At 65.7% G+C, this 57,671-nt stretch carries 53 protein-coding genes and 1 pseudogene (2 of these 54 running past the window's edge); 33 read left to right on the top strand and 21 right to left on the bottom strand.

Annotated elements, in window-relative coordinates; translation table 11 throughout:
- Nucleotides 1-927 carry the 5' portion of a YhjD/YihY/BrkB family envelope integrity protein gene (locus tag OCU_RS37395; protein ID WP_014380124.1) on the bottom strand. The gene continues 96 nt to the left of window position 1, outside the view, so only the first 927 of its 1,023 coding nucleotides appear in the window; the start codon lies at nucleotides 925-927; its stop codon lies beyond the left edge, outside the window.
- A gap of 139 nt (nucleotides 928-1,066) precedes the next feature.
- Between OCU_RS37395 and hrpA the strand changes: the two genes are divergently transcribed.
- The 3 genes from hrpA to OCU_RS37380 all read left to right on the top strand — a co-directional run bounded on the left by hrpA (nucleotide 1,067) and on the right by OCU_RS37380 (nucleotide 7,677).
- Nucleotides 1,067-4,984 (top strand): ATP-dependent RNA helicase HrpA, encoded by a 3,918-nt coding sequence (gene hrpA, locus OCU_RS37390; protein ID WP_009957164.1) that lies wholly within the window; start codon nucleotides 1,067-1,069, stop codon nucleotides 4,982-4,984.
- Between the two features lie 192 nt (nucleotides 4,985-5,176).
- Complete coding sequence (locus tag OCU_RS37385; RefSeq protein WP_233425198.1) at nucleotides 5,177-6,604, top strand: FAD-dependent monooxygenase; 1,428 nt, start codon at nucleotides 5,177-5,179, stop codon at nucleotides 6,602-6,604.
- A gap of 95 nt (nucleotides 6,605-6,699) precedes the next feature.
- Complete coding sequence (locus tag OCU_RS37380; protein ID WP_009957162.1) at nucleotides 6,700-7,677, top strand: DUF1444 domain-containing protein; 978 nt, start codon at nucleotides 6,700-6,702, stop codon at nucleotides 7,675-7,677.
- A gap of 4 nt (nucleotides 7,678-7,681) precedes the next feature.
- Here OCU_RS37380 and OCU_RS51400 read toward each other — a convergent pair whose 3' ends face one another.
- Entirely contained in the window at nucleotides 7,682-7,852 is a 171-nt protein-coding gene (locus OCU_RS51400; RefSeq protein ID WP_162832316.1) for a hypothetical protein, read from the bottom strand.
- 142 nt (nucleotides 7,853-7,994) lie between these two features.
- Between OCU_RS51400 and zwf the strand changes: the two genes are divergently transcribed.
- Nucleotides 7,995-9,494: a glucose-6-phosphate dehydrogenase gene (zwf, locus tag OCU_RS37375; RefSeq protein WP_014380122.1), complete on the top strand. Its 1,500-nt coding sequence runs from the start codon at nucleotides 7,995-7,997 to the stop codon at nucleotides 9,492-9,494.
- Nucleotides 9,495-9,512: 18 nt separating this feature from the next.
- Here the strand turns inward: zwf and OCU_RS37370 are convergent, their stop codons facing one another.
- Nucleotides 9,513-10,436, bottom strand: coding sequence for a class I SAM-dependent methyltransferase (locus OCU_RS37370; RefSeq protein ID WP_009957159.1), 924 nt, complete (start codon nucleotides 10,434-10,436; stop codon nucleotides 9,513-9,515).
- 177 nt (nucleotides 10,437-10,613) lie between these two features.
- Between OCU_RS37370 and OCU_RS37365 the strand changes: the two genes are divergently transcribed.
- Both OCU_RS37365 and OCU_RS37360 read left to right on the top strand, forming a co-directional pair.
- Nucleotides 10,614-11,495 carry an HpcH/HpaI aldolase/citrate lyase family protein gene (locus tag OCU_RS37365; protein WP_009957158.1) on the top strand — a complete coding sequence of 294 codons (882 nt, stop codon included), beginning with the start codon at nucleotides 10,614-10,616 and terminating at the stop codon, nucleotides 11,493-11,495.
- Between the two features lie 82 nt (nucleotides 11,496-11,577).
- Complete coding sequence (locus tag OCU_RS37360) at nucleotides 11,578-12,813, top strand: osmoprotectant NAGGN system M42 family peptidase (RefSeq protein ID WP_009957156.1); 1,236 nt, start codon at nucleotides 11,578-11,580, stop codon at nucleotides 12,811-12,813.
- Here OCU_RS37360 and OCU_RS50485 read toward each other — a convergent pair.
- Nucleotides 12,810-13,576, bottom strand: a pseudogene (locus tag OCU_RS50485) (class I SAM-dependent methyltransferase). The gene OCU_RS37360 and the pseudogene OCU_RS50485 sit on opposite strands and share 4 nt — an antisense overlap.
- A 52-nt stretch (nucleotides 13,577-13,628) precedes the next feature.
- Nucleotides 13,629-14,312, bottom strand: a complete 684-nt coding sequence (locus OCU_RS37355; RefSeq protein ID WP_008256612.1) for a GAP family protein — start codon at nucleotides 14,310-14,312, stop codon at nucleotides 13,629-13,631.
- 359 nt (nucleotides 14,313-14,671) lie between these two features.
- On the opposite strand from OCU_RS37355, the gene OCU_RS37350 reads away from it, so the two are divergent.
- Nucleotides 14,672-15,433, top strand: coding sequence for an SDR family NAD(P)-dependent oxidoreductase (locus OCU_RS37350; RefSeq protein ID WP_008256611.1), 762 nt, complete (start codon nucleotides 14,672-14,674; stop codon nucleotides 15,431-15,433).
- A 236-nt stretch (nucleotides 15,434-15,669) separates the two neighbouring features.
- Nucleotides 15,670-16,035 carry a limonene-1,2-epoxide hydrolase family protein gene (locus OCU_RS37345; protein WP_231119642.1) on the top strand — a complete coding sequence of 122 codons (366 nt, stop codon included), beginning with the start codon at nucleotides 15,670-15,672 and terminating at the stop codon, nucleotides 16,033-16,035.
- 30 nt (nucleotides 16,036-16,065) lie between these two features.
- On the opposite strand, the gene OCU_RS37340 is transcribed toward OCU_RS37345, so the two are convergent.
- Nucleotides 16,066-16,623 (bottom strand): FKBP-type peptidyl-prolyl cis-trans isomerase, encoded by a 558-nt coding sequence (locus OCU_RS37340; RefSeq protein WP_009957154.1) that lies wholly within the window; start codon nucleotides 16,621-16,623, stop codon nucleotides 16,066-16,068.
- Nucleotides 16,624-16,808: 185 nt separating this feature from the next.
- Here OCU_RS37340 and OCU_RS37335 point away from each other — a divergent pair, with 185 nt between their 5' ends.
- The 3 genes from OCU_RS37335 to OCU_RS50480 all read left to right on the top strand — a co-directional run bounded on the left by OCU_RS37335 (nucleotide 16,809) and on the right by OCU_RS50480 (nucleotide 18,501).
- Nucleotides 16,809-17,165 (top strand): type II toxin-antitoxin system prevent-host-death family antitoxin, encoded by a 357-nt coding sequence (locus OCU_RS37335; protein ID WP_008256608.1) that lies wholly within the window; start codon nucleotides 16,809-16,811, stop codon nucleotides 17,163-17,165.
- 13 nt (nucleotides 17,166-17,178) lie between these two features.
- Nucleotides 17,179-17,829: an AAA family ATPase gene (locus tag OCU_RS37330; RefSeq protein ID WP_014380118.1), complete on the top strand. Its 651-nt coding sequence runs from the start codon at nucleotides 17,179-17,181 to the stop codon at nucleotides 17,827-17,829.
- Between the two features lie 207 nt (nucleotides 17,830-18,036).
- Nucleotides 18,037-18,501: an SRPBCC family protein gene (locus OCU_RS50480; RefSeq protein ID WP_225331369.1), complete on the top strand. Its 465-nt coding sequence runs from the start codon at nucleotides 18,037-18,039 to the stop codon at nucleotides 18,499-18,501.
- 209 nt (nucleotides 18,502-18,710) lie between these two features.
- Here the strand turns inward: OCU_RS50480 and OCU_RS37325 are convergent, their stop codons facing one another.
- Both OCU_RS37325 and OCU_RS37320 read right to left on the bottom strand, forming a co-directional pair.
- Nucleotides 18,711-19,961, bottom strand: a complete 1,251-nt coding sequence (locus OCU_RS37325) for a PPE family protein (RefSeq protein ID WP_041787065.1) — start codon at nucleotides 19,959-19,961, stop codon at nucleotides 18,711-18,713.
- A 542-nt stretch (nucleotides 19,962-20,503) separates the two neighbouring features.
- Nucleotides 20,504-21,466: a LysR family transcriptional regulator gene (locus tag OCU_RS37320; RefSeq protein WP_009954579.1), complete on the bottom strand. Its 963-nt coding sequence runs from the start codon at nucleotides 21,464-21,466 to the stop codon at nucleotides 20,504-20,506.
- Nucleotides 21,467-21,544: 78 nt separating this feature from the next.
- Between OCU_RS37320 and OCU_RS37315 the strand changes: the two genes are divergently transcribed.
- From OCU_RS37315 to OCU_RS37290, 6 genes are all read left to right on the top strand, one after another.
- Nucleotides 21,545-23,902 carry a CehA/McbA family metallohydrolase domain-containing protein gene (locus OCU_RS37315; RefSeq protein ID WP_009954578.1) on the top strand — a complete coding sequence of 786 codons (2,358 nt, stop codon included), beginning with the start codon at nucleotides 21,545-21,547 and terminating at the stop codon, nucleotides 23,900-23,902.
- 203 nt (nucleotides 23,903-24,105) lie between these two features.
- On the top strand, nucleotides 24,106-25,125 hold the full coding sequence (locus OCU_RS37310; protein WP_009954577.1) for an ABC transporter substrate-binding protein: 1,020 nt from the start codon (nucleotides 24,106-24,108) through the stop codon (nucleotides 25,123-25,125).
- A gap of 75 nt (nucleotides 25,126-25,200) precedes the next feature.
- Nucleotides 25,201-25,935 carry an ABC transporter ATP-binding protein gene (locus OCU_RS37305; RefSeq protein ID WP_009954576.1) on the top strand — a complete coding sequence of 245 codons (735 nt, stop codon included), beginning with the start codon at nucleotides 25,201-25,203 and terminating at the stop codon, nucleotides 25,933-25,935.
- 64 nt (nucleotides 25,936-25,999) lie between these two features.
- Nucleotides 26,000-26,791, top strand: coding sequence for an ABC transporter permease (locus OCU_RS37300; RefSeq protein WP_009954575.1), 792 nt, complete (start codon nucleotides 26,000-26,002; stop codon nucleotides 26,789-26,791).
- Between the two features lie 29 nt (nucleotides 26,792-26,820).
- Nucleotides 26,821-27,978, top strand: a complete 1,158-nt coding sequence (locus OCU_RS37295; protein WP_009954574.1) for a metallophosphoesterase — start codon at nucleotides 26,821-26,823, stop codon at nucleotides 27,976-27,978.
- A 23-nt stretch (nucleotides 27,979-28,001) separates the two neighbouring features.
- Nucleotides 28,002-28,976, top strand: coding sequence for a PPE family protein (locus OCU_RS37290; RefSeq protein WP_014380114.1), 975 nt, complete (start codon nucleotides 28,002-28,004; stop codon nucleotides 28,974-28,976).
- Nucleotides 28,977-29,031: 55 nt separating this feature from the next.
- Here the strand turns inward: OCU_RS37290 and OCU_RS37285 are convergent, their stop codons facing one another.
- From OCU_RS37285 to OCU_RS37255, 7 genes are all read right to left on the bottom strand, one after another.
- A complete protein-coding gene (locus OCU_RS37285) occupies nucleotides 29,032-29,742 on the bottom strand; it encodes a cutinase family protein (protein ID WP_014380113.1) in 711 nt (236 codons plus the stop codon).
- Nucleotides 29,743-29,912: 170 nt separating this feature from the next.
- Nucleotides 29,913-30,239 carry a hypothetical protein gene (locus OCU_RS37280; protein ID WP_009954571.1) on the bottom strand — a complete coding sequence of 109 codons (327 nt, stop codon included), beginning with the start codon at nucleotides 30,237-30,239 and terminating at the stop codon, nucleotides 29,913-29,915.
- A gap of 69 nt (nucleotides 30,240-30,308) precedes the next feature.
- Nucleotides 30,309-31,454 (bottom strand): PP2C family protein-serine/threonine phosphatase, encoded by a 1,146-nt coding sequence (locus OCU_RS37275; protein WP_029384657.1) that lies wholly within the window; start codon nucleotides 31,452-31,454, stop codon nucleotides 30,309-30,311.
- Between the two features lie 122 nt (nucleotides 31,455-31,576).
- Entirely contained in the window at nucleotides 31,577-32,320 is a 744-nt protein-coding gene (locus OCU_RS37270) for a GAF and ANTAR domain-containing protein (RefSeq protein WP_014380110.1), read from the bottom strand.
- A gap of 226 nt (nucleotides 32,321-32,546) precedes the next feature.
- Nucleotides 32,547-33,431: an MEDS domain-containing protein gene (locus tag OCU_RS37265; protein ID WP_014380109.1), complete on the bottom strand. Its 885-nt coding sequence runs from the start codon at nucleotides 33,429-33,431 to the stop codon at nucleotides 32,547-32,549.
- A gap of 83 nt (nucleotides 33,432-33,514) precedes the next feature.
- Complete coding sequence (locus OCU_RS37260; RefSeq protein ID WP_014380108.1) at nucleotides 33,515-34,264, bottom strand: cutinase family protein; 750 nt, start codon at nucleotides 34,262-34,264, stop codon at nucleotides 33,515-33,517.
- Nucleotides 34,265-34,451: 187 nt separating this feature from the next.
- Complete coding sequence (locus tag OCU_RS37255; protein WP_014380107.1) at nucleotides 34,452-35,210, bottom strand: TetR/AcrR family transcriptional regulator C-terminal domain-containing protein; 759 nt, start codon at nucleotides 35,208-35,210, stop codon at nucleotides 34,452-34,454.
- Between the two features lie 479 nt (nucleotides 35,211-35,689).
- Here OCU_RS37255 and OCU_RS37250 point away from each other — a divergent pair, with 479 nt between their 5' ends.
- On the top strand, nucleotides 35,690-36,328 hold the full coding sequence (locus OCU_RS37250) for a maleylpyruvate isomerase family mycothiol-dependent enzyme (protein ID WP_009954564.1): 639 nt from the start codon (nucleotides 35,690-35,692) through the stop codon (nucleotides 36,326-36,328).
- A gap of 36 nt (nucleotides 36,329-36,364) precedes the next feature.
- Here the strand turns inward: OCU_RS37250 and OCU_RS37245 are convergent, their stop codons facing one another.
- Together OCU_RS37245 and OCU_RS37240 are read right to left on the bottom strand one after the other, a co-directional pair.
- Complete coding sequence (locus OCU_RS37245) at nucleotides 36,365-36,841, bottom strand: SRPBCC family protein (protein ID WP_009954563.1); 477 nt, start codon at nucleotides 36,839-36,841, stop codon at nucleotides 36,365-36,367.
- A complete protein-coding gene (locus tag OCU_RS37240; protein WP_008256559.1) occupies nucleotides 36,838-37,545 on the bottom strand; it encodes a DUF899 domain-containing protein in 708 nt (235 codons plus the stop codon). Before OCU_RS37240 ends, OCU_RS37245 begins: the two co-directional genes overlap by 4 nt.
- A gap of 174 nt (nucleotides 37,546-37,719) precedes the next feature.
- Here OCU_RS37240 and OCU_RS37235 point away from each other — a divergent pair, with 174 nt between their 5' ends.
- From OCU_RS37235 to OCU_RS37200, 8 genes are all read left to right on the top strand, one after another.
- Nucleotides 37,720-38,529, top strand: a complete 810-nt coding sequence (locus OCU_RS37235; protein ID WP_008256558.1) for a PPOX class F420-dependent oxidoreductase — start codon at nucleotides 37,720-37,722, stop codon at nucleotides 38,527-38,529.
- Nucleotides 38,530-38,648: 119 nt separating this feature from the next.
- Nucleotides 38,649-39,557 (top strand): RNA polymerase sigma-70 factor, encoded by a 909-nt coding sequence (locus OCU_RS37230; RefSeq protein WP_014380105.1) that lies wholly within the window; start codon nucleotides 38,649-38,651, stop codon nucleotides 39,555-39,557.
- A gap of 3 nt (nucleotides 39,558-39,560) precedes the next feature.
- On the top strand, nucleotides 39,561-40,352 hold the full coding sequence (locus OCU_RS37225) for an SDR family oxidoreductase (RefSeq protein WP_014380104.1): 792 nt from the start codon (nucleotides 39,561-39,563) through the stop codon (nucleotides 40,350-40,352).
- A complete protein-coding gene (locus OCU_RS37220) occupies nucleotides 40,349-40,738 on the top strand; it encodes a hypothetical protein (RefSeq protein WP_014380103.1) in 390 nt (129 codons plus the stop codon). Before OCU_RS37225 ends, OCU_RS37220 begins: the two co-directional genes overlap by 4 nt.
- Nucleotides 40,739-40,856: 118 nt before the next feature.
- Nucleotides 40,857-41,285: a cellulose-binding domain-containing protein gene (locus tag OCU_RS50475; protein ID WP_009954558.1), complete on the top strand. Its 429-nt coding sequence runs from the start codon at nucleotides 40,857-40,859 to the stop codon at nucleotides 41,283-41,285.
- Between the two features lie 146 nt (nucleotides 41,286-41,431).
- Nucleotides 41,432-42,388: an SAM-dependent methyltransferase gene (locus tag OCU_RS37210; protein WP_041787064.1), complete on the top strand. Its 957-nt coding sequence runs from the start codon at nucleotides 41,432-41,434 to the stop codon at nucleotides 42,386-42,388.
- The gene (locus OCU_RS37205; RefSeq protein ID WP_014380100.1) at nucleotides 42,385-43,074 is read left to right on the top strand and encodes a type 1 glutamine amidotransferase domain-containing protein; all 690 of its coding nucleotides are present in this window, start codon (nucleotides 42,385-42,387) and stop codon (nucleotides 43,072-43,074) included. Before OCU_RS37210 ends, OCU_RS37205 begins: the two co-directional genes overlap by 4 nt.
- Before the next feature lie 118 nt (nucleotides 43,075-43,192).
- Nucleotides 43,193-43,801 carry an LGFP repeat-containing protein gene (locus OCU_RS37200; protein ID WP_041787063.1) on the top strand — a complete coding sequence of 203 codons (609 nt, stop codon included), beginning with the start codon at nucleotides 43,193-43,195 and terminating at the stop codon, nucleotides 43,799-43,801.
- A 181-nt stretch (nucleotides 43,802-43,982) separates the two neighbouring features.
- On the opposite strand, the gene OCU_RS37195 is transcribed toward OCU_RS37200, so the two are convergent.
- Nucleotides 43,983-44,858: a phosphotransferase family protein gene (locus tag OCU_RS37195; protein ID WP_041787062.1), complete on the bottom strand. Its 876-nt coding sequence runs from the start codon at nucleotides 44,856-44,858 to the stop codon at nucleotides 43,983-43,985.
- 395 nt (nucleotides 44,859-45,253) lie between these two features.
- Between OCU_RS37195 and OCU_RS37190 the strand changes: the two genes are divergently transcribed.
- Nucleotides 45,254-45,493 (top strand): hypothetical protein, encoded by a 240-nt coding sequence (locus tag OCU_RS37190; protein ID WP_014380097.1) that lies wholly within the window; start codon nucleotides 45,254-45,256, stop codon nucleotides 45,491-45,493.
- Between the two features lie 592 nt (nucleotides 45,494-46,085).
- Here the strand turns inward: OCU_RS37190 and OCU_RS37185 are convergent.
- From OCU_RS37185 to OCU_RS37170, 3 genes are all read right to left on the bottom strand, one after another.
- Entirely contained in the window at nucleotides 46,086-46,913 is an 828-nt protein-coding gene (locus OCU_RS37185) for a DUF1906 domain-containing protein (RefSeq protein WP_014380096.1), read from the bottom strand.
- Between the two features lie 2,027 nt (nucleotides 46,914-48,940).
- The gene (locus tag OCU_RS37175) at nucleotides 48,941-49,765 is read right to left on the bottom strand and encodes an acyl-CoA thioesterase (protein WP_009954542.1); all 825 of its coding nucleotides are present in this window, start codon (nucleotides 49,763-49,765) and stop codon (nucleotides 48,941-48,943) included.
- A gap of 26 nt (nucleotides 49,766-49,791) precedes the next feature.
- A complete protein-coding gene (locus OCU_RS37170; protein ID WP_014380093.1) occupies nucleotides 49,792-50,799 on the bottom strand; it encodes a CobW family GTP-binding protein in 1,008 nt (335 codons plus the stop codon).
- 136 nt (nucleotides 50,800-50,935) lie between these two features.
- Here OCU_RS37170 and OCU_RS37165 point away from each other — a divergent pair, with 136 nt between their 5' ends.
- The 6 genes from OCU_RS37165 to OCU_RS37140 all read left to right on the top strand — a co-directional run.
- Nucleotides 50,936-51,565, top strand: coding sequence for a TetR/AcrR family transcriptional regulator (locus OCU_RS37165; RefSeq protein WP_014380092.1), 630 nt, complete (start codon nucleotides 50,936-50,938; stop codon nucleotides 51,563-51,565).
- Between the two features lie 35 nt (nucleotides 51,566-51,600).
- Entirely contained in the window at nucleotides 51,601-52,269 is a 669-nt protein-coding gene (locus tag OCU_RS37160) for an enoyl-CoA hydratase-related protein (protein WP_014380091.1), read from the top strand.
- A 153-nt stretch (nucleotides 52,270-52,422) separates the two neighbouring features.
- Entirely contained in the window at nucleotides 52,423-53,349 is a 927-nt protein-coding gene (locus OCU_RS37155) for an alpha/beta hydrolase (RefSeq protein ID WP_008256517.1), read from the top strand.
- A gap of 189 nt (nucleotides 53,350-53,538) precedes the next feature.
- A complete protein-coding gene (locus OCU_RS37150) occupies nucleotides 53,539-54,147 on the top strand; it encodes a TetR/AcrR family transcriptional regulator (RefSeq protein ID WP_014380090.1) in 609 nt (202 codons plus the stop codon).
- 299 nt (nucleotides 54,148-54,446) lie between these two features.
- Nucleotides 54,447-54,881 (top strand): MmpS family transport accessory protein, encoded by a 435-nt coding sequence (locus tag OCU_RS37145; protein WP_269147570.1) that lies wholly within the window; start codon nucleotides 54,447-54,449, stop codon nucleotides 54,879-54,881.
- A protein-coding gene (locus tag OCU_RS37140; protein WP_014380089.1) for an MMPL/RND family transporter crosses the window boundary here: on the top strand, nucleotides 54,878-57,671 show its 5' portion. It continues 110 nt past the right edge of the window; 2,794 of the gene's 2,904 nt are visible here — the first part of the coding sequence; it begins with the start codon at nucleotides 54,878-54,880; its stop codon lies beyond the right edge, outside the window. The genes OCU_RS37145 and OCU_RS37140 overlap by 4 nt, the downstream gene beginning before the upstream one ends.

Below are 57,671 nucleotides of genomic sequence, written 5' to 3'. Positions count from 1 at the left end.
ACGCTCGAAGGCCTTGACGCGTTCGGCTTTGACTTTCTTGGTGTAGGTCCTGCGGTCGGCCGGCGTGAGGTCCGCGTCGTCGCTGAACGCGCTGAGCAGGGCGCGCGGGTACAGCTTTTCCACCAAGACGACGTTGACCTCGGCGCACAACACCAGCGCCACCGAGGCGAGGAACAGAAAGGCCAACGCCCCCAACACCAGTGCGAACACACTGTTGGTGGCGCTGGCCCGTTTCACGGTGTGCGCGACATAGCCCGCCCCGAACCACTGCAGCATCTGCCAGATGAACGCCGCGGCGACCGCCCCGGGCAACACCTGCCGGTACGTCAGTGCCCGCGCGGTTGTCACGCGAAAAGCCACCAGGCAGATCAACGCGTTGATCACGACTGCGGCGAGCGCGAGGCCGGCGGTTTCGAGAATGCCGACGGCGCCGGCGGCGTGACCGACCGCGGCCAACACGGTGGCCGCGATGGCCGCCGAGCCGAGCACCAACAGCAACAGCAAGCTGCGCAGGCGTGACCGAATGGGGTTGGGCCGCTTGTGTTTCGGCACCGCCCAGACGGAATCCATCGCGTTCTGCAGCGCCTGTCCCACACCCAGACCGCCGTATAGCGCTCCGAGCAGGCCCACGATCACGCCGACGGCGCCTCCGCTGAGCCCCTCGGGGTGGTGCAACTGGCTGCCCAGGACCGGGAATTGGCTCAGCGTGCTGTGCAGCACCTGTGCCTGCAGATCGGGCCGGCCGGCCAGCACGACCCCGAGCGCGGTGGTCAACAGCAGCAGCAGCGGAAACAAGGACACCAGCGCGTAGTAGGTGATCAGCGCGGCGAGGTAGCCGCCCTGATCGTCGTTGTATTTGTAGATGACGGCGACGATCACGCCCACGGTTCGATTCCGTCGCTGCAGCTCGTCTAACCAACCGACCATCGCCGATCACGTCCCCCGCACAAGCCCGCACCCCGTTCGATGCGCTCGCCAGGTCATACCCGAATTGGGCCGCCGTCAACCGCGGTGGGCGCACCGGGGCTTGGGACGCCACCGGCGGCGGGTGCCTATTCTGTGCGGGGTGGCCGAACCGTCTGCAGCGCAGTTGCGCAACCAACTCGACGGCCTGACGTTGCGCGACGCCGCCCGCATCGGCAGGCGCCTGATGAACCTCCGCGCCGCCACGCCCGAGAAGCTGCGGCGGCTCGCCGACGAGATCGCGGCGGCGCGGCCGCTCGTCGCGGCCCGCCAGGCCGCCGTCCCGACGATCACCTACCCCGACCTGCCGGTCAGCGCACGGCGGCAGGAAATCGCCGACGCGATCCGCGGGAATCAGGTGGTGGTGATCGCCGGGGAGACCGGGTCGGGCAAAACCACGCAGCTGCCCAAGATCTGCCTGGAGGCGGGTCGCGGCATCCGCGGAACCATCGGGCATACCCAGCCCCGCCGGCTGGCCGCGCGCACCGTCGCCCAGCGCATCGCCGACGAGCTGGCAAGCCCGCTGGGCGAGGCCGTCGGCTACAGCGTGCGGTTCACCGACCGGGTCGGCGACCGCACCCTGATCAAGCTGATGACCGACGGAATCTTGCTCGCCGAGATCCAGCGCGACCGCCGCCTGCTGCGCTACGACACCCTGATCCTCGACGAGGCACACGAGCGCAGCCTCAACATCGATTTTCTGCTCGGCTATCTGCGCGAGTTGTTGCCGCGCCGGCCCGATTTGAGGGTGATCGTCACCTCGGCGACCATCGAGCCGCAGCGCTTCGCCGCGCATTTCGAGAATGCGCCGATCATCGAGGTGTCCGGGCGGACCTATCCGGTCGAGGTGCGTTACCGGCCGCTGGAGGTCGCCGTGCCTTCCGCATCCACGGACGATCCCGACGATCCGGACCACGAGATCGTCCGCACCGAGACCCGCGACGAGATCGAGGCGATCGTCGACGCCATCCGTGAACTCGAAGCCGAGCCGCCCGGCGACGTCCTCGTCTTTCTCTCGGGTGAGCGCGAGATCCGTGACACCGCAGATGCTTTGACGTTTTTGACGAACGGCCCGGGCCACACCGAAGTGCTTCCGCTGTATGCCCGGCTGCCCACCGCCGAGCAACAAAAGGTGTTCGCGCCGCATACCGGGCGTCGCGTCGTGCTGGCGACCAACGTCGCCGAGACGTCGTTGACCGTGCCGGGAATCCGCTACGTCATCGACCCTGGCAACGCCCGGATTTCGCGCTACAGTCGCCGCCTGAAGGTGCAGCGGCTGCCGATCGAGCCCATCTCGCAGGCCTCCGCCGCCCAACGGGCCGGCCGGTGCGGCCGGGTCGCGCCCGGCGTGTGCATCCGGTTGTACTCCGAGCAGGACTTCGCGGCCCGGCCGCGCTACACCGAGCCCGAGATCCTGCGGACGAACCTCGCCGCCGTACTGCTGCAGATGGCGGCGCTGCAAATCGGCGATATCGAAAAGTTCCCGTTCCTCGATCCGCCGGACCGGCGCAGCGTCCGCGACGGCGTCCAGCTGCTGGTCGAGCTCGGCGCGTTCGACGGCCGGGGCGCGATCACCGAGCTCGGCCGCCGCCTTGCCCGGCTGCCGGTCGACCCACGGCTGGGCCGGATGATCCTGCAGGCCGAGACCGAAGGATGCGTGCGGGAGATGCTGGTTTTGGCCGCGGCGCTGAGCATCCCGGACCCGCGGGAACGGCCGAGCGATCGCGAGGAAGCCGCCCGCGAAAAGCACGCCCGCTTCGCCGACGAACACTCCGACTTCATGTCGTACCTCAACCTGTGGCACTATCTCCGCGGACAACGGAAGTCGTTATCCGGCAGCGCGTTTCGACGGATGTGCCGATCCGAATTCCTGCACTACCTGCGCATCCGCGAGTGGCAGGACCTGGTCGGCCAGCTACGCAGCATCGCCGGCGACCTGGGCATCGTCGAAGACACCGCCGGCGAGCCCGCCGATCCGGCCCGCGTGCACGCGGCGCTGGTCGCCGGGTTGCTGTCGCATGTGGGCATGCGCCGCGAGGACACGCGCGAGTACCTGGGAGCGCGTAACGCGAACTTCGTGCTGGCGCCCGGCTCGGTGCTCACCAAACGGCCGCCGCGCTGGGTCGTCGTGGCGGAGTTGGTCGAGACCAGCCGGCTGTATGGGCGCACGGCCGCGCGCATCCAGCCGGAGGTGGTCGAGCGGGTGGCCGGCGACCTGGTGCAGCGCACCTACAGCGAGCCGCATTGGGACGCCAAGCGCGGCGAGGTGATGGCCTACGAGCGGGTGACGCTGTATGGCCTGCCGCTGGTGGCGCGCCGCCGCGTCGGATACGCCCGCATCGAGCCGGTGGTGGCGCGCGAGCTGTTCATCCGGCACGCCCTGGTCGAAGGGGAGTGGCAGACCCGGCATCACTTCTTTCGCGACAACGCCCGGCTGCGCGCCGAGCTCGAGGAGCTGGAGGAGCGTGCCCGCCGCCGCGACCTGCTGGTCGGCGACGACGACGTCTACGCGCTCTACGACGCCCGCGTTCCCACCGAGGTGGTCTCGGCGCGGCATTTCGACGCGTGGTGGAAACGCCAGCGGCACAAGACACCCGACCTGCTGACGTTCACCCGCGCCGACCTGCTGCGCACCGACGACAACGCCGGCACCGATCGGCCCACCACGTGGCGGACGGGCGACGCCGCGCTGCCGCTGACCTACCGGTTCGAGCCGGGGGCCGCCGACGACGGGGTCACGGTGCATGTCCCGATCGACGTGCTGGCGCGCCTGGGGGGTGACGAGTTCGCCTGGCAGGTACCCGCGCTGCGCGAGGAACTGGTCACCGCGCTCATCCGCTCACTGCCGAAAGACCTGCGCCGCAACTTCGTTCCCGCCCCCGACACGGCACGCGCGGTGCTGGCCGCAATCGAGCCGGCCGCCGAGCCGCTGCTGTCGGCGTTGCAGCGCGAATTGCGCCGTCGCACCGGTGTTTTGGTGCCCGTCGAGGCGTTCGACCTGGACAAGCTGCCGCCGCACCTGCGGGTGACGTTCGCGGTGGAGTCCCCTGACGGCGCCGAGGTCGCCCGCGGCAAGGATCTGCAGGAGCTGCAGGAACGACTCACGACGCCGGCCCGCCGCGCGGTGGCGCACGCGGTCGCGGGCGAGCTCGAGCGCACCGGGTTGCGCGACTGGCCCGACGATCTCGACGAACTGCCGCGCGTCATCGAACGCGCCGTGCAGGGGCGCACCGTGCGAGGCTTTCCGGCGTTCGTCGACACCGGCGGCGCCGTCGACCTACGCGTGTTGGCGACGCCGGACGAACAGCACCGGGCGATCGGTCCCGGCCTTCGGCGATTGGTCCGGCTCAGCGTTGCGTCCCCGGTGAAAGCCATTGCGCGACAACTTGACCCGCGCACCCGTCTGACGCTCGGCACCAACCCCGACGGCGACCTGTCCGCGCTGCTGGAGGACTGTGCCGACGCCGCGGCCGACACCCTCATGCCGACGCCGGTGTGGACGCGGGGGGAGTTCGTCGCGTTGCAAGAACGCCTGGGAAAGACCTTGGCGCCCACGGCCGCCGAGATTGCGCGCGCGGTCGAGCGGGTACTCGCCGCCGCCCACGACGTGCGACTCCTGCTGCCCACCAACCCGCCGCCCGCGCACTCCGAGGCGATCGCGGACGTGCGCGCCCAGCTCGACCGGCTCTTGCCGCCGGGCTTCGTCACCGCGACCGGCCGGGCGCACCTCGCCGATCTCACCCGCTATCTGCTCGCGATCCGTCGCCGGCTCGACGGGCTGGCGCGCGGCGCCCAGGCCGACCGGGAGCGGATGGACCGGGTGCACGCCGTGCAGGACGCCTACGACGAACTGCTGCGTGAGCTGCCACGAACGGCGAGGACGGACCCCGACGTCCTCGATATCGCCCGCCAGATCGAGGAACTCAGGGTGAGCCTGTGGGCCCAGCAGCTCGGCACGCCGCGCCCGGTCAGCGAGCAGCGGATCTACCGCGCCATGGACGCTGTGCGCGATCGTCGCTGAATGTTTTTCCCCGCCACTTTCAACCTATAGCGCATCCCGGGGCTTGCCGCAAGACCCGGGTGATGTCGCAAAATCGCTGTCCGAAACCAAAATTCGGGAGAGCGCGGGGGTATCGACGTGGTTGTTTCGCAGAGCTCGGGCGGGAAGGTCGAGCATGCGGTGCTCATCGCCGGAGGTGGCCCCACGGGGCTGATGCTCGCCGGCGAATTGGGTTTGGCCGGCGTCGACGTCGCGATCGTCGAGCGGCGCGCCAACCAGGATTTGATCGGATCGCGCGCCGGGGGTCTGCACGCTCGCACCATCGAAGTCCTCGATCAGCGCGGCATCGCCGATCGATTCTTGTCGCAGGGACAGGTGGCGCAGGTGGCGGGTTTCGCCCAGATTCGGCTGGACATCAGCGACTTTCCCACCCGCCACCCGTACGGACTGGGGCTGTGGCAGAACCAGATCGAACGAATCCTGGCCGAGTGGGTCGGCGAACTCGGCGTGCGCATCTATCGCGGCACAGAGGTGGCCACCCTCGCCCAGGACGACAACGGCGTCGACGTCGGCCTGTCCGATGGCCGGGTGATGCGGGCGGGCTATCTCGTCGGGTGCGACGGCGGACGCAGCGTGGTCCGCAAGGCAGCCGGCATCGAATTTCCGGGGTGGGATGCCACGACGAGCTATCTGCTCGCCGAGGCGGACATGGACTACGAAGATGACCAGCCGCCGCCGTGGGGTATCCGCCGCGACGCGCTCGGAGTCCACGCCCTGTCCACCACCGAGGAGGGCGGGCCGGTGCGAATCATGGTCACCGAGAAGCGCCTCCGGAACTCCGGCGAACCCACGGTGCACGATGCGAGCCGGGCGCTCGTCGCCGTCTACGGGACGGATTACGGAATCCACAGTCCCCGTTGGATTTCCCGCTTCACCGATGCCGCCCGGCAGGCCGCGTCCTATCGCGTCCGACGGGTGCTGGTCGCCGGCGACGCCGCGCACGTCCATCACCCGGTCGGCGGGCAGGGTCTGAACACCGGCGTCCAGGATGCCGTGAATCTGGGATGGAAGCTGGCCCAGGTGGTCAACAACACGTCACGCGACAGCCTCCTCGACACCTATCACGCCGAACGGCACCCGATCGCCGCGCGGGTGCTGCGCAACTCGATCGCGCAGCTGGCGCTCCTTCGCGCGGACGACGGCACCGAGGCGCTGCGAGAAACGATGGGCGAGCTGCTGGGCATGGAGGAGCCTCGCAAACGGTTCGCCGCGATGATGTCCGGGCTGGGCATCCGCTACGACCTCGGGGAGGGGCACCCGCTGCTGGGGCGCCGCATGCCCGACCTGGACCTGATCACCGCTGACGGTCCGCTGCGGGTGTTTGCCCTCCTGCGGGACGGCCGGCCCGTTCTGCTCAACTTCGGCTCGGCCGGGCGCATCGACATCGCGTCGTGGGCGGGACGGGTGCGTGTGGTCGACGCGAAACACGAAGGGGATTGGGAACTTCCGGCACTGGGGACGGTGTGCGCCCCAACGGCGGTGTTGATCCGTCCGGACGGATATGTTGCCTGGACCGGTGAGGGAACCGACCCGGCGCTGCGTGATGCCCTCACCGCCTGGTTCGGGCCACCGGCCGGGTGATTGGCGCCGGTCGCGGGCCACCGTCGGGTGACTTGTTTTGGGGGGCGCACGGTGTATCGTGCGTGTTCCCTGATCATGAGCAGGAAGCACGCACCGTGGACATGGCAAGCGACCAATCGTCGACACCGCCGCTGGATTGGGGCGAAGCCCAACCCCTGCTGAGGCCGGTGCTGCGGCCGCAAAGCTACGCCAATCAGCTGGTCAACAACGGGGCACAGCCCTGGGTCCGTCCGGTGTTCCCGCACATCAACGAGATGGTCGTCGTGGACCTTCCCACGGTTCGGGCCATGGTGACGCCGGCCGAAACCGGCGCCTGGGGCATTACCGGCGACCAGGCGTTCGCGGTGGCCCGGGAGAATCTGACCGCGCGTCAGCAGGTCTTCACACCGGGCGAGAAGTATCTGTTGAAGGACGCCGACGGTGCCAGCTATGTCGACTCGATGATTCTGGCCACCGGGTGGCTGGGTTCGCTGGCGGTAGCGGGCGGCCCACGACCGCTGGTGTTCTTCCCCGGGGACGGGTCGCTGGTGCTGGGCACCGACGCCCCCGACCAGGTGGCCGAACTCTTCGAGGTCGCCGAGCAGCTGTACCTCGAGGCCGAACAACCCGTCTCGCCGCAGGGCTACACCATTGCGGGCGCCATCATCGTGCCGTTCGATCAGGCCGGCCCGCACCCGCTGCGCGGGTACGGCCTGGCGGCTCGAAGCCTCTTGGCCGCAAGGGAATACCAACACCAGACCGACTACCTGCGGCAGCATTACGAGCGCGAACTGTTCCCGCAATACGTCGGCGAGGCCCAGGTGATCGACACGCCGTGGGGGCGGCGCACCACGACGGTGTGGGGGCAGGGCCCGGCCTGGGAGCTGCCCCACACCGATTACGTGACGTTCCTCGTCGGCGACCCGTCGAACGTGTCGGACAAGTTCACCGTGCCGTTCGCCACGGTCGTCGACGTGGTGGGCATCCTGCCCGTCGCGGGGATCACCCCGGCGCGATACCGAGCCAACGAGTGGCCGGCACCGGAAACGCTGGCGACGCTGAAGGCTCACGCCATAGATCTGCCGAGCGGATGACTCGCTAGTCCGGCGGCTCGTTGTCCGAGCCTCGGACGGCGGCATGCTCCCGGTCGCTGGGCTTACCGGGGACGTCTTCGGCTTCGCGGTCCCCGGCGACCTTCTCCTCGAGCCGATCGACGATGTTCTCCAGCTCCTGAGCGCGGCTCAATGGGTCTTTATCGGGCTTTGTCATGTCGCTTTCCGTTGGCTTGGTGGGGCGGCGAACCCCGATGCCGGGGGCCGCCGCTATCCCATACCCGATCGAGCGACCGCTAACCGGCCGCAACCGGAGAACAGGGGCGACAGAGCGTCGCGGCGGTGGAAGTATCGCAGGAGTGGCCACCGCAAAACCTCAGACCATCTCGTACCCCGCGCCCGACGCACGCCCGCGTCGCCACCACCCCGATCCGTTGGACCCCCACGTCATCGTCCTGTTCGGCGCGACGGGGGATCTGGCCAAGCGAAAGCTCATCCCCGGCCTGGCCTACTTGGACCAGTCCGAGCTGGCGCCCAACATTCAGATCGTCGCCACCTCACTGGAAGACTTGACCGACGACGAATTTCGCGAGCTCGCCAAGAACGCGATCGATTCATTCGGGACACACAAGCTCACACCCGACCAATGGGCGAACTTCGCGAGGATCATGACCTACGTCCCGCAGGGCGCCGGACCCGAAGCGCTGGCCACCGCCGTGGCGGACGCCGAAGCCAACCTGGGCCCCAACGCCCGGCGGCTGCATTACCTGTCGGTGCCGCCCAAGGCGGCGCGCGCGGTGATCACCATGCTGCGCGACGCGAAATTGGTCGACCGCTCACGGGTCGTGATGGAGAAACCATTCGGCACCGATCTGGCCAGCGCGGTGGCGCTCAACGACTTCGTGCACGAAACCTTCGAGGAATCCCAGATTTTCCGCATCGACCACTTCTTGGGCAAAGAGGCCGCCCAGAACATCTTGGCGTTCCGCTTCGCCAACGGGCTGTTCGAACCGATCTGGAACCGCAACTTCATCGACCACATCCAAATCGATATCCCCGAGGCACTGGGCCTGGATCAACGAGCGAGCTTCTATGAAGAGACCGGCGCATACAAGGACATGGTGGTCACCCACTTGTTCCAGGTGATGGCGTTCGTGGTGATGGAGCCGCCGACCGCGCTCGAACCCTTTGCCATCAGCGAAGAGAAGAACAAGGTCTTCCGGTCGATGCTGCCGGTCAAGCCCTCGAATGTGGTGCGCGGCCAGTACCAGGGATACCGCGACGAAGCCGGGGTGGCAAGGGATTCCGACACCGAGACGTTCATCGCCCTCCGGGTCGGCATCGACAACTGGAGGTGGGCCGGGGTGCCCATCTACCTGCGGACCGGCAAGAAGATGGCCGAGGGCATCCGCATCATCTCCATCGCGTTCAAGGAGGCCCCGCGCACGATGTTCCCACCCGGATCCGGGGTGGGAACCCAGGGTCCCGATCACCTCACGTTCGACCTCGCCGACAACTCGAAGGTGTCTTTGTCGTTCTATGGCAAGCGGCCCGGCCCCGGCATGAAGCTGGACAAGCTGTCCATGCAATTCTCCTCGCAGGAGATCGAGACGGTCGTCGATGTGCTGGAGGCCTACGAACGGCTCATCCTCGACGCGATGCGGGGCGACCACACCCTGTTCAATACCGCGGAAGGCATCGAATCCTTATGGGAGCGTTCGGAAGAGCTCCTCACCGATCCACCTGCGGTCAAGCTGTACCAGCCGGGAACCTGGGGGCCCAACGCCATTCACCAGTTGATCGCGCCGAACGCCTGGCGGTTGCCGTTCGAGCGGGAGTGGCGCCACGCCAGGCCCTGACGCGGGCGCCGGATCAACTCAGCTCAGCTCGGCGCTGAGGTAACTGATGGCGTGACGGAATCGCTTGAGGATTTCGTTGTCGGGCATCGCGAAACCGTAGTCGGCATACACCTGTTCGGTGGGGTGGCGCGTGACGTTCCAGCCGGTCGTGGACAGGTGCTCGGCGGCCGGACGGCGCTCCCCGAGCCAGACGAGTTCGGCGACGTCGATGTCGAGGCCGTGCTGGCGCCAGTTGTTGCGCATCGCCCGGGCCCGCTCGTCGGTGAACACGCTCATGTCGGTGATGTTCTCGGTGGCCAGCCGGCTACCCGGGGCGCTGAGCGCGGTGATGTTGTCCAGCAACCTGTCTTGGGCTTCCGGCGGTAGGTAGGGCAGTAGGCCCTCGGCGATCCAGGCGGTTGGAGAGTCGGCGTCGAAACCGCTGCCGCGCAAGGCGGTTGGCCAATCATCGCGCAGATCGATGGCGACGGTGCGGCGCTCGGCGGTCGGTTCCGCGCCGATCTGGGCGAGCGTGTCGGTCTTGAACGAGATGACCTCGGGCTGGTCGACCTCGAAAACCACGGTGCCCGCAGGCCACGACAACCGGTAGGCCCGGGCGTCGAGCCCGGCGGCCAAAATGACGGCCTGGCGTGCGCCGGCCGCCGTCGCGGCGCGGAAGAAATCGTCGAAGAACCTGGTCCGCACCGTCATCTGCTCGCGCCGCTGCTGCAGTGTCATCGGCGAGTCGTCGGTGTCGAGCGGGATCTGGCCGTCCAGCATCCGGACGAAGAAGGGATGTCCGACCGCCCGCACCAGCGGCTCGGCGAACCTGTCGTCGAGCAGCGGGTCCGGCTCGCGAGACGCCAACGCCCGGGAGGCCGCCACCATCGTCGCGGTCGCCCCCACGCTGGAGGCCAGGTCCCAGCTATCGCCCTCGCTTCGTGCCGAATCGATCGATGACATCCGTGTTTCCCTTCCAGGATCCGGCCGCCGCGCCGGCCGATTGGGCCGTGGGGCGGCCGCCACCCGCGACTACACCACCGCTACCGAAGGGTACTTTCTGCTATGCCGCGGTCACCACGCGCCACATGCAGGTGACTCCTTTCCCGCACGACTAGACGACAGGAAGCGAATCACGCTATGGCACCGACCCTGCGCCCGCGCCGCTCCGCCCTGTACTTGCCCGGCAACAAGCCCCGGGCGCTGGAGAAGGCCAAATCGCTGCCGGCGGATGTGCTGATATTCGACCTCGAAGACGCCGTGGGGCCCGACGCGAAGGCCGAATCGCGTGCGACGGTGTGCGAGGCCGTCTCGTCGGACAGCTACCGGCCCCGCGAGGTCGTGGTGCGCATCAACGGATTGGACACCAACTGGCACAGCGACGACTTGGCCGCGGTGGCCGGATCGGCCGCCGACGGGGTGCTGGTGCCGAAAGTCGAGACGGGCCAACAGGTTCGGGCGCTGGCCGACGCGCTCGACGCGCTGGGGGCACCGAAGTCGTTGCAGCTGTGGGTGATGATCGAAACGCCCCGGGCGTTTCTGAGGGCCGAGGAGGTCGCGTCGGCCAGCGAGCGCCTGGCCGGTTTGGTGGTCGGCACCAACGATCTCGTCAACGAGCTGCACGGCCTGCACGTCCCCGGGCGCGCGCCCGTCGTCCCCGCGCTGGGCATGGCCCTGCTGGGCGCGAGGGCGGCCGGAAAAATCATTCTGGATGGCGTGTTCAACGACATCACGGATGAGGGCGGATTCCGGGCCGAGGCGCAGCACGGCCGCGAAATGGGATTCGACGGCAAGACCCTGATCCATCCGTCACAGATCGCCCCGGCGAACGAGCTGTTCGGCCCATCGCAGAAGGAGCTCGACGACGCCCGCAAGGTCGTATCGGCCTACGAGGAGGCGCGGGCCGCGGGCACCAGCGTCATCACGGTCGATGGCCGCATGATCGAGAGCCTGCACGTGCGCGACGCCCAGCGGATTCTCGCCCTGGCCGATTTGATCGCGGAGATGGAAACCGCTTCCTAGCTCGGATTAGGCCGGGCAGAGCGATCGGGGTCGGCCACACGGTAGGTTGTACGCGATTCCCGACGACTCGAGAGGAGACAAGGTGGGCGAGACCGCGGCCATGGCCGAGGCCGACCGCACGTGGATGATCGACACGCTGCTCGCACTGCTGCAGACCCCGAGTCCGTCGGGGCGCACGGATGCCGTGATGCAGGTGATCGGCGACATCCTCGACGACTTCGGCGTGCCGTTCACGCTGACGCGGCGCGGGGCGCTGACCGCGGAGCTCCCGGGGGAGTCGGCGACCACCGACCGGGCGCTGGTGGTTCATTCGGACACCATCGGCTGCATGGTCCGCGACCTCAAGGACAACGGCCGCCTGGGACTGGTCCCGGTCGGCACCTTCTCGGCCCGGTTCGCCGCGGGAGCCCGCGTGCGCATCTTCATCGACGACCCCGACGAGTTCATCACCGGCACGGTCATGCCGCTCAAGTCCAGCGGACATGCGTTCGGCGACGAGATCGACACCCAACCCACCGACTGGGACCACGTCGAGGTTCGGATCGACCGCAAGGTGTCCTCGCGCGAGGACCTGCTTCGCCTCGGCCTGCAAATCGGCGACTTCGTCGCGTTGATCACCAGCCCCGAGCTCACCGCCGACGGCTTCATCGTCTCCCGCCACCTGGACGGAAAGGCGGGCGTCGCGATCGCGCTCGCGCTGGCCAAGAACTTCTCCGAGAACAAGGTGGTGCTGCCGCACCGCACCACGATCATGGTCACCATCACCGAGGAGGTCGGCCACGGGGCCAGCCACGGGCTGCCCGCCGACGTCGCCGAATTGGTGTCGGTGGACAACGCGGTGTGCGCGCCCGGGCAGCACTCGCTCGAGGACGGCGTGACGATCCCGATGGCCGATATGCACGGGCCCTTCGACTACCACCTGACCCGCAAGCTCTGCCGCCTCGCCCAGGAGCGGGGAATCCCGTTCGCGCGCGACATCTTTCGCTACTACCGTTCCGACGCCGCCGCGGCGATCGAGGCGGGCGCGAACACCCGCGCCGCGCTCGTCGGCTTCGGTCTCGACGGCAGCCACGGCTGGGAGCGCACCCACATCGATTCGCTCGAAGCCGCCTACAACCTGCTGCATGCATGGCTGCAGACGCCGTTGACGTTCGCCAAGTGGGACGCCAAGCCGACGGGCAGTCTGCGCGACTTTCCGTCGTCGAAGCAGCCCGCGCCCAGCGAGCGGTGGGTGCCGCTGTCTCGCGGCGATTACGAAAGCCCGGGCGAGGCGTCGCCCGGCACGCCGTGGCCGCCGTCGGAGGGACCCCAGGCCTAACAGCCGCGGGGCATCCGGTCGGCGCGCCAGCAGCGGGACTGCATGGGGACGTCGATCGAATCAGCCGCGGGGAAGCGCTCACGCAACACAGCGCGGGCGTTGGCCAGCCGGCGTTCGCGGTCGTCGGGAGACGCGGTGATGATCTGCTGTAGGTGCCCACCATCCCGATGACGTCGTCGAGCCTCATCGTGCGCACGAAGGTGAACGCCTCGCGGGCCACCTGGTGGAAGATCTGCGGATCGGGGAGTGTGACGTTTTCGTGGAGCTGGCGGAAGCGTTCGGGGGCATCCGCCTCAGTCCTTTCGTCGCCGGGCAGCAGGTCGAGGTCGCGGACCCAGTCCACGTCGCGATCGCGACTGGTCCAAATCAGGCCGAAGCGCCCGCCGTCGCGAAGCACCCGCCCGATTTCCGGAACCGCCCGTTCGGGATCCATCCAGTGCCACGCCGCCGAGACGAACACGGCGTCCGCGGCACGGTCGGGGAGTGGGATCGACTCACCGCTGCCCTCGAGGACGCGGACGCCGGGGGAGCGCTCGGCCAGCACCGCGCGCATCCGGGCGTCGGGCTCGACGGCGATGACCTGTGCCGCCCTGCCGATGAGCGTGCGGGTGAACAGCCCCGTCCCCGCGCCCACGTCGACGGCCACCTCGCACTCCGATGGCATCAACCAGTCCACCGCCTGCCGCGGGGCCTGCGGACGCAGCCCGTCGTAGTTTTCGGCGATCGATCCGAACGACATTGCGCGCGCTTGACGATCAGTCACACGCGACAACGTAATCCAGCTCGCTATGCAGAACGTGAGAAAGGATCGCGCGTCACCAGAGGGCGCTGTGATTGACGAGCGCATCGGCGATGAGGCCGACCCCGAAAACGAGAAACAGAAGCCGCACCGACATGGGGCCGTAGCGGGTGAGCGCGCGCACCAGTCCCCGCTGAATGCGCGCGGCCCGCACCGTTCGTCTCATCGACAGCGCAAGGATCGCCAGCGGCGGCGACACCGCGATTGCGCAGTAGGTGATGATGACCAGCGGCCAGAGCGGGGGCCGGGGATGCAACGCGGCCAGCATGGCCAGCCCCGTGAGGTAGGGCACCGCGGTCGGCGCTTGTCCGCTTCCCACCGCCAGCCCGAGGAATCCGAGCAGCCACGGACGTTTGCGCATGGCCGCCATCGCCCAGCCGGGCGCCGACGATTGTGCGGTCAGCGGGAAGTATGCCAAGCCGATCAGCACGATCCCCAACAGCAATTCGCCACGAAACCGGATGGCCGGCGTGATGTGAAAATCGAACGCCTCGGTGATGAAGCTGATACCCAGCACCGTGCACAGGCCGAAGGTGGTCGTCACGGCGAACACGCCCGCGACGAAGCTCAAGGCGCCCGGGATGGGGGAGCGGCGACCGAGCCGGCTGTCGAAGATGACCGCCGAGACGACGCCCACGTTGAGGACGTTCAGCGAATCGAGAAACGCCAGCCCCGCCAGGGCAAGAATCAGAGCTGCCACGCGCCTGTACCGGCTCTAGCGTGCGGATTCGCCGGGTGCTCGGAAGCGGCTGGGCACTGACCACGGCGACACGATCAAAGCGGCGATCATGCTGCAGACAATACGGTCAGACCGGAGCGCTCACGCAGGGGGCGATGGCGCCAGCGCGGGCGATCCGCGGCATGATCGAGGCGTCGACGAAGCGGCTGACGCATCCACACAGCCACAGCACATCGAATCCGGAGGCGCGCCACCGATGAACACGCTGACACCGCAGGGGCTGCACGAATACCTCATCGGGTTTGCTGGAAATGACCCGGCTTCCAAACGAACTCGGGCATAGACCGCCGACACCGCCGCGCCGACACCGGGAGAACTGAATGGGATTGCTCGACCGCAAGACCGCCGTCGTGACCGGCGCCAATTCGGGGATCGGGCTGGCCACCGCCGAGCGATTCCTCGCCGAAGGTGCCGAACGGGTGTTCATCACGGGCCGGCGTCAGACCGAACTCGATACCGCGGCAAGCAAATTGGGACCGAGGGCAACCGCCGTGGCCGGCGATGTCGGCGTTCCGGAGGACTTGGATCGGCTCTATGGGGAGGTCGAGTCCGCCGGCCGGGGCCTCGACATCGTCATGGCCAACGCGGGGGTGACCCGGGTTGCGCGGCTGGGGGAGATCACCGACGATGACCTCGACGCGCTGCTGACCACCAACGTCAAGGGGGTCGTGCACACCGTCCAAAAAGCGCTGCCCCTGCTCAACGACGGCGCCTCGGTCATCCTGACGGGCTCCACCACCGCCGACCGCGGCCGCGCCGGGCTGAGCATCTACGCCGCCACCAAGGCTGCCGTCCGATCACTGGCCCGCGCCTGGGCCAACGAGCTCGCCGACCGCAACATCCGGGTCAACGTCATCGTCTCTGGGTCCACCGCCACCCCGGGCAGCGATAGACTGGCCGCGCAAACCGACCCGGAAGCGTCGATCGAAGAGTTCCGCGCCGGCCGCATCGCGACCATTCCATTGGGTCGCTTCGCCGATCCCATCGAGATCGCCAATGCCGCGGTCTTTTTGGCGAGCGATCTGTCCAGCTTCACCACGGGATCCACGGTTACCGCCGACGGTGGATTCAACCAAGTCTGACGCAGAACGCGCGGCTGCCACGGCAGTACCCACCACAGCGTGGAGCTAAGCGCTTCGTATACCTGCGCGAATCGCGCGAAGCGCGGACGCCGACGGGCGCGGCCCTCTACAGTTCGACGAATGACGAACACCCGCACTGGCACTTAAGGGAAAACGCGATGTCGAAAAGTGTTGCGACCAAAAACGACAACGAGAAGATCGTGGTCGACTTTATACATGCCGCTTACGGCGAGAGCATGGACATCGACGCGATGACCGCGCTCATGGCCGAGGACTTCGTGTGGCAACTCCACGTTCCGCTGTCCCCGGTCGTGCGGGGACGCGACGCGGCGCGCGCAGAACTCGAGAAGCACAACACGCTGTCGACCGGCATGGTCGAGGGGAGCGAGATCCGCACGATCGTGTCCGACGGCGACACCGTCGTCGTCGAACGAGTCGACGTGAACTCTATGAATGGCGTGGCCGTCACGTTTTATGTCACAGCCATTTTCGAGGTTCGCGACGGTGCGATCGCTCATTGGCGAGAGTATTGGGACACCGCCCACGTCGCGCAGCAACTCGGCATCGATCCCGCGCTGATGTTCGCCCCGCTGACGAATTAGTCGCCGGCGCAGGGTGTTTGGCGGGCGGAGCTAGCCCGATGTGCTGAGGATCTTGATCGCGAAAACCAGCGTGTCACCCGGGCGGATTCCGGCGCTGGGCTGACCTTCGGGGTAGCCATCCGCGGGGACCATCGCGACGGCGACGGTGGACCCCACCTTTTGTCCCGCGATGGCCTTTTGGAAGCCCGGCACGACGCCCGTGAGCGGGAAGTCGACGGGGGCGCCGCGTTGGTAGCTGCTGTCGAACACCGACCCGTCACGACCATTGACACCCATGTAGCAGACGGAGACCTTCGCGGTGCTCGAGACCACGGGTCCATCTCCGGCGCGCAGCGTATGCACCTGCGTCTGGGTCACGGCGAACGGTGCCGTCACGGTCACCCGCGGGGCCGTCGTGTCGGTGGACCCGGTGACGGCGACGCTCCCCGTGTTCCCGGCGAGGGTCCAGTCAGGCGTTCCACCATTCTGCGGTGCCGCGGTTGGGCACGAGTCGGCCGCGTTGGCCGTGCCCGATCCAGCGAGCAGGAGAGCGGTTGCCGCGGCGCCGGCCGCGAGCGCCACAGACGAATACATCCGGAACGAGTTCACGGCCGTCACGCTACAGCGACGCATCGCGCGCCTTGCTGGTAGCTCATCTGTAGCGACTGCGCTGCGCAATTTTTTCGATGAGTGCCCGAACGATAAGGCAGAGGTTCTCGGCGCAAAATAGGCCATTCGTACAAAATGGACAAAGCAGCTAGAATGGCTAAGGTGCAGACCAAGGAGGGAGCGCCATGTCCACCGTCTCGTTCCGCAACCGCGACGGCAAGCTCGTCGATGTCCCCTCGGTGACCGCCAGCCGCCTCAAAAATGAGTTCGGCACAGTCTTCGATGAGGCCGCGGTCAGCGGGGCGGTGGTGATCACCAAGCACAACACCCCCAGGGCAGTGCTGCTGTCGTACGCCGAATTCGAGGCCCTGGCCGCAACGGCGGCACCCGCCCTCGACGACCTCAGTGCACGCTTCGACGAACTGCTGGCGACCATGCAGACGCCGAAGGCCAAAGCCGGGGTCGCCGCCGCGTTCGACGCCACACCGGAAGAGCTGGGCGCCGCCGCGGTGAAGGCGGCACGCACCGCGCCGCTGCGCTGATCCGGCGCGGCCCATGGCTCGCACGACGACACCGGCGCAGATACACGTGTTGGCGGGCGTCAACGGCGTCGGCAAGAGCAGCGTCGTGGGCGCGACGATCCGCGACAAGGGCGGTGAGTACTACAACCCGGACGAGGCCGCGCGAGAGATCATGGCGGCCAACCCCGGATTGGGCCAGGCCGAGGCCAACGCCGCGGCGTGGGAACAGGGCCGAAAGATGCTGCAGCGGGCGATCGATCAACGCCTCGACTTCACCTTCGAGACCACGCTCGGCGGCACCACGATGCCGGCACTGCTGGCCGAGGCCGCCAAGCGCGGACTCGAGGTCCATGTTTTCTATGTCGGCCTCGACAGCGCCGATACCTGCATCGAGCGGGTCCGCCAACGGGTCCGCGCCGGCGGGCATGACATTTCCGACGCCGACGTCCGTCGCCGTTACCGCCACAGCCTGATCAATCTCGTGAAACTACTGCCGGTGCTCACCGGGTTGCGGATGTATGACAACTCGGCGAGCGCCGATCCCGCCGAGGGGCAGGCGCCGAAGCCGGTCTTGGTGTTGCACATGGACCGCGGCCGCATCGTCGGGCCGTCCGACTTGAGCTCCACACCGGCTTGGGCCAAGCCGGTCGTCGCGGCGGCGTTGGAGCTCGCGCAGGGATCGTAAGCGGGAGTCTGGATCTCGGAACCGCAAATTGTTCTCGATTTGCCAGCACGGTCTTGACCCCGTCGCCCGCCTCGGTTCGATAATGCTCGTACCTCGAGGGAAAGGCCCGCATTGACATCGATGGCAACCGTGACGATCGCGATGCGCGCGGTCAGCCCTTTGCGCAGCAGCTCCGGTGGCCCGCGAACCTACCGGTCGGAATGATCGATGGGCGCAATGCGGACGGTAAGCCGGCGTCGGACCATCGCCGCGCCGATCGACGCGGTGTTCGACTGGCTCATTAACGGAAACAATTGGAGTGACATACCGGGGATGTTTTACTCCCGCGTTCGCCCGGTCGATGGGCCAGAGCCTTTTGGAGTCGGCTCAATTCGTGAATTCGCCAGCTCGGGTTCGAAAGTCACCGAAGTGGTCACGGCGTTCGAACGGCCACACTCGATTAGCTACCAAGCCCTGTCAACCGTGCCGCCAGCGCAACACAGCGGTGGCTCGGTGACGTTGCAGGAGGTGCCGGGAGGCACCGAAGTTCTATGGACAACAAGCTTCCGCCTCAAAAGCCCCGTCCTCGCTGGCTTATTCACCCGGCTCTATGCGCCCTTAATCGGATTGGGAATCCGCATGGTCCTGCGAACAGCAGAGCGGGCTTTGACCAGCGACCAAGCGAACACCTGACGCACCAGTGCCGCAACAACATTGGGCGCGCACGGCGCACCAGCGCCGCCGCGGCCGCCATGGAGGCCGACGACGGACCCTCCCGCGACTCGCTGGTCAGATTCGAAATCGCCGAGCCGTAAGAGGATGCGGACCGGCGTAGAGCTGGATGGAGATGACCTCTGGTGGCACCGCCGCCAAATCGGCGAAAACCATGGCCGTGCCTTTCCTTATTTCGCGTTCGGCGGGATCACGATGACCGTGGAGGTGGTGGCGATGTCATCAACGGCCACCGCCCCGGGCACCCGGACCGCCGGCCCGGCCACCGCGCGGGTGGCGCTGCCCCCGACGGCGCGTCCGGCCAGGCTCGACAGGGCGGTGGGGCCGAACAGGCCCTGGCCGGGATTGACGGTCATCGCCGGTGCGGCGTCGAGCATCGTCTCGGGCAGCTCGGCGGCCAGGGTCCTGATCGCGGGCGCGGCCGAGGCCCAGTTCGCCGACACCGACAACGATCCGACGACACCGGCACGACCCACTGCCGCCGACACCGCTCCCGCACCCGCCGGCTGGAACGAGGTGGAGCCGGTCAGCAGATCGCTGTGCAGCAGCGGAGCCAGAACCCCATGGAGGCCTTTCGGATGCAGTGTGCCACCGATGCTTCCCAGGTTGGCGCCCATCCCGCGGACATTGAGCGCGAGCTGATAAAAACCCTTCCCCGCGGTCCCGATGCCGATCGGCGAGTAGGGCCCGGTCAGGACGTTGAGGAAGTTGTTGAAACTCTTCAGGCCTCCCGTGGCTTCCCCGAGGCCGAGCGAGATTCCCGGCGACGTCGTCGCCGCGGTTTGTGCCGCAGCTGGGGCCTGCGAGAGCGCCTGGGAGACCGCGGATTCCACGTTGGAGCTCGCCGAGGACTGGGCCGCCGAGGCGACCGCGGCGGCCTGGTTGGTTTCCGCGCCGCCGTCGGTGGTCGTCGGCGGCGTGGTGAACGGGGCCAGTTGAGTCGCGGCCGCCGAGGAACCCGCATAGCCATACATCGCGGCCGCGTCTTGGGCCCACATCTCGGCGTACTGGGCCTCGGTGGCCGCGATGGCCGGGGTGTTTTGGCCCAGGATGTTGGTCGCGACCAGTGACGCCAACAACGCCCGGTTGGCCGCGATCACCGGCGGCGGCACCGTGGCCGCGAAGACCGCCTCATACGCGCCCGCCGCCGCCTTCGCCTGACTGGCCGACTGCTCGGCCTGCGCGGCGCTCCCGATCAGCCACGCAACGTACGGTGCCGCCGCCGACGCCATTGCAATCGAGGAGGGGCCATTCCAACCTGCTTTCAACTCCGAGATCACAGTCCCGTAAGACGCTGCCGTGGAATGTAATTCGGACGCCAATCCATCCCAGGCGGCCGCGGCGGCCAACAACGGAGCTGGCCCGGGGCCTGAGTAGATCCTGCCGGAGTTGATCTCCGGCGGTAACGCTCCGAATTCCATTGCTTCCCTCCGCAACCGGATTTGGCCAACGTCGGCCAGCATCTCAACCGCCGATAACGTTGTCCTTCAACAGCATTCAGCACGCTCAGCCATCGCAAACCCTGGCCGCCGATGGCTCGAATGCTCGTGTGCCCAGAAGACTAGCCAGCTCCGGCGGAAGCAACATCGACCAACAAGGGCCGACTCCGCACGGTCACCACCCCCGAGGGCAGTGGGCGCGCCTTGGCGATGGGGGTCTGCAGAAGCACCCCTACGCCCCGTCTACCTCGGACGAATCGCGAAGTACCCCGGCGTGAACGGAAGCCAATTTCCGCACGAAACGTTGCCCGATAAAACAATTTTCATTAGTAAAAATCTCGGCGTCAAATAATTCGAAAGGGGCACTTTGGCCGCGAGCCCGTTTGCCGGCTTCCCGCTCGAACGGCGATGACATTGCGTCGCCATCGAACTTCATGGCGTCCAGCGCCTGAGCCGCATGTCCATGTGCTGCACCGCGCGACCATCGAACGCCGGCCGTGCCACCGACAAGGCGACGGCATGCATCAGTTGGAGCGGCGCGTCCGCTTCGAGGTTCCCGCAGTCTTTTTCGACAACGCGTCGCGAGACGGCACGGTCTGTTCGATGTGGTCGGCGACGCAACCCACAAAGGCCTGGCATGCGGCGGAGCGCTTTTCAGGGCGCGGTGCCACGAGGTTTACCCGGCGGTGCATGTCCGCTCCGGCGACCGGCCGCAGTGCCAGTCTCGGATCGGCGTTAGCGCGGGTACGGGCGACGGATTCGGGCAGCAACGCGACACCCAGGTCTTTGCGCACGAAGTGGGTGACCTCATCGACACGCGTCACTTCGAAAGCCACTCGCCGCGTCACGTTGGCGAAGCCGCGGTCGGTTTCGTGTCGCAGACCGTAGCCAGGGGGAAAGTCGATGAACGGTAATGCGGCCAGCGCAATTATCGACACCGATGATTTTTTTGTGAGCGGGTGGTGGGCGGGCATGACGGCGATGAGCGGCTCGCTGAACAGATGGGTGAACGTCAAGGCACCGCCGGTCCTGGATACGTTGGAGCCCACGATCGCCACGTCCAGCTTCCGGTCGCGGACCGCCTCGATCAGCACGTCGCTGCCGCCGCTGCGCAACGTCACGCTGACGTCGGGATAGTGCGAGTGAAAGGTCGCCATCAGAGTGGCCACATCGAGGCTTTCGGATGGGATCTCCATCATCCCGACCGTGAGCCGGCCAACGACCGTGCCGCCGAGAGCCTGTGCGTCAACGGCGATCTGGTCAATGCCGGCAACCACCTGGCGCACCAGCGGCATCAGCGCTTCACCGGCGGGGGTCAGCGAGACCGAGCGGGTCGTCCGTTCGAACAGCCGTAAGCCGATCTCACTTTCGAACCGACCGACCTGCTGGCTCAAGGCTGATGGCACGACGAACATCGCCTCGGCCGCCTTGGTGAAACTATTCGCCTCGGCCAACGCCACGACGTAGCGCAATTGCTGCAGGTTCACAATCCTTCATCTTTCGTGATTAATCGCATCATATCTATTCACTGGACTCGTGGATGCGTTGCCTTCAGGATCAACGGCATGTCCGCGGATCCGTCGTCACCGGCTGCCTTGGCGGCTGCCGGCATCGTGGTGCGTCCGCAGCCAGGCATGGCCGGCAATGACTGCTCGGTGGCAGCGGTGCGCGACGAAATCACCGAACAGTTTGACCGCCTTGCGTTCCTGGGGGAGTTGCGCTGCTCGCATGACCGGGTGGTCGCGGGTTCTCTCGAGGAGTTGGTGTTCACCTACACCGTCGGGGGATCCGGCATTGCCGACAGCGGTTGGCTGAAGCTGTGCTTCCGCTACTACTCGGATTGGGATCTGCAGACAACGTCGCCGGACGCCCGCGACTTCGCGACCGCCCGCTTGGTGAATCGGTCCCTGATCGGCGGGGCCTCCGACGACAGTGCCGCGACGGTGCAGCAACTGGTCACGAGATATGACGTCAAAGGCGGGGAGCGGCCATTTCAGAAGTCACTACTGATCCACGTCGTGGACGGTTACCTCCGTCCCGGTGATGTGATCGAGATCCGCTGCGGCGACCGCCGTTTCGGCGGCCCCGGGACGCGCGTGCAGACTTTCGTGGAAGACGAGTTCGAGGTCCACCTGTTCGTCGACCCGCTGGGCACTTCGCGCATGGCGCGCGCTGATGTGCATCGAATTGCGGTCGTACCGGGTGCACCCGAACGAGTCGTCGTGCACGGCCCTCGCATCGTGCGCAGCGAGGCGCCGGCGGTGCACCTGCATGCCCATCTGCAAGACCGTTGGGGCAACACCTGTTCCGACGTTGCCGCGGCGATGCATGCGCTCATCGACGGTGTCGTCGTGGACAGCGCCCGTACGCCTGCGAACGGGTGGTCCAAGGCGTCGCTCCGCGTGCCGCCGGTCGCCGCCCGCATCGACGTTGCCGCCGAGACAAGCACAGCCGTGCTGCAGGGCGGTGAGACCGTGATCGACATCGTCGACGACTTCCCGTCGCCGCGGGCGTACTTCTGCGACCTGCACGTTCATTCCAACGACACCGTCGGCACTCAGGACACCGACTGGAACCTGCACTACGCGCGCGATATCGCCGCGCTCGACGTACTTGGGTATACCGCCAACGACTTTCAGATCACCGACGACACGTGGGACGACGTCGTCAGGGCGTGCAGGCAGATCACCGAGGATGGCGCATTTGTCTGCTATCCCGGAGTGGAGTGGTGCGGTACCGCCGGCGCCGGCGGTGACCACAATGTCGTCTTCCTCGGTGAGGACACCACGTTGGCCCGCTCGCTGGAATGGCACCAGCGCATGGCGACCACGGCGCCCACCCCGCAGACCTGGCCGGTCACCCAGTTATACGCCGCCTACGAGAAGGACCCGGAGTCTTATCTCTTGATCCCGCACGTGGGCGGGCGACGAGCGATCCTGGACTGGCACCACCCCGAGCTCGAGCGGCTGATCGAGGTGCATTCGGCCTGGGGGAGTAGCCCATGGTTCTTCGAAGACGCCCTGGCGCGCGGCCTACGGCTGGGGGCGAGCGCCGCCAGCGATGAACACCGCGGACGGCCGGGGGCCGGGGCGCCGGGCGCCAACATCTTCGGCGGCTTCGGCGGGCTCACCGGCGTCCTCGCGCCGGCCCTTTCCGCCGCAGACGTCGGTCGTTCGCTGCGCGCCCGCCGCACCTGGGCCACAACCGGTGCGCGCGCGGTCGCCCTGCTGCGCAGCGGTGAGAACTGGATGGGTGACGAGTTCGCCGCTGACGCCGGAGAACTGACCGCCGGTTACGCCTTGTATGGCACGACGGGATGGGATGACGTGACGGTCTACGACAGCGCCGGTTTGCTCTGGCGTCGTGACCTGCACGCCGAGACGGGGCTTTCGCCCAACCTGGTTCGCGTCAGCTGGGGTGGCGCTCGGCACCGTGACCGCTACCGCTGGGCCAGTTGGTCGGGCCGACTGGGTATCGATGGCACCGCCGTCGAACAGGTAACGCCGTGGGCGATCACCCATCCCGAGCAGATCATCGATGTCGACGGATCGGCCGTGGCTTGGGATACCAAGACTTACGGGGCGGATATCGGCATCGTGATACGGCTCGCCGACCTGAGCCGTGCGCGCTTCGAACTCGACGCGACGGTGCAGGAAGACGGCCTGCGCACCCGGGCGAGCCTTTCCGGGGCGGAGCTCGTCGCCGACGGACATCGTGACATCGCGGTCGGCGGTCTCAATCTGCGCGTCCGCCTCGAACGCATCGCCGACCCGATGGCACTGCCGACCACCGTCACCGGCGCGCTCAACCTGCAGCTGCCCAAGGGCGACAGCGCAATATACGTGCGCGGCAAGCAATTCGATGGGCATCAGGTATGGACAAGCCCGCTGTTCGTGACCCGAACCGTGGGGACCCCGTGGTGAGCCGACTTCGAACCGGCCTTACCCGCCGCCTCCACATCGACTTGCGCCGCATCACTTGCGCGGCTTGTCCGGCCCCCAGGGCCGTCTGACGAGCGCGCACCGCCGCGCCATCAGCACTCACCGCTCCCGCGGTACGGCAGCAACTCTCGTTGTGAGCCGCGGCCAAATCCGCCAGGTTCTGATCCGTTCGATTCGAGGAAACCATGTCACTGCACCGATTCGGCAGCAAGCTCATCGCGCTGATTGCCGCGTCAGCTACCGTCGCCGTGCTGTCCGGGTGCTCGAGCCAGGGCGCGTCGCCGACCTCCTCCGCCGTATCGCTGCGCCTGGGATATCTGCCGCGCATCACGCACGCCTCGGCACTGGTGGCTCTCCACGACGGCTTCTTCGCCAAGCAACTCGGACCCCAAGTCAACTTCACCGCAAAGCCATTCAGTCGGGGCACCGAGGAAGTGACCGCGCTGCTGTCTGGCCAACTCGACGCCGCCTACGTCGGTCCCAATCCCGCCTTCAACGCCTGGCAGAAATCGGGAGGGAAAGCGATCAAGATCATCTCCGGCGCGGCCAGCGGAGGTACCTCGATGGTCGTCAAACCCGACATCAAGACGGCAGCAGACCTCAAAGGGAAGACCGTGGCGGACCCCGCGCTCGGCGGGACCCAGGACGTCAGCCTCCGCGACTGGCTCGCCCGCAACGGGTTGAAGACGAATATCCAAGGAGGCGGCGATGTTTCGGTCAAACCGACCAACCCGGAATCGGCGATCGTCCAGCAATTCCTTACCGACCAAATTGCCGGCGCCATCGACTCCGCGCCTTTCGACGTGCAGATGATCAAGGCCGGTGGGGTGCGACTGTGGTCGGACCCCAACACCATCACCGTCCTGGTCGTCCGCCAAGAATTCCTTGCGGCCCATCCTGACGCGGTCGCCGGACTGCTGCGCGCCCAGGCCGAGGCGACCGAACGTATCGCCACGGACCGCGTTGGCGCGGCCCAATCTGCCAATGCCGCGCTGGCGAAAGATCTTGGCAAGGGGCTTGAACCGGATGTACTCGCGGCCTCCTTCGAGGAAACCACCTACACCAACGATCCCGGAATGGCCTCACTGCGCGACCAGGTCGCCAAGGCGGTGGCCATAGGGTTGCTGAAGCCACTCGATATCAGCGGCCTGTACGAGCCGGGACCGCTCAACAAAGTCCTCGCCGAGCCGGCAAGCCGCAGGTGACCCGTGATCCACTACGTTCAGTCTGATCACCTCAGCGGGCCGCCACGCGACGCCAGCTCGCAAACGCCACGGGCCGTGCGCCTCACCGACGTGACCAAGCAGTACGGCCGGGGCCGGTCGGCCGTCACAGCCCTCGATTCCATCACCTTGACGGTCAACTCCGGTGAATTCGTCTGCGTTGTGGGGGCATCCGGCTGCGGTAAGAGCTCACTGCTGTCGCTGATCGCCGGGATGGACCAACCGTCCGCCGGCGAGCTCAGCACCGATGGGCAACGGGTGGCCTTGATGTTTCAGGAACCGGCACTGTTCCCATGGCTGACGTCGGCCGCCAACGTCGAGTTGGCCTTGCGGGCGCGCTCGGTGCCGCGCCCGCAACGCCGCCAGCGGACGACTGACTTGTTGCAAACGGTCGGCTTGGCTGACTTTGCCGACAACCGTCCTCATCAGCTGTCCGGTGGCATGCAGCAGCGCGTCGCATTGGCGCGTGCGCTCGCCCAAGACGCCGACGTCTTGCTGATGGACGAGCCGTTCGGGGCGCTGGATGCCCTGACCCGTGATCGCCTGCACGAAGAACTCGAGCGCATCGTTGACGAACGCGGACTGACCGTCGTGTTCGTTACGCACAACGTTCGCGAGGCAGTGCGACTCGCCGATCGTGTCGTATTGCTCAGCCCGCGGCCCGGTCGCATCGTCGAAGAGATCGCGGTCCCGGTGGCGCGGCGCCACAGAGTCAACAACCCGGGCGTTGCCGAATTGGCCTCCCGCATCTCCACCCAGCTACGGAACGAGGGAAACCGTGGCGGTGCTTGACAGCGATCTCGCTACCAAGAGTCACCGGCCTGCATCGACGCCGCAAGCGCCGCACCCGAACCGCATGCGGATCAGGTCGGTGCTGGCGGCGATGCGGGCGAAAGTCTTTGCCGTCGCGATGGTTCTGCTGATCTGGCAGCTCGTGTACCTCAGCGGGTGGAAGCCGTCATTCGTGCTGCCCGGCCCCGGAACCGTCGCGGCCAACCTCTGGCAGCGGCTGCATGAGGCCGTGCTGTGGGACGCGATCGGGATCACGATGTGCCGTGCGCTGGCCGGTTTCGCGCTGGCATTGCTCATCGGCTCGGTCGTCGGCGCAGTGATCGCGCAAAACCGGCTGCTGCGCACGGCATTCGGGCCGGTGATCACCGGTCTGCAGACCATGCCGGCCATCGCCTGGTTTCCCTTCGCCATCATTTTCTTCGGGCTGCACACGTCGGCGATCCTGTTCGTCGTCGTCATCGGCGCCGCACCGTCGGTGGCCACCGGGGTGCTCGCCGGAGCCGGACAAATCCCGCCCCTGCAGCTGCGGGTCGCAAAAAACTTGGGATTGCACGGCTTTGGGCTCTACCGGCACGTAATTCTGCCCGCCTCGCTACCGATGTTCGTCGCCGGCCTGCGCCAGGGATGGGCGTTCGCCTGGCGTAGCTTGATGGCCGGCGAATTGGTGGTGCTGATCAGCGACACCGCGTCGATCGGGGTGCTGTTGGAAAACTCTCAGAACCTCAGCGATATGCCGTCGGCGATTGCCATCATGATCGTGATCCTTTTGATCGGCATTGCCATCGACGCCGTCTTCGACGCGGCCGATCAGCGTATCCGCCGGTATTGGGGACTGATCGAAACCAATTCTGAATGACTCGACCATCCACTCGGACAAGGAGCCCCATGCCGGAGGACCACCACGATCATCGACTGCCGGACAGCCCATTTCGTCTTTGGGCGTTCGGTGATGCGCACGTCGGGACAGACAAGCGCTACGGCAGACGGAGCCTGGCCGAGGCGATAACGCATTCGGAGGCCGGCGGATCCGAAGGTGGCCCACCGTTCGAGTGGGATATCGCCATCGACGTCGGCGACATGTCCGGGGCCCATCACCATCTTCCCGACGACGCCGAGGGATCCGAGCTTCGCCGTCAGTTCGCGAGCCTGCGTCGCCACCGACGCGAGGCCATCTACAGCGTCTGCGGCAATCACGATCGCAGCGGCCTACACGAGCCCGAGGCATGGTGGTGGCAGAAGTGGGTGGATCCCCTCGGACAGCACACCGAATTCTCCGGAGTCGACGCCAACGCGCGACCTTATCCAGTCGAGGGCGCGTGGGACCACTATTCCTTCCGGGTGGGCAACCTCTTGTTCCTCATGCTCAGCGACCGCAACGAACCCACCCAGACCGTGGGGCGGGGCCCGCTCGGCGGCAACCCGGGCGGCGTCGTCAGCGGCGAGGCGTTCCGCTGGTGGAAACACATGGTGCTGAGCAACCCCGATTCGATCATCATCGTCGTCCACCATTACGTCCTCAAGGACACCACCGTGGCCTCCGGGGAGTGGGAAGGCGTTCGCAAAGGGCCGGACGGACAGCTGCTGGAGCACTATCATCGCCCGTTCGAACTCGGAACCCCACACGCGGCGTCCTATCTGTACTGGGTGGACAGCAAACCAGACTCCGGGGCGTTCGAAGACTTCCTCACCGAACATCCCGGCCGGGTTCACTTGTGGATCGCCGGGCACACCCACACCCACCCCGACGACAGCTATGGCGGCAAAGCCCATATCGAAAAACGCTGGGGCACATGGTTTCTCAACGTCGCATCACTGAGCCGCCACCATATGCCCATCACCACACTTCCGATCAGCAGGCTGCTCACCTTCACGCCCGGCAGCGCTGAGGTGCGGGTCCAGTGCTACCTGCACACCAGCCAATACGCACCGCAAGGCTGGTATCCCAAGGCCGAACGGAGCCTCACGCTCAATAAGGCGTTCGTGGCACCGGCGGGCCATTCGCTTGAGCGGACAGGCGCATCGCGCTCGGCCGTCGTTAGGTGACGCGCACCTGAAGTGAGTAATCAGTGAGTCTCGGTGAGCTACCACCGGAAATCAACTCCGGCCGACTGTATTCAGGTCCCGGCTCGGCCTCGATGAGCCTGGCGGCTGAGGCGTGGGATGAAACGGCGGCGCAGTTATACGACATCGCGGAGAGCTATGGCTCGGTGGCGTCGATGCTATTCCAGGTAGAGCAGCACCCGAAGTCGATCGCGATCGCGGCGGCGGTGGTGTCCTTTACCGCATGGCTCAATGCCGTCGCCGCCCGCGCGCGGCAGGCCGCGCGCCAAGCGAGAGCGTCCGCCGACGCATTCGAGTCCGCGTTAGGGGCGGTGGTGCCGCCGTCGGTGATCGACGCCAACCGCGCGCTGCGGCTGGCGCTCGTGACGGCAAACGGCCTGGCCCAAAACGGCCCCGCAATCGCCGACACGGACGCTGGCTACGAACGGATCTGGGCACAGGACGCCGACGCCATGTACGCCTATGCCGCAGCCGCTGCGGCCGCGTCAACTCTGGCACCATTCGACTCGCCGCCGACCGTGGGATCGGGCCAGCACGACCCCGCGGTCGCAGAAACCGCGTGGAGCCTGATCGCGGCTCCGCAAGTGGTATCGGCCGGCGGCCACGTGATGCCCGTGATTCCCCGAGCGCTGCGGGCGCTGTCTCGTTCGCCGATAACGACATTCGACGCATGCCTGTCCGCGGCGACATCACCGCTGTCAAAACTGGGTTCACTGTCCGCTCCCACCGACTTCGCGATAAGCCGTCTGAGTTCGCTTAACAAGACAGCGTCACTGAAAAGGGCCGCAGCGTTGCTGCCACTCCCGGGTCAGGTCGGCGGCGCTACGACCTCGGCAACGGCGCGGTTAGGTCGCGCGTCCTCGATCGGGGCACTGTCGGTGCCCCAATCCTGGGCCAAAGCCGCGATGCCCCGCGGCATTGAGCTCCAGACATCGGATAGCGACTATGTCCTGATCGACCCGTCCAACCTCCTGTGGTGAGCGGGCATCCGGCCTCACAATACCGCTGTGTCTCAGGACTATTCGCAGTGTGGCGCTACAGACGTTGGGCAGCAAAATCCGCGCCCTGGTCGACCATGCCGTTCGCCGCGTACAGGGTATGCGCGATCCCGGGCGGTCCAGGAGGTGCGCCATTGCAAACCGTGTCGTCGGGGGCGCACAACTGAATGGTCTTGCCTGCGTACAGCGGACCGATCGTAATGGGTGGCGCGCCGGCGCCGCGCAGGAATTCATTGGAGGGTGTTCCGAACAGGACCACCGCGGCCACGTGATCAGCGACCGCCCGCGGCAGCGGCTGCGGCACATAGGACACGAACTCCTGTGGCACTTCCTTGGGTATGGCAGGGGAGGTCACAAAGCCGGCCACGGCAGCGCCTTGGGAATACCCGCCGAGCACCATTTTGGTTCTGGGGCAGTTCGACGCCGTGGATTCGATGTGGCCGCCGGCGTCCTTGATCCCGTCCACAAAGGTTCGGGCGAAGGCGATGCCTCCGTTGAAGTCGCCGCTCGCCTCGTAGTTGACCGGAGAGACGCGCACCGACTTTCCGCCGACTCGCGAGCTGAGCGCGTCGACGAACGCCTGCCCGACCCCGCCGACCCCGGGTGGTTCGCCGGTGCCGCGAGCGAAGACCACGTCGACGTCGGGACACGGTTCGGCGGAGGCCGCCGGGACGGGCGCGCTCAACAGCGCCGCCGAGGCTGTTACTACCGCAGTAGCGAGATAGCGAATGGATCGTAGCGAGCTCATGCATGCGAATGCCCAGACGCGATTGACCCGAAACCGGCAATTATTCAGCCGCAGCGGACTGAGGTTCTGCCTGCCACTGAGGGTGAGGCAACCAGGCCGGCGCGCCGCATCACGACGAGCGCGCTGCACGCCTGGCGCGGTGTCGGGCCCTGACTCTTCCTCAGCGTCCGTCAAGCGTCAGGCGCGATCTCAACGGGATGTTCGCTCAACGGCTCAATCACAATTCCCACGTTCTTCATCACCTCAATTGAGCGGTTGGTCTCCAGCACGTCTTTAATGTCTCCCTCAATTATCATGTACGCGGCGCGGTTCATTCGTTCATAGAACTCGTTCATCGTCTCCACGCTGCGAAAAACCGGGACGAACCACGCACCGTCGCGTTCAAGCAAAAACGGCTTTTGTTTGCCGTCCTTCGTGTCGCCAAAAGGAGTGGAGTAGTAGACCTTAGCGTCGCGAGCAGCTTTTTCGGCCGGCTTCTTCTTTCTGAATGGCCACACAATTTTCTCCCTTCCGCCGGACGCCGTTGCTTCTGGCAACCGCCGCCGGGGCAAGCGCGGCGATCGTGGTCATCTGGCAGACCGCTCGAGGCGCAGCACGGCGATGTCATCGGTAAACCCACCGTGTGGCTGGGCAAGCTGGTGGGCACTGTCGATGAGCGCGTCGACGAATTGTATGCCGGGCAAGTGTGCGTGGGAACGGGCCAGAGCGAGCAGACCGTCCTCGTCCAGGGGTTGGCTGCCGTTGCTTGAAAACCCTTGGAAGAGTCCGTCGGTCACCAACACCAGGCCCTGATCATCCGGCAGTTCCAGCTCGTGTTGTGGCCAGTCGTCGGCGCGCAGTCCCAGCGCCGGGCCGGCCGGAGGCATGATCCATTCCACGGTGCCGCCGCCGTGTAACAACATCCCGGGATGCCCGGCACGGATCGTTTTGAGGCGCGGGTTGTCGGGGGAGATTTGCAGGGTGAGCGCCGTGGCGCAGATCCCCGAGCCGCTTCGTTCTGAACGCAGCACTCGCTCGAGGTGGTGCATCCTCGCCACGTCGTGCACGCCGGCGAGGGTGAGCGCACGAAACGCGATCCGCAATGCCGCACCTAGTGGTGCCTCATGGGGACCGTCCTCAGCGACCTCACCGATCAGCACATGCACGGTGCGGTCAGGTGTTTGGATGACGTCGTAGAAATCTCCGCATAGCAGCGCGTGCTCGCGGCTGGGCCGGTACCGGGCGACGACGTCGACGCCCGGGTTGTCGAGTAGCAGCGGGGAGGCCGATAGGCCCCGTTCGAGTATGGCGTTCTCGCGGGCCCGCAGCTGGGTGGCATCCAGGTCGACGGCCATCAGCTCGGCGCGCTTGCGTTCGATCGCATACAGCAGCGCACGGCGCACCACGTCGGGTTGGACGCGGCCCTTGACCAAGAAGTCCTGGGCACCGGCCGCCACCGCCGTACCTCCGAAATCTTCATCGTTCAGCCCCGTCAGCACGACAATCGGTACGGTGGCATCACGTTTGGTGATGCGCTCGAGAGCGTCCATTCCGCTGGCGTCCGGCAGATGCAGATCCAGCAGCACGCAGTCGGGCCGGGCCGAGGCAAACACCTGCTCCGCGTGTGCCATCGACCGCGCCCACACCAGCCGTACGCCGCTGGCGGCATCATCGATCAGATCTTCGACGAGTAGCGCATCGGCGCGGTCGTCCTCGATCAGCAGCACGGACAAGGACCGCGCGGCGGGCGTGACGGGAGCACGCAACGGAATCAATTCCCGATCATCGGTGAAGGCCCAGGTCGACTCGGGTTGTTCGCGGGACCTGTCGTGCGTTGCGTGCAGGCCCACCACGTTCAGATCTCGCCCGCGGCGCCGCGGGTGTGGCGTTTCACCATTGCGGCAGCGACGTCGACGAGCTTGATGTTGGCCTCTTGGGAGACGCGGCGCAGCGTATCGAAGGCCTCGGCTTCGGTGAGGTCGTTGAGCGCCATCAGCATGCCGATGGCTTTGCCGATCTCGCGGTTGCTGGCAAGGCCGCGTTGCAATGTCGCGGCATCTTCGCCTTGAGCCACGGCGTTGGCGGCGACGCCGGCGAAAGCCGCCAAAAGGATTGCGCGTTCGACGGCCACCATGTCGAACGCATTGGGGCTGTCGGAGAACAGGTTTAGGGCGCCGATTTTGTGAGGGCCGACAAGCAGGCGAAAGCCCATGATTCCGTGCACCGGTGTTTCGGTGAGGACCCGGGCGGCCAGAGCGGGCCACTGACTGCCGGCGCGGAGATCGGGATCGATTTGTGGGGTTTCCTCCGAGATGGCATCCAGGCAAGGGCCTTCGCCGAGCGCTTGCTCGAGCTTGTCGATCTTGCGGGCGACGCTGTCGCTGGCTGCCGCCGTCGTGGCGATGTGGTTGTCGCGCAACATGACGCTGGCATGGTCGCAGCCGGGAACCATGAGTGTGGCTGCGATGCAGATCGCAGCATAGATCTCTGCGGGCGTTGAGCCTTGGTAGACGATGTCGGCTAAGCCGGTGAATACCGCGGTGGGCTCGGCACGCGAACGCGATGCCGCCACATCGGGGGATTCGTTACCGTCTGGCATCCTCAACCCGCCTCGTCATAGCCTCACGCCACCAAAGGTGCGCCGGCGCGCCAGGTTTCGACCTGGCCGGCCCTTGGCTCCCGCCGGCCCGCAACGTCGCTGTGGCGAAATCCTGCCCACTGGTGAGCGTGACCCCCTCCCGATGTCGGTACGGCACGGGCGCCTGTCGCAGTCCGCGCGCTGCCGAACTCCGTTGTAAAACCACGTGACCGCAGTGCCCCTACGTTCATCCCGCCGATCCTGCGTAGGTGACCTGCCCGGCGGAGGACCCGGTCGCTTGTGTTGCGTTGTGCGGCGGTGCCGGCTGCAACTCCACGTTCGTCAGTTGAAGCACGCCGACCAGCCTGGTGGGGATTCGTTGACCGGTTCGCAGGATCACGGTGCGGCCGTTGGTGCGCGCGTAGTGGTCGAGGGTGTAAAGCTGCTGGTGACTGATGAACTCTAGGCCTTGCGCGTCGATGACGATCAGCGGGTCATCGTCGAGCAGCGACCAAATGCGTTGCAATGCGGTGGTGTAGAGCCCGTCGCTGTGTAAGTCGATATTGCCGGTCAGCGCGAACGTTGCTTGCGGTGCAGGGTGCAGCCGGAAACGGGGCGCACGCTCACCGAGATCGGGGTGAAGGCAAATGAGTTCGTCCGCGGCACCCGCCAGCTGATGGGTGTCGTAGGCGCACAGCGCGGAAAAGGGCAGCCCTGTCATCGTGCGGGAGAGGAGGAACTCAAATTGCGACAGGGCGGCGCGTTGGTCGGGGCGGCGGGCCAATGTCGTAGCGTCGACGACCACGCGAAAGCCGTTGTAACCATTTTGGATTGCGTGATCGAGGGCCGCCACACTGATGGCCACAGCGGTATGCGGGTCCACGATGTCGGTGCCGTCTAAGACGGCGTAGAACTTCGATGCCGGTGTCACGCCGACCCCGCCGGCCGTAAGCCGGTCGGCGATGCCCGGCAGCGCCGTCAATTCCGCCCACAATTGCTCGCGGCTGCCGTGCCCGACGAATTCGATCCAGTAATTATGGGCGAGTCCCTCGGCGATGTACCGCGCAGCGCGGGCGTGGAAGTCGGTGCGGTCCTGGAACTTCCAGCCGAGATGCTCGAAAGCCGCGGTCACCTCTGCTGCTGTGGGCTCCATGGAATCAAGCGTCGAGCACGTCGGCGGTGGCTGCGTGCAGAGCCAATCCTGATTCCGCGCCATCAGCCGGTGGGGTTTCCAGACCAGTCACCCGGCGCGGGTGGTGGGTTATCAGGCGCCGGCCCGGGAATCGGGGGATTCCCGGCATCTTGATTAAGCCGCCCGGCGGCGAAATTTGCGCCCTGGTCAATCATGCTGCTGTTGTCCGCATAGGTGTTGTGCGCGGCGAAATTGAGGCCATCAGAACACACCGGGTCCTCGGGAACGCACACCTTGATGGTCTTGGCCGCATACGTCGGTCCGATGACCACCGGCGGCTGACCCAGGAAGTTCATGGCCCGCACATTGGGCATTCCGAACAGCACCACCGCGGCGACGTGATCGGCCACTTCAGGTGCTAATGGTTTCGGTACCGTTGCGGGATCAACGCCCTCGGGCACCGCATCCGAGGTGACAAAGCCCATCACGGCCGCGCCCTGCGAATAGCCGCCGAGCACCATCTTGGTCCTGGGGCATCCGTTGGCCGTGGAAACCACATGCGCGCCAGCGTCTTTGATGCCCTCGAGGCCGGTGTCCCACTGGTCGCTGGCGGGGTAGTTGACCGGGTACACGTCGAACGAGCCGGCGCGCACCCGCGAGCGCACAGCGTCAACGAACGCCTGTCCCGTCGGGCCCACGCCCGGTGGCTCACCGGTGCCGCGTGCGAACACCACCTCGACATCGGGACATCCCCGGGCGACGGCGAGGGGAACCGCGGCGGACGGGAGCACCGATGCCAGCGCAATACCTACAAATCCAACGACCAAATGCACGCGCACGTTTCGTATTCCTCGTCGTTTCGGGCCTGAGCGGAACCGCAGTGCACCGTTCGGCCGCAACGGACCAGAGTCGCATTGCTGGTGGCTGACGAGCACGCCGCGTCGTTTACAGCGTAAACAGCAGGGCTTACGTTGTAAACAGGTGGGCGCGATTGTTGGGTTGTCGGCGGCGACAGCCCTATTAGCGACGAGCCATCAGAAGTTCGATGCGATCGAGCAACGACTCGAGTCCCTCTTCGAACTCTGCGGTGCTGTGATCCTCGGACAACATCGGTTGTAACCGCTGCAGGCACGGGTAGCCCGTGAGATGCCGACGCGGTGGTTCGCCGTCGAGAATGGCCTCGTCCGGATGTAGTTCGGCGCCGTGGGCGTGCACTTCCAGAAGCAACTGGCCCAGCAGGAACGTGGTGTAGGCGCGGTAGGCGGCCACTGCCGCATCGTCGTCGAAGCCGTAGGAGAAGAGCGTCTCGAGGAAGGTTTCCATCCAGCGCAGGCTGCGCAGCGGCGGGCGGACCCATGGCGCTTCGGGCGCATGCGTGGCCAACAGCGGGAATATCTGCGGGTGTTCAAGGGCGATTTGGCGTACCCCATGCGCCAGGCGTACCAAGTAGTCCTGCCAGCCGTCCTCTTGACGACGCGCGGCAAGTTGTTCGGCGTGGAGGCGATCAACGATGCGGTCAATGATGCCGGTGAGCAGGTCACCACGACTGTGAACGTGGCGGTACAGCGCCATCGCCTCCACGCCGCAGGCCGCCCCCAGCCGACGCATGGTCAGCTGCGGCAGACCGTCGCGGTCAACGAGCGCGATGGCGGTATCCAAAACCACTTCGCGGGTCAACCGCGCGCCCCGGGGAGCATCGTCTCCATCAGCCGATGTCACCACCTGCTGGTCAGCATCGGCTATGTCACGCTGTGTGCGGTCGCGGCCATCACCGTTCACCGAATCGCCTCCTACGTTGGATCGGTGACGTGTCATCGAAGATTCGGCCTATACAAGTGGTGTTTGTCGACCAGATGCGGCGAGATGATCACCTCGGTAATTCTTTGTATCGCCGACTCTACAGCTGCTACCGATCGCAATAGGGGCGATTGCGGGCATCTCAGTAGATAAGGAAGCCGACCCGACAGCGATTCCTGACTGGCGCACTCGGCCCCGATAAGCGTCGAAGTCCGCGACCGCGGCAGCAACATCACGTCGACGCCTCTCAACGCCCGGTCGGCGCCGCTCCCGTCTATACGAGACCTGACGATTGCTCCGCGGTTCCGGCTGCGGTAACGGCCCCTGGTTGCCTCCAGACCTTTGGTGCCACAGACGGATTCGTGCCACTAGCCATCAACGGCGATGCACGCCAGGCGCGCTAAAATCCTTCTTAGCCGCTACGGCGGTCGCATCCCAGCGATAGAGTTTTTCTCGTGCGAGTGGACCGCGAGCGTGTCTTCGCCGCTGTCGCGAACGAGCGGCGCCGGATCGCGACACTGGTCGAAGGGTTGGACGACACCCAGCTGGCAACGCCAAGCCTGTGTGCCGGCTGGGACGTCAAGACGGTGGCCGCCCATCTCGCCTGCTCGGTCGCTGATGGACTCCCGCCGGCCATGACGATGGCTCTGCGCCGCGGCAGCCTGAACCGCGCGATTGATGAGCTCGCGCGTCGTCGTGCGCAGCGGCCGGCCGCCGAAATCGTTGCCACCCTGCGTCAGTGCGCCGATCACCCTTTGAGCCCGCCGGTGATCGGGCCGGTGGCCCCGTTCACCGATATCTTGATCCACGGCGGCGACATCAGCATTCCGCTCGGGCTCCCGTTTGATCCCGATCCCGAAAGCGTCGGGCTTGCGCTGGATTTCCTGACTGGGCCATGGCCCGTTGGCTTCGTGCGGCTGCGCCGACTGCGGGGCATCTCGTTGCACGGCACCGACATTGATCGATCCTGGCGTAAGGGAGCCGAAATCCGGGGCCGCGCGTCCGCTTTGATGATGGCCGTCAGCGGCCGCACCGCGCTGCTGGACAACCTCGATGGACCCGGACTGCCTGTACTGCGCCAACGGCTGCTGTCCGCTTGACGATGGGTGCATTGGTGCCGGGTGGGGGAGATGTGATCAGCCCGCGACCCATCGCTCCAGAGCGGCCAGCGATGCGACCAGGTAATCCTCAGAGAAAATGGGCATTTCACCAACGCGTTCTCGGAAGTGCTGCGGCGTGCCGCTCCAGTCGTAAGTGAGGGTGACGTCCGTGCGGTGGCCGTTGGGGGCGAGGTCGTAACGCCAGAACCACCCGCCGGGCACATGCCCGCCCGCGTCGTCGAGCACGCCCGGCATCCACCCGATGACACGGTTCTCGTCGAACACGTTGACCAGATTGTGCGTGACGTAGTCGCCTCCCGCCCGCGTGAGGTACATGTTCATCGCGAACATCTGTCCCGCGCCGGTGAGCGGCGCAGTGTCGACCGGGTCGCGGACCCAGTCGGTGGGCTCGGTGTCCTGGTGGCGCGCTGGGTCGACGAGGACAGCGAAAATCTCGGCCGGGGTCGCGGCGATGGTGCGGGTGACGACGTATCGTTCATCGCTGGCGCTCATGCGTTGTCCTCGTTTGTCCCTGGGCCGTAGGCGGCTGCGATAGCGGGGGAGTCGAGCCATCCGGAGTATGTGGGTCGCGAGGGCCAGCCTTCGGGTGAATCGAGCCATTCCTCCTGGCGGCCCCATGGCAGGACGTCGATCAACGCGAAGGTGTGACTGAGTTGTTCGGTGCCCCGCCCGTTCGTATGCCACGTGCGGTACACGGTGCCGCCGTCGCGTAGGAACACGTTGACGCCGAAACCGCCGCCGGGTGGCGCATCCATGTCGGCGGCGAAGGGGCTCTGCGATGACGAATACCAATCCATGCGATTGCCGACCTTGCGCTTGTAGGCGAGTGCTTCCTCGATCGGTCCGTTGGTGACAACGACGAACCGGGCGTCATAGCGGTCGAGGAACTCCAGCCGGGTGAACTGTGACGTAAAGCCGGTGCACCCGCTGCACTGCCACTCCGCGCCGTCCGACCACATGTGGTGGTAGACGATGAGCTGGGCGCGACCGTCGAACACGTCGACCAGGCGGATGGGCCCGTCGGCACCGATCAGAATGTAGTCGGGCAACTCGACCATCGGCAGTCGGCGGCGCTGCGCGGCGATCGCATCCAGCTCGCGGGTGGCGGCCTTCTCACGTTTGCGCAGTTTGTCGAGTTCGGCGCGCCAGGTTCGGTGATCGACCACAGGCGGCAAGGCCGCGGTTTCGGGGGGCATGGCATCTACCTTCGCTCTCGATTTGTTCGTCTGGAAGGACTGACTGCCGGAGCGCCCGGGATTCATCGGTAGGGATGGGCGGCCCGTCGATGCCGCCGCTAGCGATGTCACATGTTGCCGCCCCGTCCCGTCTAGCGAATGAGGAACAGACAAGCCAATTGTGGGAGAGGCGGCATGATGAAGCGCTTGAGTGGCATTGCGCGGGCATACCTGATCGCGGTGACGGCCTTTGTCGGGACGGTCACCACCGGCATCGGGATCTGGTGTGTGCTCGATCCGCCCTCATTCGCCCGTGCCGTCGGGTTTGGCGAGCACCAGCACTTTCTGCACGACGTCGGCGCGTTCCAGATAGGCCTGGGAATCACGCTGCTGCTCGCCCTGATCTGGGCGGACGCTCTGGCTGTCGCCCTCGCGGGGTTCATTGTGGCCAACACCGTGCATACCGTGAACCACGTGATGGACCTTGACCTGGGAGGTTCGCCCGCCCAAGCGTGGGCGCTCGGTGCGGTATCGGTGGCCCTGGTCGCGGCGTTCGTGCTGCGGCTACATCAACTGGGCTACGTACTGGGCAGCGTTCCCATGGCCACCAGCCAGACGTTGGCGCCATTGGTGCGCCAGAAGACGATCCGGCTGATCACCTTTCGCAAGGACGGCACCCCCGGCTCGAGCCCCGTCAGCATCGTCGTGGACGGCGATCGCGCCTACTTCCGGAGTTTCGAGCAAGCGGTCAAAATCCGCCGGATCCGGCGCAACCCAACCGTCGAATTCGGGCCGTCCACGGGGTCGGGCAAGCCGACGGGACCCGTGCAACCTGGCGTCGTGCGCTTGCTCGACGGAGATGAGTATCGGCAGGTGGGGCGCCTGCTGCGGCAGAAGTATCCCTTCCTGCACGGCGTCCTGGTCCCGTCGGCGCATCGCTTGATGCGGTCCAAGTTCGGTCGCACGGTCCACGCGGAGCTGACCCCGTCGTCTCGATTCGAGTAGCCCAACGTCGCGCTTCCAGGTTCAGCAACGCCACTCGTCAACGTGCCACCGGGGTCGAGATATCGGGCGAGGTTTCTCAGCGATTCTGATCCGCGCGCACCGGTGGCAGGCTTGCACGGGTGAGCGATGTCGTGCGGGATTTCGAGTCTCAGCGGCCGCGTCTGTTCGGGTTGGCATACCGGCTGTTGGGGTCGGCGAGCGAGGCGGAAGACGCCGTGCAGGACGCGTACCTGCGCCTGCACCGCGCTGATGCGGAGGCCATCGAATCGCTGCCGGCCTGGCTCACCACGGCCGTCACGAACCTGTGCCTCACCCGGCTCACGTCGGCCCGCGCCCGCCGGGAGGTCTACCCCGGCCCGTGGCTTCCCGAACCCGTTCTCACCGACGACCGGACGCTCGGGCCGCTCGAGACCGCCGAACAGCGCGAGTCGGTATCGATCGCGCTGCTGAGCCTGATGGAGCGACTCGGGCCCACCGAGCGTGCGGCGTTCGTGCTCCGAGAAGCGTTCGCCTACAGCCATTTCGAGATCGCCGAGATCCTGGAAACCTCGGAAGCCAACGCCCGCCAGCTGTATCGGCGGGCGCGCCAGCGGCTGGGTGAGCCCCGGCGGCGCTTCCAACCGGACCGGGCGCAGTGGCGGCGCCTCGTCGAACGGTTCTTTACCGCCGCCCGGGCCGGCGACGTGGACGGACTCGTCGAAATCTTGACCGACACCATGACGTCGACGGCCGATGGCGGCGGCAAGGTGGCGGCCGCCCGGCGCGTCGTCTCGGGCCGCGATCGGACGGCCCGCTATGTGGCGCGCGTGTTCGGCAGGAACCTGGCGCAGGCGGGTCCGCGTCTCGACGTCGCCGAGATCAACGGCGAGCCCGCGATGCTGGCGTTCGACGGCGACACGCTGGCCGGCGTCCTGTGCTTCGACATCGCCGGGGACCAGATAGCGGCGCTGCGGGTCTTGGCCAATCCGGACAAATTGCGCTTTCTTGCCAAGCAGTTGTCACATCCGGCGGCGCCATCCGGTTCATAAGACGTGACGAACTGTGTACTCGTAACCGGCGGCACCGGAACTGTAGGCCGCATCGTCGTCGACCAGCTGACGGCCGCGGGCAAGGACGTCCGGGTCCTGAGCCGCGGACGGCGCCCGAACCAACGCGCGGACGTCGAACATGTCGTGGGGGACGTGCAGACCGGTGCTGGGCTCGATGCGGCGCTGGACGGCGTCGACACGATCGTGCACTGCGTCTATCCCACCGAGAACCTGGTCGCGGCTGCCAAACGGGCGGGTTCACCGCATCTGCTGTACGTCTCCATCGTCGGGATCGATCGCGTTCCCTTCGCCTTCTACCGCAGAATGCTCGCCAACGAACGCACGATCGCCGAGTCGCGCCTGCCATGGACGGTGCTGCGGGCGACCCAGTTTCACGACCTGATCGCTTTCGTATTGCGCGTGCTCGCGAAACCGCCGGTCATGGCGCTGCCGTCAGGCCTGAAATTCCAACCGGTCGACGTGCGCGACGTGGGCGAACGGTTGGCGGGTTTGGCCCTCGGCGAGCCGATCGGGCGCGCACCGGATTTCGGGGGTCCGCAGGCGCGTACGCTCGACGATCTCGCCCGCAGCTACCTGGGGATTGCCGGTAGGCGTCGTCCCATGGCCCCGATCCGATTGCCCGGCAAGGTATTTGGTGGGATTCGTGGCGGCGGGCTGCTGACCCCCGAGCACGCCGCCGGCACGATCACGTTCGAGCAATACCTCGAAGAACAGCAAGCCGCCGGCCGGCTGCCGTACCGCGACGCCATCCGCGCTTACTTGAGGCGACGATGACCAGCCCCGTGCTGCGCGGCGGACTGTGGTTTTTGGCATTCGTGGAAGTCGCGGTCGGGCTCGTCGCGACGCTGGCTCCTCGGGCCTTTTACGACTATGTCCCGTGGGTCGATCGCATCCCGCCCTACTCCGAACACCTCATGCGCGATTACGGCGCGATGAACCTCGCGCTGGCGCTCGTCGTCGTCACCGCCGCGAGGACGATGGAACGACGCTTGGTCCGGGTCGCACTGGGCGCCTACCTGCTGTTCGCAGTCCCGCACTTGGTCTTCCACGTGACACACCTCGAGAACTTCACGACGGCGGCCGCGGTTGCGCAGACCACAACCCTCGCGATCGCCACGCTGCCGATCGCGTTGCTGATCCTCACCCGAGGGCGCGACTAAGGGGAGTCCGGGGACGGATCAAGGCTAAATTTCATGACGGTTTCGGTTGGGCAAAGGTACTGCGGCTTACCCGCGATGCGAGGCCCGATGTCGCTTCTGCGGCTTTAGTGTTGCTGGTATGGCGGGAGTGGACAATTGCGTGAAGCGCTGGCGCACAGCGCTTCACGCGGCCGTGGCGGCCTTGATGGTTGTCATGCTCGGACTTGCCATCACGCCGGCAGCTCACGCGGCCGCTGCCACGGCGACGTTATCGGTGTCCCATTCGTGGCAGAGCGGTTTCATCGCCCACTTCACCGTCACCAACTCGAGCATGGCGCCGCTGAACGATTGGAAGCTCGAGTTCGACTTGCCGGCGGGCGAATCCGTCTTGCACGCGTGGAACAGCACCGTCACGCAGACTGGCACGCACTATGTGCTCACGCCCGCGAATTGGAATCGCGTCATTGCGCCCGGTAGTTCGGCCACAGGTGGTTTCAGGGGCGTGTTGAGCGGTACCTACTCACCACCGGTGAATTGCGTGCTCAACGGGCAATATCCTTGCACTTAGCGCCGACGGTGCACTGAGCCTGTGCCGCTCCGGGGGCCCACCGGCCCAAGCCGGGCGCCGATGCGCTTCGTGCCGTGCAGTGGCGAGTTCGTTGCCTCCGAGCGCAGCGCAACGCACTACGTAGCCAAAAACTTCGGAGGTAGAGAATGCCACCAACGAAGGGATCGTGGGATCCCGCCACCAGCGTAGGAACCACGGCGACGATGGTGGCCGCGGCGCGGGCCATCGCGACCGCCAATGGTGACATCAACGATCCCTTCGCCGAGCCGTTGGTCCGCGCGGTCGGCGTGACCTTTCTGACCCGCTGGGCTACCGGTGAGCTGTCCGCGTCGGATGTCGACGTGGAGGGCAGCCCGTGGGGCCTGGCGCAGATGCCCGCGTCGATCGCGGCGCGCACACGGTACTTCGACGAATTCTTTGCGGATGCCGCCGCGGCGGGCATCCGCCAGGCCGTCATCCTCGCCTCGGGCCTGGATACCCGCGCGTATCGGTTGGGGTGGCCCGGAGGGATGACGGTGTTCGAGATCGATCAACCGGCCGTCATCGAGTTCAAGACAACGACGCTGGCCAGTCTTGGCGCCGAACCCAAAGCCGACGTGCGGCCGGTCGCGACCGACCTGCGCCAGGATTGGCCGACGGCGCTGAACGAGGCGGGCTTCGAGCCCAACAGAGCTTCGGCGTGGATCGCCGAGGGGCTGTTTGGCTACCTGGCACCCGGGGCCCAGGACCAGCTGCTCGACACCATCACCGCGCTCAGCGCGCCAGGAAGTCGACTCGGCACCGAGGCCGTCCCGAATACGGCCGACATGGACCCCGACGCGGCCCGCGAACGCATGCAGGCGGCGACCGCCAAGTGGCGCCGGCACGGCTTTCAACCCGACTTCACCGTGATCGAGTTCGAGGGCGAGCGCCACGACGTCGGAGCGTACCTCGACGCGCGCGGCTGGACATCGGTCGCAACTCCAATGGGTCGACTGCTCGCGGACCACGAGTTGGGGCCGATCCCACAGACCGACGACAATCGACAAACGATGAACGGTGTCACCTACTACACGTCGACGCTGGGCACAGGGCGGGCTATGAGTGGAATCCTGGGAGGATGACCAAGCGCATCCTCAACGTCGTCTCCAACGTCGCCCATTACGACGACCCCGCCGAGCCGACCGGGCTGTGGCTCTCCGAGTTGACGCACGCCTATGACGTCTTCGCCGAAGCGGGTTACGAACAGACGATCGTCAGCCCGAAAGGCGGCACTTCACCGCTGGAGCCGCGCTCGTTGAAGTTCCCCAGTTTCGGCAAGAGCGCCAAGGCCTGGAAGGCCGACGATACGAAGATGGCGCTGCTGGCCCGCACCGCCGCACCCGATGAGATCGACTCGACGGCCTATGACGCGATTTACTTCACCGGCGGCCACGCGGTCATGTATGACTTCCCGGATAGCGAAGGCCTGCAACACATCACGCGCGAGATCTTCGAGCGCGGGGGAGTCGTGTCCTCGGTCTGCCACGGCTACTGCGGCCTGCTCAACACCAAGCTGTCGGACGGATCGCTCTTGGTTGCCGGGCGCAAGCTCACCGGGTTCGCCTGGTCGGAGGAGGTCCTGGCCCGGGTCAACAAGCTGGTGCCTTATAACGCCGAAGCGGAAATCAAGAAGCGCGGCGCCCGCTACGTTAAGGGTCTGATTCCCTTCGCCTCGCACGTCGTTGTCGATGGGCGGCTGGTCACAGGCCAGAATCCGGGATCGGCCAAGGCTACCGCCAAGAAGATCGTCTCGGTGCTGGGCAGCTGACAAAGCTGCGGTGATCCTCCGTTAGGTGCCCTGGCTCGCCGTCGATGACCGCGGGTAAGTTCGTTCGGAGCCACGACGACCACGACCGCCTGCCTCAGGAAGACGCGAGAGGAAGCTCATGAGAACGATCGCATACCGCCACGCGGCAGTCGCCGGCCTGGCCGCCGTCGCACTGATTGCTGTGGGCTGCGGCAATGGCAAGAGCGTCGACGCGTCGGCACCGCCTCACGCAGGGGTGAACGCCACCACCACGTCTAAGACTCCAGCGCCGCCTGCGGAGGTGAAGCTCATCGGTGAGGGCAACGTCGAGGTGATCCTGACCGGCCCGATCGCCGCCAAGTACTCGTCGGCAACTCAGGATCAGAAGCAGGCCCTCGGCAAACCGCTGACGGGTGACCGCAACGCTGGAAAACGGGAGAGCGGCTTGGTATTTCAGCAGTTCCAGGGCGGTGTGATCACCGCCAGGAACGACGCGGTCGGTACACTCGCGTTTATCACCACGGGCAAGATCCGGGAGGCATGGAATGTTCCGCGCGACCCGAACGGCGCGCCCGCGATCACCGGCAATAACGGGTCGGCGGGACCGCTGGGCTTCCCGGCCAGCGACGTGAACACCGTTGGCGATCTGCTTGTATCGAACTTCGAGCACGGCAAAATCGAGTACAACCCGAAGACCGGCCAGGTCGAAGTGACGGTAAACGGCAACGTCGTACCACCCGGGCTGTAGCCCGGGGCCCCAACTCCCAGTCACGGGTCGTCGTCTGGCGCCAACAGACGAATGTTGATCTGAAAACACCCCCTGCTGAGGAATTGTCAATTCCTGTGGATGGGTGATCTGTTTCCCGCTTCCCGGACATTGCGTTGTGGCGGTGATCGCGTCGGCGGGAGGCGTTGATCAGGTAACGCGGTCAGAGGCGGTGGGCGGCGGCTGCGATGAATTCGTCGAGTTGGTGGTTGGGTTCGTCGCCGCCCATAGACACCGCAGTTAGTAGATCCCAGGTGGGGTGGTATACAAACTGGCCGCTGGCGCGCATCCAGCGCCGCAGGAAGCGATCTGCGACGCCTTGTCCGTGGTGCATGGCCAGGTTCACGCGGAAGTGGGCTATATCCTCCTGGACGGGTCCGGCGCACGACGAGACCCAGTCGACAAGTCCGGATATTTTGCCTTGCTGCCACAAGATGTTGCCGGGATGAAAATCGCGGTGTAAGAACACACGGTCGCTGCTTGGGCGCACATCATGGTACGTGGTGACGGCGCGTTCCCATGCCCACCGATAGCGGGTCCACGCCGGTGGGGCGTTCTCCGGCGGGTAAGGCTCCCACCGGCGTAACTGTTGCGGCGCCGGTATGGCATGAATCGTCATCATGACGTCGATGACGGCGTCCAGCCATGGGTCCAGCTCTGGTGGGTCCCACACGACGGCGCCTGGCAGTGCGGTCATCAATACGCTGGGCACACCGGTGTCCTGTCCGTGCGGGTCGGCGGCAATCACCTTCGGCGCTGGAACTGATGTGTCGGCCAAAAGACCTAAGACCAGTACCTCGTTCGCAGGAGCCCACGGCTCGTCGCGGATCCAATCCAAGACGAATCGCTGCAGGATCACAGCGCTTCGGTTATCGAGAACAAGACGGTGAATCGCCGCGGACTGGCCGCCTTCCAACGGCCGCTGCGCAATGACCTGACACTTTGTCTGGCGCTCAACCCATGCCAGTACGCCCGGTGGAACTGGAGCACGCAACTGATCGTGCAACTCATCATCAATGTCGAATCCGTACGGCGGCATCGCCTTATCCTGTCGAACGGGCCGAGCCGTCGATCACCTCAGGCGGATTAATTCCACATCAGAGGGAGTCGATGTCATGGCCAAAGCTTGCCTCAGGCCACCAACGGTAACCGCGACGTGCGATCGCGGAACCGTCCGGATTACCGGTAACACTGCATATTCGAATCCGTCGTATTCGGGCGGCGGTCCCGATGTCATGCCTTCAGAATCGCCGAGTGGCCAGCGCAATGCCGAGCGCGGTTTCGAGGGGACGGGCGCTGCGCATGGTCCATTGTTCCTGGAGCGGGGAGGTTGTGCTGCGACCGTTAAGGAGCGTTGCCGCAATCTTGATCTCGCACTCTTACCGTGGGTATACGAGATAACGCCTGTTGGCGACCGCAATCCTGGGGGCTCATATGACGACCGCAATCGCCGCGCTTGAGGCAATCGAGAAGGATGCGGACGACGCGAACGATCTTCTCTTGGCGGTCGCAGCAATGAACGCGGTTGCGCCCCTAAGGGGAACCGCTCTTGTCGACGAACCGCGTTGGCGCCTCACGGAAGAAGAGATCGTGGGCGTGTCGATTACGGTGATTTGGGTGTCCCTCATCGCGGTGATCAGCGTCGCCGTGGGCACGGCCTTGACAATGAGTTAGCGACCGGAGCTCACTGATCGGTCAACCCGCACATAGGGTGAGGCGCTTTTCAGCGGTTGCATATGGGCACATTCCACCATGCAAAGGCTGGTGGTGCAGTGTGCACACGGGATTAGATTCTCGAGCTGGTTCCATCGCCATGTAATTCGTTCTGAATGCAGGCCCTGTTCAGCTCAAATCGGTGGCCAATCTCGTTCCGTGACTGTGTGACCCAGTTTCAAACCCGGAGTAGCGAGATATAGAGGATATTGTGTTGGGCGCAACGGTTAAGGGCCAATGCTGAAACCGAACGGAGGCAGGCTGTGTCCCACCAACGCGCGGTATTTGGGCACTCTGAACGGTAGTGGTCATGAACGGAGATGTTGCCTCAGATCCTCCTCAGTGAGCACGGCCTCGGGCGGGCCTGATTCATCAGATGAACCCGGCGCAGTTCTGCCGTCTGGCGCATAAGCCCACACCAGCCCTGAGTCAGATTGCACCGCAACATCTTTGATGTCGGCGCTTGACCGACTTATTCCATGAACGCTCGCGCTGCGTGCTCTGCGACGAGCATGAACGGCGCGTTGGTATCGCCGGAAGTGGCGGCAACACCTTATCGCACGTCGCCGCTTGGACGACCCGCATGGAGGTTCCACTGGCCGCAGTCGGGGGCCAGGACGTCGTTGACGTCCACTTCGAATCCGCCGACCTTCGGCCCGGGATTGGACGCGGTGCTCACGACGCGCTGGTAGAGAACAGCGGCGGGGTGGACCTGATCACCGGACCAGGCTCGAGTTTGCCAGGCCCACCGGCGGCCAGGTGTGCTCGAAGACCCGATAACGCCATCGGCCGCGGCCCACTGGCAGACCCTGACACCTCCGTAGACCCCGGTGCGCTGAACCCCAAGAACTGAGTTGATTCCGCGAAACCACGGCAGCGCGGTGTGAATCCAGGTGTTGCGGTTGATGTCCTCGTCGATGGTGAAGAAAATCGGCGCACTCTGGCCGCCGCCTGCCGCGGTGTGCAAATGCCAGGCGGTGCGCGCATCCGCGACGCCGCCCGCGTAGCCCCGCGTGAAGTCTGACGGTGTCGACCCACCCGGCTTGCCGTATTGGTAGTTACTGACAATCACCAGACCCGCGGCTGTCAGTGAGTCGGCGTAGGACCGAGTGATGGGCTTGGCGCCGAACGAGGAGCCGGGGCGTGACAACGAGACGTAGTTGACCACCCCGCTATAGCCGGCAGCCCGGATCTGCTGCGCCGGAATCTGGTGTGCGGCAAAGTCGATCAGCTGAGGGGGAGCGGCGGCAGTCGCTGTCGGCATGCCGCAGGCTACCGATGCGGCACCCAGACCGGCCAACGTGGCGGCGTAGCGCAGCGCGTCACGCCGGGAGACAGTGCGCAATGGCACATCGGTGGCGGCAGAGGGCAAATTGCGCACGGCGCAAGGTTAAACATGTGACTGTTGTTACCGATAGTGCTGCGCCAGTCGAAACGCGGTTGCATGCCCAAATAGATACCAAGTGGTGATCGTTCGGCTATCACCGCGAAAGGACATGCGGGAGAACGACCTACCGACGATCGCCCGCGCTGCGCGCTCGGCGATGCGCATGGTTCGGCGCGTTGGTGTTGCCGGAAGTGATGGCATAGCCGAAGCATCGGCCGGTAACATCCATATTGGATTGGTGCATATCCCTCCCGCGCCGCAGCAGGGAGGGTCTTTAGTCACGATGGCAACTTCACCGCGGCTCACCCTGCTCGCCGCGCAGTGCAGGAGCACGACTGTGCTGTGGCCGCTAAGGATCGTTACCGCAATCGTGATCTCGCGCTCGGTGATTGGCGTCGCCGCGGCCGCAATCTTGACAATGGGGTTAGCCCGACGCAGCTTCGCGCCTCTACGGCGAACGGAACCTTGAGCAGCGGTTGACCATCAGCGCGCGGACTGCCGCCAACCCTGTGAGATCAACGTCCGCCTCGCTGATACCGCAAATGCCGCATCGATAGCCTTGCTCGGCTCGAAGGGCGTCGTACTGCTCAGGCGTGACCCGGTACTTAGCGCAAAGATTAGCGCGGCGGTTCTCGGCGGGACGTTGATTTATCCTGCGAGCCCGCTGATAGCACGCCATACATCCGACTGCGGGGTTTGAGTTGTCCGCACCCATTGATGGGAGAGCAGCGGATCAACTCCAAGTCTGACGGTGTCGATGTCATGCCCAACTCATGCCGCAGGACACCGATACTGATGGCAACGTCCGAGAGTGGAGCCTCCTCCCGATTACCCGACATAATGTCGCTTATCGGCATAATGCTCACCGGCGCAAAGCGGGGCTACAACGAGTCCCGTAACCCTTGTCCACTGCCTTCCATGGCAGCAAGCCGAGAACGCTCAGTTGGCAAATCTGTCGCGTGGGTACGGGCCAGTCGCGCGACGAACCAACTCTTGTGATCCGTCTAATCGAGCGCCTCCGCACGACATCGCGCGCAGCCCATTGAGTGATCCTCGGCCTCGCTCGCCTGACCGGGCCTTTACCGCCATCATTACGTCACAGTGACGAATTGCGTTGCAGCGGCGGCACATAAGGCCCGCACCAATGTGCGGCCAATGCGGGTCCGACCCTGGGCGCGGGCGCGCTACGGCCCCGATCCCACCTCGCCGCGCTCGGCAAGGGTACGTACGTCAGCGGGACGCGCTACTCCGGCGGCGGGGGCGCCACCGGCTGGCACGCATTGGCCCCCGGGTTCCACCAGTTGCCCGGGCCGCAATCAGGGGGTGCCGTTGGCTGGCACGCATTGGCCCCGGGATTCCACCAATTGCCAGGACCGCAATCAGGGGGCGGCGGTGCCACCGGCTGGCACGCATTGGCCCCCGGGTTCCACCAGTTGCCGGCACCGCAATCCGGGGGCTGGGCGGAGGCCACGCCGGACGATACCGCCGCCACGTAGGCCATTGGTCCTAATGCCACCGCCACGGTGCACACGACGCGACGAACGAACACACTCATCGAGCCCTCCCATCGCAGGCGTCCAGACTTTAGCTGGGCGTGAGTGTAAACCGACTACCCAATCCGGCGGCCTCGCAATCACCTTTTACGCAGCGGCTTCCGGGCCCCCGCGAGGTGGGTGGGAATCCCCGACCCGCCCGATTCGTCACGGTGACGATTATGCAAGGCGGTAAGCCGCTACTGCGATCACATCGTGGCCGGCTCGGCTTACGACTCCTTCGTCGGGCACAGAGAGCTCCACGAGACTCCGATCACCACGAGACAGTGTAAGGACATGGCGGAGAAGAGACACCGGGTCGCGCTACAGACCGCACCCGACCACCGTATCCCCTTCCCCACCGTGGAAAACCCTATGGCCTAATTACGTCACTGTGACGGAATTGCCTTGCGGCGCAGCCATATTGAGACGGTGCGACGTCACGCGTTGCGATGGTCAACCATCGGCACGTGCACTGTGACTGTCCCATCAATTGTGCGTCGGAAAATACATCTCCTGTTTCACCGTGCACACCAGTTCGCCGGTGCGGTTGAACATCGTCCCACTCGCCAGTGCCAGCGAACCGGCGCTACTCGGCGAGGACCGGTCGTAGAGAAGCCAATCCGACAACGCCGCCGGGCCGTGGAACCACACCGAATGGTCGCGCTGCGCCGATGCCCCGACACCGCCGCGTGCGGCATATGCCGGTTCGGTCAACGTCACCGCCGACAGGTACGCCACCAGGCTGGCGGTCAGCACCGGGTCATCGGGAACTCGCCCGTCGGGTCGCCACCACATCGGCGCGCGTGCGGGCGGAGCAGCCTCGGTGTCGATGATCCGGCGCTCGAACCAGCGCAGGCTCGCCCACCGCCCTTGGGCGGTCTCGTCGGATTCCGCGAGATGCGGGGCAACCCACGGCAGGGATTCCGGGCTGGAAGCCGGCGGCATAGGTGGCTGATAGACGACCTGCGCGGGAGCGAAATCGGCGACTTTGAACGACGACATGGCCTCCATCAGAATCTTGCCGTCTTGGCGTGCGGTGACCCGTCGAGCAGAAAACGTCCGGCCTTCTTGGAGGTCGACGACCTCGAAATCAACCGGGTGACGCGAGTCGCCGGGCCGCAGGAAGTACGTGTGGACGCTGTGCGGCGTTCGGCCCGGTGCGGTATGGCTTGCCGCCAACAACGCCTGAGCCGAGATGTGCCCACCGAGTATATGGTTGGCGGGCGCGGGAAGCTGCCGCCCGACGAAGAGCCACTGATCGACTCGGTCGAGCTCCAAGGTGGCGAGCACGTCGCCGAGCGAAGATGACATCACGACGTATCTTGCCGGATCCTCACTCACGCGCTGAGTCGCCGGTACCGTTGCAGCCGCCGCAACGCCGGTGCCGACGCCGACCCCGACACGGGCTGCAGCGCGTCATCGAGCCGCGCGCGTACGGCGGGGATGTCGAGATGCATCCCGATCGCCACGAGGCAATTGGCCATTGCTCCCGACGGCGCCTTCGCGATGTGGACGGCGCCACCCACCAAGTTGATCACGTATTCGCGCACGGTCGCGCGCTCCCGCACAGCCACAATGCCTTTCATCCTGAACACCTGCGGAGGCGGCTGTTCGAGAAGATCGACCAGGGCGTCGGGGTCGATACAACCAGCGCCGGCCACGGTGACCGCATCAGCATGGACGTGGTCATGCTCGTGCTCGGGCACCAAGTCCAGGAACGAGAGCTGGCCAACCTGTCCGGACGTGCCAGACGCGTCGAAGAGCAGCTCCGGGTCGATCCGGCCACCCGATGTGCCCACGACATGAATGTGCGGGTTCCGTTGCGCCGCACGCTGTGTGACGCGCTGCACCACGGCCGACCTCTCGCTGTCAGGCACTTGGTCGAGCTTGTTGACAACGATCAGCGACGCCGCACCATAGCGGACCGGCGGTAGCGTCCCGGAGTCGACGGTGTCGAAATGGTTCACCGCATCGACGACATCCACGAGTCCCCCCGGCCGGACCCCCCGTATCTCGCTGAAACCGATGATCCGCGCGATCGCCACGGGGTCGGCCAGACCACTGGCCTCGACGACGATGGCATCAAGGCGCCGGGCCGGATCCGCGAGTTTGACGAGTGCGTCGTCGAGCCCACCGCCATCGGGCAGGCAACAGATGCATCCGCCGGCGATCGAGGCCGGTTCGTCGACGTGACCGGCCACCAGAGAAGCGTCGATGTTGATGTCGCCGAAATCATTGACCACGACACCGATTCGGGTGCCGGGATGGCGCAACAAGTGGTTGAGCAGCGTCGTCTTGCCAGCGCCGAGATGACCGGTGAGCGCGATGACGGGTATCGCAGCCAATGCCCTACCTTCCGCACCGACATCCGGACGTCCGATGCTAACCGGCGCCATATCACGGTCGGATCGTGCCCCGCGGCACAGGGAGATACTCACGCCCCGGCGCGTAATAGAGCACCCGCTCTGTTATGGTGGTTGCATGCCGCGGCCCCGCCTTCACGATCCCGACGCCGTACTCGACGCCGTCGAGGACCTGGTGGCGCGGTCGGGCCCGAGCGCGGTGACCATCCGGGCGGTCGGCGCGGCCGTGGGTGTCTCCAACGGCGCTGTGTACCACACGTTCACATCGCGGGGCGGACTGATGGGCCAGGCTTGGCTGCGGGCTGGCCGGCGTTTCCTGGCGGTACAGACGGCACTTGTCGACGACGCCGCGACCGGTACCGACCCGGGCGGTCCCATCGAAGCGGTGGTGGCCGCCGCCGACGCGCCGGTGGTTTTCACTGAGCAATATCCCGGCTCATCGACGCTGTTGTTGCGTGTGCGCCGCGAGGAAGTGCTCGCCGACGATGTCCCCGACGACATTGCCGACGAATTGCGACGCCTCGACGAACTTCTCGTCGATTTGATGGTGCGGCTTGCGGTCGCGGTGTGGGAGCGCAAGGACGCGGCGGCGGTGGACACGATAACCAGCTGCGTCGTCGACCTGCCCACCGCGTTGTTGCTCCGGCGAGATCGCCTCGGAAGCGCCACAGCGCGAGCGCATCTGCGCGCGGCCGTGCGCGCCGTGCTGGAGATCGGACCTCCCGCCGCGCGGCAACGACGCGGCTGACCGATGAGAACCATGAAAGAAAGTCAGGGGAACACATGGCTGTAAAACTGGATTACGACGACAAGATCGCCATCATCCGGCTGGGCGACGATGAGAACCGTTTCTCCCCAGCATTTTTGGATGACGTTGAGGCCGCGCTCGATCAGATCATCTCGGATGGCGCCCTGGGGCTGGTCACCACCGCCGGCGGAAAGTTCTACTCCAACGGGCTGGATCTGGACTGGCTGAGCGCCCACACCGACCGGGGCTCCTGGTACATCAATCGGGTGCACCGGCTGCTCGCGCGCGTGCTGACGCTGTCCGTTCCCACCGCCGCCGCCGTGGTCGGTCACGCGTTCGGTGCCGGAGCAATGCTGGCGATCGCGCACGACTTTCGCGCCATGCGCGACGATCGCGGGTACTTCTGTTTTCCCGAGGTCGACATCCGCATTCCGTTCAACCCGGGCATGGCCGCGCTCATCCAGTCCAAACTCACTCCTCGCGCCGCGGTGGCCTCGATGACTACGGGCCGTCGGTTCACCGGGCCCGACGCAGCACAATTCGGCCTCGTCGACGTCGCCTGTCCGGCGGACGCGGTCACCGGCACGGCCGTCGACCAGATTCGCCCATTCGGAGGCAAGGACCCGGGCACGCTCGGAGCGATCAAACAGACGATGTTCGGTCACGTCGTGCGCGCACTGACCGACAGCGACGAGGCGCTCTGAAACGGGCTGTGCCGCTTGGCCAATGCGTCCGCAGCCGGGCCGACACGTGACGGCGCGAATACCGCTGAAACTCGTTCAAATTCCCACGCATGGACATTACCTGCGTCCTGTATGGTCAGCATGTCTGCCGGCGCGAGGGAACAGAGGCATCCGATGGCAAACGGCCTTCCCGATAACGCCTACACGTCGCCCCATGTCTTGGATCCCGGTCTTCGCAAAGTGGCTCGATTCCTGCCCCGGGGTTACGCCTTGCACCGCGGTCTGAAGCTGCAGCGCGCCATCATGAACCTGATGGGCAACGCCGGCCGCATCCGCACCGTGCCGGTGGCCGCGGTCAACGAGCACGTCAGCGTCCGCCTGCACCGTCCGGCCGGCCTTGCCGACCACGCACCGGCGCTGCTGTGGATCCACGGCGGCGGCACCATCATGGGCCACGCCGCCCAGGACGACAAGTATCTGCGCCAACTGTCTCAGCTCACCGGCGTCGCGATCGCGGCGGTCGAACACCGGCTAGCCCCCGAACACCCCTACCCGATACCGGTCGAGGACTGTTATGCGGCCCTGCTCTGGCTGGCGCGCCAGCCATGGGTGGACCCGGATCGAGTCGCCGTCGGCGGCGCCAGCGCCGGCGGGCATTTCGCCGCCGCGGTGGCGCAGCGGGCGCACGACCGCCAGGACGTCAAAATCGCTTTCCAAATGCTGGTGTATCCGATGCTCGACGATCGCACCGGCGCCCGGCGTGACGGCCCCAGGCGGATCATGTGGACCGAATCCGATAACCAATTGGCCTGGCAGTGGTACCTCAATGGGGCCGATCCCGAAGAGGCGGCACCGGCTCGCCGCAAGGATTTGTCGGGCTTGCCGCCCGCCTGGATCGGCGTGGGAACGCTGGACCTCTTTTACTCCGAGAGTCTGGAGTACGCGCGACGCCTGCGCGAGGCGGGCGTCCCGGTGCAGGAGGAGATCGTTCCGGGCGCGTTTCACGCGTTCGACCAGATCGCCGACAAGGCGGCGATCTCGGCGAAGTTCTTCCAAAGCCAATGCGACTATTTGCGGGGCGCCCTCACCCCCAGCGGATGACCGGCCCGAACCCACCTCTTGCACCACAGCGGCTGGCCGAATGATGTTGCGCAAGAACAGGGCTGGTGCGAGGCGGCGAGAACGCGGAACGCCGCCGCTCGCCCTGGACGGTGCCGGGCGGCCTCGCCTCCGCACCGCCAGATGGCACCTTTTGACTGCAAACTGTGCACAACGTGCAACTATATGAGTATGGCCAATCCCCTGGGGCTACGCGAGCGCCGCCGCCGGCAGACGAGCGCCGACATCCGCGACGCCGCCGTACGGCTCACGCTGGAACGGGGATTCGACAAGGTCACGGTCGACGAAATCTGCGCCGAAGCCGGCGTCTCGACCCGCACGTTCTTCAATTACTTCCCCAACAAAGAGTCCGCACTCGCCTACGGCCCCTCTGACATACCCGCCGAGCTGGCCGAGGATTTCGTCGCCGCCGGACCCGCCCCCTACTCGGTCGTCCTCGCGGAACTGATCACCCTGGCGGCACACCACCTGCGCGACGTCCCCCCTCGGCGCGAACACGCAGCTCACATGCTCGAACTCGCGAAGACTTCGCCCGCCGTCCTGGCGGCGTTCCTCGCCGATCTGGAACGATTCCAGAACCAGTTGACGGACATCATCGTCCGCCGCCAGGCGATGCAGCCCGACGACGAGATGGCCGCGCTGATTTCCGCGCTGGCGCTGACGGCGGTGCGGTCGGGCCTGGAACGCTGGGCGAGCGGTAAGGCGAGTGAAACCGCCGACACGCCGATGCCCTATGTTGAGCGTGCCGCCGCGCTGGTGAACAGCATCTTCACGAAGTGACCTGAAACACCAGCAGCAAATGTTGCATACACTGCAAGGTATGCACATCATGTACTATGCGCTGGTGGCGTTACCCGGGGAGGCTTCAGCAACAAGGTGAGCCGGGTGTCGCCGCCGGGGACGTCGGCAGTGGGGATGGGCGACTTTCACCGCGTTTGACGGTCTTGCGCGCACGAACCAAGCAATCCACGCAATTCGTTGTTGATCGGTGCGACTGTGGGCACTCACCTGTCCACGACCTCCAGTCGCGCAAACGCTGATCCGCGTCACGTCCGCGTGATGAGGAAGGGATCACCCAGGTGCAGATATCGAGACTTGTGCGCAACGCCTGGCTGCCGCTGTTGATCGTGGCGGTGGTGCTGGTCGGCGGATTTGCCGTCGTTCGGGTCAAGTCGTTCTTCGGCGCGCACGACACGGGCGTCATGACCAGCCCGCGACTCGATGAGTCAAAGCCGTTCAAGCCCAAGGTCGTCAAATACGAGGTCTTCGGCTCGGCCGCCCAAGCCAACGTGAACTACCTGGATCTGTCCGCCGACCCGAAGCGGATCGACGGCGCGCCGCTGCCGTGGACGCTGGTCCTGAGCACCACCGCCCCGTCGGTGTTCCCGAACCTCTCGGCACAAAGCGACGGCAACTCCCTCGGTTGCCGCATCACCATCGATGACGAAGTCAAGGACGAGAACCTCACCCACGGCGTACACGCCCTGACCTTCTGCATGGTGAAATCCGCATGAGCACAACGTTCAACGACGCCCGCACCGACACCATCCCCGTTGTCGACGAACCCGTTCGGGACAAGATCCCCCGGCTCATCCGGACGTTCGCCGTACCGATCATTCTCGGCTGGATCGCGATCATCGCGGTGCTCAACGTCTCCGTCCCCCAGCTGGAGGAGGTCGGCAAGATGCGCTCGGTGTCGATGGCACCGGATGACGCGCAGTCGGTCGTCGCGACCAAGCGCATGGGCGCGGTGTTCAACGAGTACAAGTCCAACAGCTCGGTGATGATCGTCCTCGAGGGCCAGAATCCGCTGGGCGCGGACGCGCACGCCTACTACGACGACGTCGTCAAGAAGCTCGACGCCGACTCCAAACACGTTGAACACGTACAGGATATGTGGAGCGATCCACTCACCGGAGCGGGCGCGCAGAGCAACGACGGCAAGGCCGCCTACGTCCAGGTCTACCTCGCCGGTAACCAGGGCGAGGCCTTGGCCAACGAGTCGGTGGAATCCGTCCAACACATCGTCAAGAGTGTGACCCCACCCAAAGGGGTGAAGGCCTACGTCACCGGTCCCGCGGCGTTGTCGGCGGACCAGCACGAGGCCGGCGACCGCAGCATGCAGCTCATCACGGCGGCCACGTTCACCGTCATCATCGCGATGCTGCTGTTGGTCTATCGCTCCGTCATTACGGTGCTGCTCACGCTGGTGATGGTGGTGCTCGAGTTGTCGGCCGCACGCGGAATGGTCGCGTTCCTAGGCTATTTCCAGCTCATCGGGCTCTCGACGTTCGCCACGAACCTGTTGGTCACCTTGGGTATCGCGGCCGCCACCGACTACGCGATCTTCTTGATCGGCCGATATCAGGAAGCCCGCTCTATCGGCGAGTCCCGAGTAGATGCGTACTACACGATGTACAAGGGCACCGCGCACGTGGTGCTCGGGTCGGGCTTGACCATCGCCGGCGCCACCTTCTGCCTGCACTTCACCAACCTGCCCTACTTCCAGACGCTGGGTATCCCACTGGCGATCGGCATGGTGGTCGTCGTCGCGGCGGCGTTGACGCTGGGTCCCGCGGTCATCTCCGTGGTAATCCGCTTCGGTAAGACACTGGAACCCAAGCGCACGCAACGCATTCGCGGGTGGCGCAAGGTCGGTGCGCTCGTCGTGCGCTGGCCCGGCCCGATCCTGGTCCTCACCATCGGCGTGGCGTTGGTGGGCTTGCTGACCCTGCCCGGGTACCGGACCAACTACAACGACCGCAACTACCTACCGACGGACCTGCCGGCCAACGAGGGGTATGCGGCCGCGGATCGCCACTTCTCGCAGGCGCGGATGAACCCCGAGGTGCTGATGATCGAAAGCGACCACGATCTGCGGAATTCGGCGGACTTCTTGGTGATCGACAAGATCGCCAAGACGGTCTTCCGGGTCCCGGGCATCGGGCGCGTGCAGGCGATCACCCGCCCGCAGGGCACGCCGATCGAGCACACGTCGATTCCCTTCCAGATCAGCATGCAGGGCGTCAGCCAGCAGATGAGCCAGAAGTACCAAGAAGATCAGATGGCCGACATGCTGCACCAGGCCGACATGATGCAGACGACCATCGACAGCATGGAAAAGATGTCCAGCATCACCGTGCAGATGGCCAACGACATGCACGTCATGGTCAAAAAGATGCACGACATGACCATCGACATCAACGAATTACGCGACCACATGGCCGATTTCGAGGACTTCTTCCGGCCGATGCGCAGCTACTTCTACTGGGAAAAGCACTGCTATGACATCCCGGCGTGCTGGTCGCTGCGCTCGGTGTTCGACGGCCTCGACGGCATCGACACCATGACCGACGACATCGAAAGTCTGCTGCCGGTCATGGACCACCTGGACACCCTGATGCCCCAGATGGTGGCGCTGATGCCTTCCATGATCGAAAACATGAAGGCGATGAAAACGACCATGCTGACCATGTATTCGACCCAGAAGGGCCTGCAGGATCAGCAGAAAGAGGCGCAGAAGAACTCCAGCGCCATGGGTAAGGCGTTCGACGCCTCCAAGAACGACGACTCGTTCTACCTGCCCCCGGAGACCTTCAACAACAAAGAGTTCAAGAAGGGCATGAAGAACTTCATCTCCCCCGACGGGCACGCCGTGCGCTTCATCATCAGCCATGACGGCGATCCGATGTCGCAGGAAGGCATTTCGCACATCGGGGCGATCAAGAAGGCCGCCTACGAGGCGCTCAAGGGCACGCCGCTGGAGGGCTCCAAGATCTACCTCGCGGGCACCGCGTCGATCTACAAGGACCTCAGCGACGGCAACACCTACGACCTGCTGATCGCCGGAATCGCTTCGCTGTGCCTGATTTTCATCATCATGCTGCTCATCACGCGCGGTGTGGTGGCCTCGGCGGTCATCGTGGGAACGGTTTTGCTGTCGCTGGGCGCGTCCTTTGGACTGTCGGTGCTGATCTGGCAGCACCTCATCGGCATCGAACTGCACTGGATGGTGCTCGCGATGTCGGTGATCATCCTGCTGGCCGTGGGCGCCGACTATAACCTGCTGTTGGTCGCGCGGTTCAAGGAAGAGATCCACGCCGGCCTGAACACCGGCATCATCCGCTCGATGGGCGGCACCGGCTCGGTGGTCACCTCAGCCGGTCTGGTGTTCGCCTTCACGATGATGACGATGGCCGTCAGCGAGTTGACGGTCATCGGCCAGGTTGGGACCACCATCGGGCTGGGTTTGCTGTTCGACACCCTGATCGTGCGGTCGCTGATGACACCATCGATTGCGGCTC

This window comes from Mycobacterium intracellulare ATCC 13950 (genome assembly GCF_000277125.1).
Taxonomy (GTDB): Bacteria; Actinomycetota; Actinomycetes; order Mycobacteriales; family Mycobacteriaceae; genus Mycobacterium; species Mycobacterium intracellulare.
The sequence above is the reverse complement of the archived record's forward strand: the minus strand, read 5'-3'. Positions and strand labels throughout refer to the sequence as shown.

Coding starts and splice junctions, on each gene's coding strand:
- OCU_RS37385 (WP_233425198.1), top strand. CDS start 5,177: ATGCTCGCCGGCGAATTGGGTTTGGCCGGCGTCGACGTCGCGATCGTC.
- OCU_RS51400 (WP_162832316.1), bottom strand. CDS start 7,852: ATGACAAAGCCCGATAAAGACCCATTGAGCCGCGCTCAGGAGCTGGAG.
- OCU_RS37370 (WP_009957159.1), bottom strand. CDS start 10,436: ATGTCATCGATCGATTCGGCACGAAGCGAGGGCGATAGCTGGGACCTG.
- OCU_RS37365 (WP_009957158.1), top strand. CDS start 10,614: ATGGCACCGACCCTGCGCCCGCGCCGCTCCGCCCTGTACTTGCCCGGC.
- OCU_RS37350 (WP_008256611.1), top strand. CDS start 14,672: ATGGGATTGCTCGACCGCAAGACCGCCGTCGTGACCGGCGCCAATTCG.
- OCU_RS37345 (WP_231119642.1), top strand. CDS start 15,670: ATGGACATCGACGCGATGACCGCGCTCATGGCCGAGGACTTCGTGTGG.
- OCU_RS37335 (WP_008256608.1), top strand. CDS start 16,809: ATGTCCACCGTCTCGTTCCGCAACCGCGACGGCAAGCTCGTCGATGTC.
- OCU_RS37330 (WP_014380118.1), top strand. CDS start 17,179: ATGGCTCGCACGACGACACCGGCGCAGATACACGTGTTGGCGGGCGTC.
- OCU_RS50480 (WP_225331369.1), top strand. CDS start 18,037: ATGGGCGCAATGCGGACGGTAAGCCGGCGTCGGACCATCGCCGCGCCG.
- OCU_RS37325 (WP_041787065.1), bottom strand. CDS start 19,961: ATGGAATTCGGAGCGTTACCGCCGGAGATCAACTCCGGCAGGATCTAC.
- OCU_RS37315 (WP_009954578.1), top strand. CDS start 21,545: ATGTCCGCGGATCCGTCGTCACCGGCTGCCTTGGCGGCTGCCGGCATC.
- OCU_RS37310 (WP_009954577.1), top strand. CDS start 24,106: ATGTCACTGCACCGATTCGGCAGCAAGCTCATCGCGCTGATTGCCGCG.
- OCU_RS37300 (WP_009954575.1), top strand. CDS start 26,000: ATGCGGATCAGGTCGGTGCTGGCGGCGATGCGGGCGAAAGTCTTTGCC.
- OCU_RS37295 (WP_009954574.1), top strand. CDS start 26,821: ATGCCGGAGGACCACCACGATCATCGACTGCCGGACAGCCCATTTCGT.
- OCU_RS37285 (WP_014380113.1), bottom strand. CDS start 29,742: ATGAGCTCGCTACGATCCATTCGCTATCTCGCTACTGCGGTAGTAACA.
- OCU_RS37270 (WP_014380110.1), bottom strand. CDS start 32,320: ATGCCAGACGGTAACGAATCCCCCGATGTGGCGGCATCGCGTTCGCGT.
- OCU_RS37245 (WP_009954563.1), bottom strand. CDS start 36,841: ATGAGCGCCAGCGATGAACGATACGTCGTCACCCGCACCATCGCCGCG.
- OCU_RS37240 (WP_008256559.1), bottom strand. CDS start 37,545: ATGCCCCCCGAAACCGCGGCCTTGCCGCCTGTGGTCGATCACCGAACC.
- OCU_RS37235 (WP_008256558.1), top strand. CDS start 37,720: ATGATGAAGCGCTTGAGTGGCATTGCGCGGGCATACCTGATCGCGGTG.
- OCU_RS37220 (WP_014380103.1), top strand. CDS start 40,349: ATGACCAGCCCCGTGCTGCGCGGCGGACTGTGGTTTTTGGCATTCGTG.
- OCU_RS50475 (WP_009954558.1), top strand. CDS start 40,857: ATGGCGGGAGTGGACAATTGCGTGAAGCGCTGGCGCACAGCGCTTCAC.
- OCU_RS37210 (WP_041787064.1), top strand. CDS start 41,432: ATGCCACCAACGAAGGGATCGTGGGATCCCGCCACCAGCGTAGGAACC.
- OCU_RS37205 (WP_014380100.1), top strand. CDS start 42,385: ATGACCAAGCGCATCCTCAACGTCGTCTCCAACGTCGCCCATTACGAC.
- OCU_RS37200 (WP_041787063.1), top strand. CDS start 43,193: ATGAGAACGATCGCATACCGCCACGCGGCAGTCGCCGGCCTGGCCGCC.
- OCU_RS37195 (WP_041787062.1), bottom strand. CDS start 44,858: ATGCCGCCGTACGGATTCGACATTGATGATGAGTTGCACGATCAGTTG.
- OCU_RS37190 (WP_014380097.1), top strand. CDS start 45,254: ATGACGACCGCAATCGCCGCGCTTGAGGCAATCGAGAAGGATGCGGAC.
- OCU_RS37175 (WP_009954542.1), bottom strand. CDS start 49,765: ATGTCATCTTCGCTCGGCGACGTGCTCGCCACCTTGGAGCTCGACCGA.
- OCU_RS37165 (WP_014380092.1), top strand. CDS start 50,936: ATGCCGCGGCCCCGCCTTCACGATCCCGACGCCGTACTCGACGCCGTC.
- OCU_RS37160 (WP_014380091.1), top strand. CDS start 51,601: ATGGCTGTAAAACTGGATTACGACGACAAGATCGCCATCATCCGGCTG.
- OCU_RS37155 (WP_008256517.1), top strand. CDS start 52,423: ATGGCAAACGGCCTTCCCGATAACGCCTACACGTCGCCCCATGTCTTG.
- OCU_RS37150 (WP_014380090.1), top strand. CDS start 53,539: ATGGCCAATCCCCTGGGGCTACGCGAGCGCCGCCGCCGGCAGACGAGC.